The 57,671-nt window shown below is 38.9% G+C and carries 54 protein-coding genes and 1 other annotated feature (1 of these 55 cut by a window edge); of the genes, 44 read left to right on the top strand and 10 right to left on the bottom strand.

The features are described from left to right. The first annotated feature begins 45 nt into the window (after window positions 1-45). The 10 genes from MKZ10_RS17895 to MKZ10_RS17850 all read left to right on the top strand — a co-directional run bounded on the left by MKZ10_RS17895 (window position 46) and on the right by MKZ10_RS17850 (window position 11,807). Window positions 46-1,392 carry a cytochrome ubiquinol oxidase subunit I gene (locus MKZ10_RS17895; protein WP_342506473.1) on the top strand — a complete coding sequence of 449 codons (1,347 nt, stop codon included), beginning with the start codon at window positions 46-48 and terminating at the stop codon, window positions 1,390-1,392. Beyond that, a complete protein-coding gene (locus MKZ10_RS17890; protein ID WP_342506471.1) occupies window positions 1,389-2,414 on the top strand; it encodes a cytochrome d ubiquinol oxidase subunit II in 1,026 nt (341 codons plus the stop codon). The genes MKZ10_RS17895 and MKZ10_RS17890 overlap by 4 nt, the downstream gene beginning before the upstream one ends. Window positions 2,415-2,935: 521 nt before the next feature. Beyond that, window positions 2,936-3,197, top strand: a binding site (T-box leader). A 55-nt stretch (window positions 3,198-3,252) separates the two neighbouring features. Further along, a complete protein-coding gene (metG, locus tag MKZ10_RS17885; protein ID WP_342506470.1) occupies window positions 3,253-4,893 on the top strand; it encodes a methionine--tRNA ligase in 1,641 nt (546 codons plus the stop codon). A gap of 59 nt (window positions 4,894-4,952) precedes the next feature. Further along, window positions 4,953-6,314: a 23S rRNA (uracil(1939)-C(5))-methyltransferase RlmD gene (gene rlmD, locus MKZ10_RS17880; protein WP_342506468.1), complete on the top strand. Its 1,362-nt coding sequence runs from the start codon at window positions 4,953-4,955 to the stop codon at window positions 6,312-6,314. Window positions 6,315-6,533: 219 nt separating this feature from the next. After that, on the top strand, window positions 6,534-7,229 hold the full coding sequence (locus MKZ10_RS17875; protein ID WP_342506466.1) for an SDR family NAD(P)-dependent oxidoreductase: 696 nt from the start codon (window positions 6,534-6,536) through the stop codon (window positions 7,227-7,229). Window positions 7,230-7,498: 269 nt separating this feature from the next. Next, entirely contained in the window at window positions 7,499-8,005 is a 507-nt protein-coding gene (locus MKZ10_RS17870) for an RNA polymerase sigma factor (protein WP_342506463.1), read from the top strand. After that, window positions 7,998-8,939: an anti sigma factor C-terminal domain-containing protein gene (locus MKZ10_RS17865; RefSeq protein WP_342506462.1), complete on the top strand. Its 942-nt coding sequence runs from the start codon at window positions 7,998-8,000 to the stop codon at window positions 8,937-8,939. The genes MKZ10_RS17870 and MKZ10_RS17865 overlap by 8 nt, the downstream gene beginning before the upstream one ends. Window positions 8,940-9,444: 505 nt before the next feature. Further along, the gene (locus tag MKZ10_RS17860; RefSeq protein WP_342506460.1) at window positions 9,445-10,113 is read left to right on the top strand and encodes a DNA alkylation repair protein; all 669 of its coding nucleotides are present in this window, start codon (window positions 9,445-9,447) and stop codon (window positions 10,111-10,113) included. A 249-nt stretch (window positions 10,114-10,362) separates the two neighbouring features. Continuing rightward, a complete protein-coding gene (locus MKZ10_RS17855; RefSeq protein ID WP_342506458.1) occupies window positions 10,363-10,851 on the top strand; it encodes an SRPBCC domain-containing protein in 489 nt (162 codons plus the stop codon). A 41-nt stretch (window positions 10,852-10,892) separates the two neighbouring features. Further along, complete coding sequence (locus MKZ10_RS17850) at window positions 10,893-11,807, top strand: VOC family protein (protein ID WP_342506456.1); 915 nt, start codon at window positions 10,893-10,895, stop codon at window positions 11,805-11,807. Between the two features lie 150 nt (window positions 11,808-11,957). On the opposite strand, the gene MKZ10_RS17845 is transcribed toward MKZ10_RS17850, so the two are convergent. Further along, window positions 11,958-12,656, bottom strand: coding sequence for a dihydropteridine reductase (locus MKZ10_RS17845; RefSeq protein WP_342506454.1), 699 nt, complete (start codon window positions 12,654-12,656; stop codon window positions 11,958-11,960). Window positions 12,657-13,075: 419 nt separating this feature from the next. On the opposite strand from MKZ10_RS17845, the gene MKZ10_RS17840 reads away from it, so the two are divergent. The 3 genes from MKZ10_RS17840 (at window position 13,076) to MKZ10_RS17830 (ending at window position 14,999) form a co-directional block, all read left to right on the top strand. Further along, window positions 13,076-13,306 (top strand): AbrB/MazE/SpoVT family DNA-binding domain-containing protein, encoded by a 231-nt coding sequence (locus MKZ10_RS17840; protein ID WP_342506452.1) that lies wholly within the window; start codon window positions 13,076-13,078, stop codon window positions 13,304-13,306. Between the two features lie 170 nt (window positions 13,307-13,476). After that, window positions 13,477-14,532 carry an alpha/beta hydrolase gene (locus MKZ10_RS17835; RefSeq protein ID WP_342506450.1) on the top strand — a complete coding sequence of 352 codons (1,056 nt, stop codon included), beginning with the start codon at window positions 13,477-13,479 and terminating at the stop codon, window positions 14,530-14,532. Between the two features lie 98 nt (window positions 14,533-14,630). After that, window positions 14,631-14,999 carry a hypothetical protein gene (locus MKZ10_RS17830; protein WP_342506448.1) on the top strand — a complete coding sequence of 123 codons (369 nt, stop codon included), beginning with the start codon at window positions 14,631-14,633 and terminating at the stop codon, window positions 14,997-14,999. A 10-nt stretch (window positions 15,000-15,009) separates the two neighbouring features. On the opposite strand, the gene MKZ10_RS17825 is transcribed toward MKZ10_RS17830, so the two are convergent. Further along, entirely contained in the window at window positions 15,010-15,720 is a 711-nt protein-coding gene (locus MKZ10_RS17825) for an FAD-dependent oxidoreductase (protein WP_342506446.1), read from the bottom strand. Window positions 15,721-16,151: 431 nt separating this feature from the next. Next, the gene (locus MKZ10_RS17820; RefSeq protein WP_342506444.1) at window positions 16,152-16,631 is read right to left on the bottom strand and encodes a GyrI-like domain-containing protein; all 480 of its coding nucleotides are present in this window, start codon (window positions 16,629-16,631) and stop codon (window positions 16,152-16,154) included. A 237-nt stretch (window positions 16,632-16,868) separates the two neighbouring features. Between MKZ10_RS17820 and MKZ10_RS17815 the strand changes: the two genes are divergently transcribed. From MKZ10_RS17815 to MKZ10_RS17760, 12 genes are all read left to right on the top strand, one after another. After that, on the top strand, window positions 16,869-17,831 hold the full coding sequence (locus MKZ10_RS17815) for an HTH domain-containing protein (protein ID WP_342506442.1): 963 nt from the start codon (window positions 16,869-16,871) through the stop codon (window positions 17,829-17,831). Between the two features lie 158 nt (window positions 17,832-17,989). Continuing rightward, window positions 17,990-18,865, top strand: a complete 876-nt coding sequence (locus tag MKZ10_RS17810; RefSeq protein ID WP_342506440.1) for a YitT family protein — start codon at window positions 17,990-17,992, stop codon at window positions 18,863-18,865. Window positions 18,866-18,912: 47 nt separating this feature from the next. Beyond that, window positions 18,913-19,479: a DUF4256 domain-containing protein gene (locus MKZ10_RS17805; RefSeq protein WP_342506438.1), complete on the top strand. Its 567-nt coding sequence runs from the start codon at window positions 18,913-18,915 to the stop codon at window positions 19,477-19,479. Window positions 19,480-19,546: 67 nt separating this feature from the next. Then, on the top strand, window positions 19,547-20,785 hold the full coding sequence (locus MKZ10_RS17800) for a DUF438 domain-containing protein (protein WP_342506436.1): 1,239 nt from the start codon (window positions 19,547-19,549) through the stop codon (window positions 20,783-20,785). Between the two features lie 99 nt (window positions 20,786-20,884). Further along, complete coding sequence (locus MKZ10_RS17795; RefSeq protein WP_342506434.1) at window positions 20,885-21,328, top strand: YueI family protein; 444 nt, start codon at window positions 20,885-20,887, stop codon at window positions 21,326-21,328. 123 nt (window positions 21,329-21,451) lie between these two features. Continuing rightward, window positions 21,452-22,795: a cyclic 2,3-diphosphoglycerate synthase gene (locus tag MKZ10_RS17790; protein WP_342506432.1), complete on the top strand. Its 1,344-nt coding sequence runs from the start codon at window positions 21,452-21,454 to the stop codon at window positions 22,793-22,795. A 166-nt stretch (window positions 22,796-22,961) separates the two neighbouring features. After that, window positions 22,962-23,636, top strand: coding sequence for a SprT family zinc-dependent metalloprotease (locus MKZ10_RS17785; RefSeq protein WP_342510273.1), 675 nt, complete (start codon window positions 22,962-22,964; stop codon window positions 23,634-23,636). Window positions 23,637-23,722: 86 nt separating this feature from the next. Further along, window positions 23,723-24,598, top strand: a complete 876-nt coding sequence (locus tag MKZ10_RS17780; RefSeq protein WP_342506431.1) for a radical SAM/SPASM domain-containing protein — start codon at window positions 23,723-23,725, stop codon at window positions 24,596-24,598. A 280-nt stretch (window positions 24,599-24,878) separates the two neighbouring features. Then, window positions 24,879-25,247, top strand: a complete 369-nt coding sequence (locus tag MKZ10_RS17775; RefSeq protein WP_342506429.1) for an SLAP domain-containing protein — start codon at window positions 24,879-24,881, stop codon at window positions 25,245-25,247. A gap of 18 nt (window positions 25,248-25,265) precedes the next feature. Continuing rightward, on the top strand, window positions 25,266-26,387 hold the full coding sequence (locus MKZ10_RS17770; protein WP_342506427.1) for a DUF1835 domain-containing protein: 1,122 nt from the start codon (window positions 25,266-25,268) through the stop codon (window positions 26,385-26,387). A gap of 374 nt (window positions 26,388-26,761) precedes the next feature. Beyond that, window positions 26,762-27,946 (top strand): FAD-dependent oxidoreductase, encoded by a 1,185-nt coding sequence (locus tag MKZ10_RS17765; RefSeq protein WP_342506425.1) that lies wholly within the window; start codon window positions 26,762-26,764, stop codon window positions 27,944-27,946. A 31-nt stretch (window positions 27,947-27,977) separates the two neighbouring features. Then, on the top strand, window positions 27,978-28,841 hold the full coding sequence (locus MKZ10_RS17760) for an RNA polymerase sigma-70 factor (protein WP_342506424.1): 864 nt from the start codon (window positions 27,978-27,980) through the stop codon (window positions 28,839-28,841). 188 nt (window positions 28,842-29,029) lie between these two features. Here MKZ10_RS17760 and MKZ10_RS17755 read toward each other — a convergent pair whose 3' ends face one another. Beyond that, on the bottom strand, window positions 29,030-30,679 hold the full coding sequence (locus MKZ10_RS17755) for an ABC transporter substrate-binding protein (protein ID WP_342510270.1): 1,650 nt from the start codon (window positions 30,677-30,679) through the stop codon (window positions 29,030-29,032). Between the two features lie 106 nt (window positions 30,680-30,785). Here MKZ10_RS17755 and MKZ10_RS17750 point away from each other — a divergent pair, with 106 nt between their 5' ends. Then, window positions 30,786-32,012 (top strand): MFS transporter, encoded by a 1,227-nt coding sequence (locus MKZ10_RS17750; protein ID WP_342506422.1) that lies wholly within the window; start codon window positions 30,786-30,788, stop codon window positions 32,010-32,012. A gap of 286 nt (window positions 32,013-32,298) precedes the next feature. After that, window positions 32,299-34,665, top strand: a complete 2,367-nt coding sequence (locus MKZ10_RS17745; RefSeq protein WP_342506420.1) for a polyprenyl synthetase family protein — start codon at window positions 32,299-32,301, stop codon at window positions 34,663-34,665. Between the two features lie 376 nt (window positions 34,666-35,041). Here MKZ10_RS17745 and MKZ10_RS17740 read toward each other — a convergent pair whose 3' ends face one another. Further along, window positions 35,042-35,527: a DinB family protein gene (locus tag MKZ10_RS17740; RefSeq protein WP_342506417.1), complete on the bottom strand. Its 486-nt coding sequence runs from the start codon at window positions 35,525-35,527 to the stop codon at window positions 35,042-35,044. A 268-nt stretch (window positions 35,528-35,795) separates the two neighbouring features. Between MKZ10_RS17740 and MKZ10_RS17735 the strand changes: the two genes are divergently transcribed. From MKZ10_RS17735 to MKZ10_RS17690, 10 genes are all read left to right on the top strand, one after another. Beyond that, window positions 35,796-36,581, top strand: a complete 786-nt coding sequence (locus tag MKZ10_RS17735; RefSeq protein WP_342506415.1) for an amino acid ABC transporter substrate-binding protein — start codon at window positions 35,796-35,798, stop codon at window positions 36,579-36,581. Between the two features lie 122 nt (window positions 36,582-36,703). Beyond that, window positions 36,704-37,363: an amino acid ABC transporter permease gene (locus MKZ10_RS17730; protein ID WP_342506413.1), complete on the top strand. Its 660-nt coding sequence runs from the start codon at window positions 36,704-36,706 to the stop codon at window positions 37,361-37,363. 15 nt (window positions 37,364-37,378) lie between these two features. Continuing rightward, entirely contained in the window at window positions 37,379-38,125 is a 747-nt protein-coding gene (locus tag MKZ10_RS17725) for an amino acid ABC transporter ATP-binding protein (protein WP_342506411.1), read from the top strand. 302 nt (window positions 38,126-38,427) lie between these two features. Further along, on the top strand, window positions 38,428-40,179 hold the full coding sequence (locus MKZ10_RS17720; RefSeq protein ID WP_342506409.1) for a sensor histidine kinase: 1,752 nt from the start codon (window positions 38,428-38,430) through the stop codon (window positions 40,177-40,179). A gap of 11 nt (window positions 40,180-40,190) precedes the next feature. Next, window positions 40,191-41,312 (top strand): response regulator, encoded by a 1,122-nt coding sequence (locus MKZ10_RS17715; RefSeq protein ID WP_342506407.1) that lies wholly within the window; start codon window positions 40,191-40,193, stop codon window positions 41,310-41,312. Between the two features lie 139 nt (window positions 41,313-41,451). After that, window positions 41,452-42,513, top strand: coding sequence for an ABC transporter substrate-binding protein (locus MKZ10_RS17710; RefSeq protein WP_342506405.1), 1,062 nt, complete (start codon window positions 41,452-41,454; stop codon window positions 42,511-42,513). A gap of 315 nt (window positions 42,514-42,828) precedes the next feature. Further along, on the top strand, window positions 42,829-43,926 hold the full coding sequence (locus MKZ10_RS17705) for an ABC transporter ATP-binding protein (RefSeq protein WP_342506403.1): 1,098 nt from the start codon (window positions 42,829-42,831) through the stop codon (window positions 43,924-43,926). Then, window positions 43,907-45,577 carry an iron ABC transporter permease gene (locus tag MKZ10_RS17700; RefSeq protein WP_342506401.1) on the top strand — a complete coding sequence of 557 codons (1,671 nt, stop codon included), beginning with the start codon at window positions 43,907-43,909 and terminating at the stop codon, window positions 45,575-45,577. Before MKZ10_RS17705 ends, MKZ10_RS17700 begins: the two co-directional genes overlap by 20 nt. Window positions 45,578-45,611: 34 nt before the next feature. Next, window positions 45,612-46,739 (top strand): ABC transporter substrate-binding protein, encoded by a 1,128-nt coding sequence (locus MKZ10_RS17695; protein ID WP_342506399.1) that lies wholly within the window; start codon window positions 45,612-45,614, stop codon window positions 46,737-46,739. A gap of 11 nt (window positions 46,740-46,750) precedes the next feature. After that, window positions 46,751-47,587: a hypothetical protein gene (locus MKZ10_RS17690; protein ID WP_342506397.1), complete on the top strand. Its 837-nt coding sequence runs from the start codon at window positions 46,751-46,753 to the stop codon at window positions 47,585-47,587. A 113-nt stretch (window positions 47,588-47,700) separates the two neighbouring features. Here MKZ10_RS17690 and MKZ10_RS17685 read toward each other — a convergent pair whose 3' ends face one another. Further along, a complete protein-coding gene (locus tag MKZ10_RS17685; protein ID WP_342510268.1) occupies window positions 47,701-47,973 on the bottom strand; it encodes a phospholipase in 273 nt (90 codons plus the stop codon). Between the two features lie 217 nt (window positions 47,974-48,190). Between MKZ10_RS17685 and MKZ10_RS17680 the strand changes: the two genes are divergently transcribed. From MKZ10_RS17680 to qoxD, 5 genes are all read left to right on the top strand, one after another. Then, window positions 48,191-48,862, top strand: coding sequence for a sporulation initiation factor Spo0A C-terminal domain-containing protein (locus tag MKZ10_RS17680; protein ID WP_342506396.1), 672 nt, complete (start codon window positions 48,191-48,193; stop codon window positions 48,860-48,862). A gap of 504 nt (window positions 48,863-49,366) precedes the next feature. Then, complete coding sequence (gene qoxA, locus MKZ10_RS17675) at window positions 49,367-50,251, top strand: cytochrome aa3 quinol oxidase subunit II (RefSeq protein ID WP_342506394.1); 885 nt, start codon at window positions 49,367-49,369, stop codon at window positions 50,249-50,251. Between the two features lie 57 nt (window positions 50,252-50,308). After that, a complete protein-coding gene (qoxB, locus tag MKZ10_RS17670; protein ID WP_342506392.1) occupies window positions 50,309-52,267 on the top strand; it encodes a cytochrome aa3 quinol oxidase subunit I in 1,959 nt (652 codons plus the stop codon). Then, window positions 52,254-52,850 (top strand): cytochrome aa3 quinol oxidase subunit III, encoded by a 597-nt coding sequence (gene qoxC / locus MKZ10_RS17665; protein WP_342506391.1) that lies wholly within the window; start codon window positions 52,254-52,256, stop codon window positions 52,848-52,850. The genes qoxB and qoxC overlap by 14 nt, the downstream gene beginning before the upstream one ends. A 1-nt stretch (window position 52,851) precedes the next feature. Continuing rightward, window positions 52,852-53,133, top strand: a complete 282-nt coding sequence (qoxD, locus tag MKZ10_RS17660) for a cytochrome aa3 quinol oxidase subunit IV (protein WP_342506389.1) — start codon at window positions 52,852-52,854, stop codon at window positions 53,131-53,133. A gap of 44 nt (window positions 53,134-53,177) precedes the next feature. Here the strand turns inward: qoxD and MKZ10_RS17655 are convergent, their stop codons facing one another. Next, window positions 53,178-53,408, bottom strand: a complete 231-nt coding sequence (locus MKZ10_RS17655; RefSeq protein WP_342506388.1) for a hypothetical protein — start codon at window positions 53,406-53,408, stop codon at window positions 53,178-53,180. A 246-nt stretch (window positions 53,409-53,654) separates the two neighbouring features. Between MKZ10_RS17655 and MKZ10_RS17650 the strand changes: the two genes are divergently transcribed. Continuing rightward, entirely contained in the window at window positions 53,655-54,323 is a 669-nt protein-coding gene (locus MKZ10_RS17650; RefSeq protein ID WP_342506386.1) for an RluA family pseudouridine synthase, read from the top strand. A gap of 115 nt (window positions 54,324-54,438) precedes the next feature. Here MKZ10_RS17650 and MKZ10_RS17645 read toward each other — a convergent pair whose 3' ends face one another. Next, a complete protein-coding gene (locus MKZ10_RS17645) occupies window positions 54,439-54,636 on the bottom strand; it encodes a hypothetical protein (RefSeq protein WP_342506385.1) in 198 nt (65 codons plus the stop codon). Between the two features lie 35 nt (window positions 54,637-54,671). After that, window positions 54,672-54,794 carry a hypothetical protein gene (locus tag MKZ10_RS17640; RefSeq protein WP_342506383.1) on the bottom strand — a complete coding sequence of 41 codons (123 nt, stop codon included), beginning with the start codon at window positions 54,792-54,794 and terminating at the stop codon, window positions 54,672-54,674. Window positions 54,795-55,484: 690 nt separating this feature from the next. Between MKZ10_RS17640 and MKZ10_RS17635 the strand changes: the two genes are divergently transcribed. Further along, window positions 55,485-57,203: a methyl-accepting chemotaxis protein gene (locus MKZ10_RS17635; RefSeq protein WP_342506381.1), complete on the top strand. Its 1,719-nt coding sequence runs from the start codon at window positions 55,485-55,487 to the stop codon at window positions 57,201-57,203. A 163-nt stretch (window positions 57,204-57,366) separates the two neighbouring features. On the opposite strand, the gene MKZ10_RS17630 is transcribed toward MKZ10_RS17635, so the two are convergent. After that, window positions 57,367-57,671: the end of a MupG family TIM beta-alpha barrel fold protein gene (locus tag MKZ10_RS17630; RefSeq protein ID WP_342506380.1), read on the bottom strand. 775 nt of this gene lie beyond the right edge of the window; 305 of the gene's 1,080 nt are visible here — the last part of the coding sequence; its start codon lies beyond the right edge, outside the window; its stop codon occupies window positions 57,367-57,369.

The following is a 57,671-nucleotide window of genomic DNA, read 5'->3' as shown; positions in this document are numbered from 1 at the left end:
TCTATTTTGGGACGGATTTTTGGGAGCTGAAAGGAGGAAAGCTAGATGGGGAACGAAGAATCAGTCTTTTTTTCACGTGTGTTAACGGAAACGACCTTATCCTTCCATATTATTTATGCGACGATTGGCGTTGGTGTTCCGCTTATGATTATGATTGCTCAATGGGTTGGAATTAAGAAGAATGATGAGCATTACATTTTACTTGCTAGGCGCTGGGCACGTGGCTTTGTTATTACAGTTGCTGTCGGCGTTGTAACCGGAACCGCGATTGGTCTGCAGTTATCTTTGTTATGGCCGAACTTCATGGAGCTTGCGGGAAATGTTATCGCACTGCCACTGTTCATGGAAACATTCGCATTCTTTTTTGAAGCAATTTTTTTAGGTATTTATTTATATACATGGGATCGATTTGAGAATCAGAAGAAGCATTTACTCTTATTGATTCCGGTAGCCATCGGGGCTTCATTTTCTGCGGTATTTATCACGATTGTCAATGCGTTCATGAACGCACCACAAGGGTTTGATATCGTTAACGGGGAGCTTATTAATATTAACCCGCTGCTTGCAATGTTTAATCCTGCAATGCCAACGAAAGTAGCGCATGTCGTGGCAACATCTTATATGACAGCGGCATTTGTGCTAGCGTCCATTGCGGCATTTCGCTTGTTGAAAGGTTCAAATCATATATACCATAAGAAAGCTCTATATTTGACGATGAAGGTTGGTTTGGTATTTGCGATTGCAACCGCGATCATTGGTGATTTTTCAGGAAAATATCTGGCTGAATATCAGCCAGAGAAATTAGCAGCGGCAGAGTGGCATTTTGAAACGGAGGGCAATGCACCGCTTATCCTGTATGGTGTGTTGGATGATAAAGAAGTAAAGTATGCGATTAAAATTCCGTTTGCATTATCGATATTGGCACATAATAATCCAACGGCAGAAGTGATTGGACTCGACCAATTTGCAGAGGAAGATACACCGCCCTTATACATCCACTATTTGTTTGACATCATGGTAACCATTGGTATTTGGATGACGGTGCTGTCCGGCGTGTTTTGGCTAGGTACAAAACGTCGTTGGAAAATGGTGACGACGAAATGGTTCCGTTGGCTCATAGTGTTCGGAGGACCGCTTTCCATCTTGGCGATTGAAGCAGGTTGGTGGATGGCTGAAGTGGGTAGGCAGCCGTGGATTCTGCGTGGTATCATGCGCACGCAAGATGCTGCTACAACGAGTGGTCAAGTAGATACAATGTTAATCCTGTTCTCGCTCCTCTACCTTGTTTTAGGGGTCGGTAGTGTCGTCGTATTACGACGGATGTTCCGTAACAACCCGGTTGAACGTGAAATTGAAGACCGTGAGACGGAGAAAGGCGGCGATATGCTATGACGCTTGAGATACTTGGTATTTCGGTTTTATGGACCTTTTTGTTTGGGTACATCCTTATAGGGGCCATTGACTTTGGAGCTGGATTTTTCAATGCTTACAGCTTACTGACGGGGAAAAAACGTATTTTAACAAATATTATCCAGCGTTATTTATCGCCCGTTTGGGAAGTGACGAATGTTTTTTTAGTGTTCTTCTTTGTCGGGATTATCGGTTTCTTTCCGAAGACGGCGTTTTATTATGGGACCACATTGCTGGTTCCCGTTAGTATCGGCGTCATTTTATTAGCGATTCGTGGCTCGTATTATGCATTTGAAACGTACGGAGCACGTGGTCATAAAGGCTATTCGTTTATGTATGGAGTTGCGGGGCTACTCATTCCAGCTTCGCTTTCGATTGTGTTGACGATTTCAGAAGGCGGCTTTGTTGAAATGGTGGATGGCAATCCCGTACTCGATTATTGGGTGCTGTTTACGAGCCCATTGACCTGGGCGATTGTCGTGTTAAGCATTGTGGCGACGCTTTATATATCAGCTGTATTTTTGACGTGGTATGCCAATAAAGCGCGTGATGTAGAAGCGACGAAGCTGTTGCGGAAATACGCACTCATTTGGGCATTGCCGACAATGATTACGGCAGGAGGTATCATTGTTGAATTAAGAAATCACAATCCAGAGCATTATAGTAATATCCAAAACTTCTGGCCGATGTTTTTGGTGTCATTTCTGATGTTTGTCGGAACGGTTTGGCTGTTATGGAAACGTAGTAAGTACGGTTTAGCATTTCTATTACTGATTGGACAATTCGCCTTTGCCTTCTATGGTTATGGCGCATCCCATTATCCGTATTTGTTGTATCCATACTTGACGATTTACGATAGCTTCACGAACCCAGCGATGGCGATTTCGCTAATTGTCGTGTTCATCATGGGGCTTGGGTTGCTCATTCCGTCATTGTATTTGCTCATGCGTTTGTTCTTGTTTGATAAAGATTATGTCCGTGGAAAGGGCAACTACCATGCATAAGGAGGACTAGTTGATGACACATTTTTTAATGTTCTACGCACCATTCATCGTCCTTATCGGAGGGCTTGTTGTGGCATTTGTCGTTGCGCCGTTGGATGGGGCAGTGAGGGAGCGGATTGAGAGGAGGAAGTGATGAGACGTCTGTTTTTGTGGGTGAACGTTGTTTAGTTTCGGGATAACGTTGTTAAGTTAGATGAAAATGTTGTCTAGTTTGACGATAACATTGCGAACATTATGGAAAGCGTTGTTTAGTTGTGCGAACGTTGTTTACTTCCAGGATAACGTTGTTAAGTTAGATGAAAATGTTGTCTAGTTTGACGATAACGTTGCGAACATTATGGAAAGCGTTGTTTAGTTGTGCGAACGTTGTTTACTTCCAGCATAACGTTGTTAAGTTAGATGAAAATGTTGTCTAGTTTGCTGGAAACGTTGTGAACATTGCGGAAAACGTTGTTAACCGACGCGACGCGTAGAATTACCTTGCTTTATTTAGATAAGTTCATTACTATAAATAGAAATAATCAAAAGCGTTGAAGAGGAAAAGTAAAATGAGGATGTCGCATAGAGAGCTTCTGTTGGTGGAAATGAAGCGGACGAATCGTTTGAACATGATCTCTGAGCTGCGTACTGAACGTGATTTCACTAGTAGGCTACGACAAGATTTGACACTTGTTACAAATGTCAAAGTATAAAGGCAGTCACGCCTTGTACTTTTGGAGGCGAACAATGTGAGTTGTTTGCGTAACTAAGGTGGTACCACGAGTTTTAAACCTCGTCCTTATCGATTTATTCGATGAGGGCGAGGTTTTTTTCATTCATTTAAAGGGGAGAGGTTAATATGAGTATTTTTATTGGAGGAGCATGGCCATACGCCAATGGTTCGCTACATCTAGGGCATATCGCAGCACTATTACCAGGTGATATTTTGGCACGTTATTATCGATTAAAGGGTGATAAAGTACTGTATGTTTCAGGAAGTGATTGCAACGGGACGCCGATCTCCATCCGGGCCGATCAAGAAGGGATAACCGTCAAAGAAGTGGCAGATCGCTACCATAATGAATTTACGGCTTCTTTTAACAAGTTAGGCTTCACCTATGATTTATACACAAGAACAGATAGTCCGCATCATCATCAAACCGTACAAAAAATATTTTTAACATTACTCGAAAATGGCTTTCTTTATAAAAAAGAAATTGAGCAAATGTATTGTCAGCATGACCAAAAGTTTCTGCCGGATCGCTATGTGGAAGGTGAATGTCCCAACTGTGGCGCGAAATCGCGAGGAGACCAATGCGACAATTGCTCTTCGATTTTAGACCCCCTAGATTTGATCAAACCCGTCTGTAAATTATGCGGCAATACACCAATTAAGAAAACAACGGAGCATTTTTATTTTGAATTAAGCCAATTCCAAGAAGAACTTGAGGCTGTTGTAGAGATTGCCTCTGTTAATAAAGCATGGCGAGATAATGCGATTCAATTGTCCAAACGCTATTTGAAGGAGGGGCTACAAGATCGTGCAGTTTCCAGGGATATCGCAAATGGCGTCAGTATCCCTGTCAAAGGTTTTGAAGATAAAAAAGTGTACGTATGGATTGAAGCAGTGTCAGGCTATTATTCCGCAAGCATCGAATGGGCGGCCCAAACGGGGAATGACATCACCGAATTTTGGAATGAAAACACGACATCCTACTATGTCCATGGCAAAGATAATATCCCTTTTCATTCCATCATTTGGCCAGCGATTTTGCTAGGTATCAAAAATCCAGCATTGCCCACACATATTATTTCCAATGAATATTTGACGCTCGAAAAAAAGAAGTTGTCGACGAGCAACAACTGGGCGGTGTGGGTTCCGTATATTTTAGAACGTTATCATGCGGATTCCATTCGTTACTTTTTAACAACGAATGCGCCTGAAAATCGTGATACTGATTTTTCATGGAGAGAATTCATTTCTAGTCATAATGCCGAGCTTCTTGGCGCATATGGTAATTTCATTAACCGGACATTGAAATTTTTAGAGAAATCATATGGTGGAGAAATTACAACAGGTGAAATAGACGTGGCGATTGATGAAAGTATTGAACAATTATATGCCCGTATTGGTCAGCTGATCGAGGAAGGACATTTTAAGCAAGCATTGGATGAAATCTTTGAATTGATTCGCGGTGCTAATAAATATTTCGACCGCGAACAGCCGTGGAAACAACTTACGGAGGATAGAGTGGCTTGCGATAATACATTACTAACATGTGTTCACATCATCGCAAATAGTGCTCAATTGCTGTCGCCATTTCTGCCCACTTCGAGTGATGTAGTGAAGGCTATGTTGAACCTATCCGAGTTCAAGTGGCAGGCAATCAAGAAATCAGCCTATCAGTTTGCAACGATTAAACCGTTGTTCGAGCGTATTGATACAGTCAAAATCGGGGAAGAGTTAGCAAAATTAGAGGCGCAAAGCAATTCGCTTTAGAAATAGCTAAGCCTGTTTCTATGGTAAACTAAAGACATCTGAATTGTGGAGGAAAAATAATGTCTTTTAGTGTAAATCGAAATGAAAAATTGAATGTCTTTGTAGAGGATTTGACGCATGACGGCTCGGGTGTTGCGAAAGTAGACGGCTATCCGCTGTTCATCCCTGGTGCGTTACCTGGTGAAGAAGTGTATATCCAAGTGGGCAAAACGTTGAAAAACTATGGCTTTGCACGATTGTTAAAGGTGACAAAAGAGTCGCCTGACCGTGTTAAACCACCTTGCCATGTATTCTCGGAATGCGGCGGCTGCCAAATGCAGCATTTGTCCTATGAGGGACAGCTCGTACAAAAACGAAAAACGGTGCGTGACGTGATGGATCGCGTTGCGAAGCTACCACATGTGCCTGTTCATCCTGTCAAAGGAATGGACGATCCGTGGCGCTACCGCAATAAATCACAAATCCCTTTCAGTGAGCGCGATGGTAAAGTCGTTTCAGGCTTTTACAAATCACGCACACATCACATCGTCGACACAGATATCTGCCTCATCCAAAGTCACGAGGCAGATGATCTGATGGCTATGTTTAAATATGAACTGCATATGATGGGCATTGACGCCTATGATGAAAAGACTCATCTCGGTATGCTTAGGCATTTAATCGTTCGTAAAGGGCGTACAACAGGCGAAGTGATGGTTGTGTTAGTGACACGCAAAAAGAAATTCACGCAGAAAGATGCTGCGATTGAATTGATCAAACGTGTCATTCCAGGCGTGACGTCCATTATGCAAAACGTCAATGATCAGAAAACGAATGTCATTTTCGGTGATGAAACGATTTTATTGTACGGAAAATCAGTCATCGTCGATTCCATCGGTAACATCGATTTTGAAATATCCGCCCGTTCCTTTTACCAGGTGAATCCAGAACAAACGGAAGTATTATATGGACAAGCACTTGACTATGCACAATTGACTGGGGATGAATCTGTCATTGATGCCTATTGTGGCATCGGTACGATCTCCTTGTTCATCGCCCAACAAGCGAAAGAAGTGTATGGTGTTGAAATTGTTCCACAGGCTATTGAAGACGCGAAACGTAATGCGGAATTGAATGACATCGACAATGCTTACTTTGAAGCAGGGGCAGCAGAAGTCGTCATTCCGAAATGGTACGCCGATGGTAAGCGATTCGATGTGTTAGTCGTCGATCCACCACGCAAAGGTTGTGACGAAGAGCTGTTGAATACGATTTTGGAATATAAACCGAAGCGTGTTGTGTATGTGTCGTGTAATCCAGGGACGCTTGCACGCGATTTACGTATTCTTGAAGATGGTGGGTATCGTACGCAGGAAGTGCAACCGGTGGATATGTTCCCGCATAGTAGTCATGTGGAGTGTGTCGCTTGGTTGGAGATTTAAAATAATATGAATAGCAGGTGAAGAATCGATTTTAACTTGATTCTTCACCTTTTTCATGGTCTATGGAATCAAAAATGTTATACTTGTTATACAACTTTGATTGATTTACTTCTGCAAATGGATCATTTTCTTGAATAAGAGAAGGACTTATTAAGAAGTGAATCGAATCCCTAAGATATTCAATTTAACCGGATAGGTAAAGAAGGAGGAGGATGATGTATGAGTACGTTAGTAATTGTAGGGGCAGGACCTGGTCTGGGTCTTAGTCTTGCGGAGAAATTTGGTAACAAGGATTTTAAGGTGGCATTGATCGCGAGGAAACAAGATAAACTAGATGATTACGTGGTTTCATTATCTAAGAAGAATATAAAAGCTGCAGGTTTCGCTGCAGATGTCACAAATGAACAGCAACTTGCGGATGCATTTGTAAAAATAAGAGAAGCATTTGGTCAAATTGATGTACTTATATATAATGCAGCTGTAATCGCACCAGTCTCTGCTACTGAAACAACGGCCGAATTGGCAAATCAACACTTACAAGTTAATATTATTGGTGGAATTGCAAGTGCGCAGCAGGTCATTCCAGAGATGCTTGAAAGACAACAAGGGACAATTATGTTTACGAGCGGCGGGGCTACCGAATTAACCGCGACGCCATTCCTTACTACGTTAAGTATAGGAAAGTCTGGACTACGCAGCTATGCTCATTGTCTGCATGAAGAACTAGCTGAAAAGGGTATTTATGTAGGTATGCTTTCTATTGCCGGGGTTATTGAGGAAGGTACCTATCTTTCAGCAGATAACATTGCAAGCGAGTATGTAGATATGTATGAAAAGCGTGACACTGTAGAACGATTTTTTATTGACGAAGCAGAAGATTCGGCTGCTGTTTTGAAGGATACGTATACGAAGTAAAATTGAATATATTACTTTGAATGATTGATTATTTGGTGACAGGCACTTGTTACAAACTGTCACTTTAGTTAAGTTCGAGTGACTCATCTCGCTTAAAAAAATATTGCTTTGAAATGATGTGCTATTCTTCAATTAGGAGAGTAGCCTTTTTATTTTGGCAATGAACGTAGACGATGGAATTCCAGGTTTAAATTTACTTTTCATCTTTCTGTAAACTTTATTAAGGTAATAGACTCTTTATTAATGAAGGGCATTAAAAAGGAGGAGCTATGAATTCACAGTTTTTGTTGAAGATATATAATGAACAGGCAAAAATGATTTATTTTTATTTGAAAAAGAACGGTTGTAGTCATGAAGACGCGGAAGATATTGTTCAAGAAAGTTATATGAAATATATTGCTTACAGTAGTGGTGTTCCATCCGATAAAGCCCTTTCATATATTTTTACCATTTCTATGAATGAATTTAAAAAGATGTTGAAGAAGAAGGGCAAAGAACAGGTATTTTCAATTGATGATCATCATTTCTGGAATAACTTTACGAATGACCAAGATATTGAGTCTATGGTCTTAAATAATGAAATGAATCAGGAAATTGCTCTTACGTTAGAACACATTAAGGAAGTTTATAGGCAACTGCTTTTATTAAAATATGAGCTTGAGCTTAGTTATAAAGAGATTTCCCTATTACTAGGAATGAAAGTGGAAACAGTGAGAACTTATTTATTTCGGGCGAGAAAAGAATTTCAAGAGACATGGAGGAATTTACATGGATGAATTTACAGAGGATTTTTTTGATGAGAAGAAGATAGAAAAAGCGGTGAAAAAAGGGAAAAGAAAGACGGTCATAATGCTTATTTTTATTTCAATCATTGTATTTGTTGTTCTCAACGTAGTCAATTTCGCTATTTCAGCTTACTTTAGCCAACAGGCATTTAAGCAATGGGATGCTTACGTCCGACTTAGTACTCCAAATGGCTACATCAGTGAAACTGTAGATTCAAAAGGGCTTTTAGGCGGACAGAGCCATTATAAAGTTTCTAAGGACATGAAAATAAAGTCGTTAGTTATCGAACAAAAACAATATCAATTCGGTTTGAATCCGTCTCTTTTAATTTCAAGAGGTTCTGGTGGTAGTATTGGCGTCACTGGAGATGATTGGCAATTCGGGTATAAGGGGAATGGTTGGCGAGATTTGATGTTTTTCCATCCAGCTATTACTTATAAAAAATACAAAAATGATGAAGACCTGATTAATCAGATACATGGAGATAGAATATACGAAGTGGCGCTCTCCTTTGATAAGCCATACAGGCAGAAAGACCTGCCTTTGTTTGTACTTCCGGAAATGACTTGGTTTTGGGTAAACACCTATAGCGATGGCCAATTAAATACATTCAAACAAGAGGCAGAAGAACACGTTTGGTCTTCAACTTTTGTTAGAGAGCATGAAGCCCTGGGTTTTTCTACAAATTCCCCTGTTTTTTCAACACCTAATTTGGAGTATGAGTATAAAGATTTTTTAAGTCTGTTAAAAACAAGTGCATCTCATGAACATCAGAACGCCTACAGCATTATGAAAGATGTAAATATAGATGAGATGGAAATACTAGGAATAGTTATTTATGGCACAAAGGATGAAATAGCAGATATTATTAAAGACCCTATAGTTAAAGCTTCTTCACTAGGAGGAGTCATAGATAATTATTAATAGCTGTGGAGTGTGTGGAAATTTAAAATAACGTATTGAATAGCCGGTGAAGAATCGATTTTGACTTGATTCTTCACCTTTTTTATAGAGCAGTTTATACAAATCATCATTTAAATGGCTATAATGAGTAGAAAGAGTTGATTTCGGATGACAGGCACTCGTTCAATTATGAAAGTTGAAACAAACATGACAGGCGGTGCTTGAATAGGGATGCTAAGTATAGAGGAATATTTCCCGAAGGAAAAAAGCAGGAATTTGAAATACTGTTAATGTATTATTGGATTCATGATATGGAGGGCGATAATGATTATTGGCAGGAGTATTTGGAAATGGTTTTACCAGCTTTAAAAAAGGAATAGTACAAGGGATGTTCCGATTGTGTGAGTGCCCCTTTAGAGTTCTTAGTCACCCAATCAAACATTTAATTGATAACGAAATTAAGTTCTTGATTTATTCGGTCAAGGACATATTATGAAACAGTGCTTTAATAAAGGAGCTGTATAAAATGAATGAAAATAAAGGTACAGAAATAAAACGCTCTTCAAAAGCAGAAAACATTCTCTCTCAGATCAATAGTAAAACTAAGCTAGGCGACTTACGAAAAATCGCGAAGGACATTAAAAAAGATCACGAACTAGCTATGGAACTTTGGTCAACCGAAGAGTTTTTGCCCAGACTATTAGCAATCTTAATTATGGACAAAAAACTTCTTTCACAAGATTTGCTAAATAAGCTTGATAAGGATATGCGGACTCACACTTTTGATGAGCGAAATAACTTAATGGATTGGTTAATGGCTAATCAGCTCACCAAAGACAAGAAGAACATTGCATTAATGGAGTCATGGGAAAATAGTCCTTCTGCTCTTCAAAGGCGAGCTTTCTGGTATTATCAAGGGCGATTGAGATGGACTGGACAAATACCGCCTGATAACACCGCATACTTGCTATCTGCATTAGAAGCTAATATTACGCAGGAAGAACCGGAAGTTCAATGGGCTATGAATTTCACCGCAGGCTGGATAGGTGTTTATGATGAAAAGAATCGCGCACGTTGTATTAAAATTGGTGAGAAAACGGGTCTTTACAAAGATGAAATAGTATCAAAAGGATGTACTCCCAGCTATTTGCCTGAGTTCATTACAATTGAAGTTAACAAACGTCATAATAATTAGTTACCTCTGAAAAATTCATTAGGGCTTGATGCAAAAAATAAAGGAAACAATGCGTTATAGCAGCTAGTTAGTAAACTAAATTTCTCGGTGCCAGTGACACCCTAATTTTAGAAAAAGGTAGATTATGTACCGAAGTGGTTAGAGGAATTATTGCTTTCATATTTAAAAAAAGACTAAAATAATAACAGATGCAAGGCACCTGTAGAATTCCGAAACGTTAGATAATAATATATTATTGGAGGAGAAATTATGTCTACTAAAATTGAAATTACCCACACACTCAATGCTCCTCGGGAGATTGTTTTTAAGGCATTTAGCCATGCTGAACATCTGAAAAATTGGTGGGGACCAAAAGGATGGGATTTTACTATTTCTACGTTTGAGTTCGATCAGAGCGGCGTCTTCCACTACAGCCAGAAGTCCCCTGATGGCGATATGATGTGGGTGAAATTCATTTATGATGAAATTAGTGTTCCAGAAAAATTTGTGTATACGCAATTCTTTTCCGATGAAGAAGGCAATGTCGTGCGCGCACCAATTCACAATACTTGGCCTCTGAAAGTGCAGAATACATTTACGTTCCTAGAACATGATGGAAAAACAACCCTTACGATGATTCAGACTCCCGTATCGGCAACCGATGAGGAGCTTAAAACCTTTGTAGAATCACAAGATATGATTCAAGGAGGATTCACGGGCACCTTTAATCATTTAGAAGATTATTTATCAAAGAATTGAAACTAGGATAAAAACAGTGAAGTCAAATAGGAGGGGTACAGATGACCGGAACTATCCAAAATATTGTGCCACATTTATGGTATGACAAGGAAGCGCGGGAAGCGGCGGAGTATTACGCCTCCATTTTCCCGGACTCCCAAATTACAAATGTAACAACACTTCATGACACACCATCAGGTGACGCGGATTTGGTCTCTTTTGAGTTGTGGGGACAGAAGTTTATGGCCATTAATGGAGGACCTTATTTCGAATTCAATCCATCTGTGTCTTTTTTCGTTAATTTTGATCCATCACGAGAGAAGGACGCGAGTAAAATGATAGTGGAGGTTTGGAATAGATTGTCTGAAGGTGGAACCGTGCTTATGCCACTTGATCAGTATCCGTTTAGTGAGAAGTATGGCTGGATTCAAGATAGATATGGTTTGTCTTGGCAATTAATCCTTACCAATCCGGAAGGTGAGGAGCGGCCAGCCATTGTGCCTTCGTTACTATTTGTTGGGGATAAATGCGGGAAAGCCGAAGAGGCGCTTCATTTTTATGTATCTGTATTTGCGGATGCAAAGCAAGGTCATATTGCTCACTATCCTCAAGGCATGGAACCTAACAAAGAAGGAACAACTATGTTTGCTGATTTCATGCTTGAGAATCAGTGGTTGGCTGCAATGGACAGTGCGGAAAATCATCCATTCGGTTTCAATGAGGCCATCTCATTTATGGTTTATTGTGACACCCAAGAAGAGATTGATGACTACTGGGATAAGCTGTCTGCCCATCCTGAAGCAGAGCAATGCGGCTGGTTGAAAGACCAGTATGGGGTGTCCTGGCAGATTGTACCGAGAGAAATGGACAAGATGTTGAGCAGCGGTACATCAGAACAGATTGCCCGTGTGAATAAAGCAGTTCTTCAAATGAAAAAACTTGATCTAGCGAAGTTGCAGGACGTATACAAGGAGTAAAAAAGTACCCATTGAATTGATTGTTTTGGACACCCTTCATTCATTTGTCTGCCGTAAGTACTCCACGTATGCGGAGTGTGTGGCTTGGTTGGAGATTTGATGTGTGGATAAGAAAAACGGGAAAGGATTCACCTTTTCCCGTTTTTTAAATCATAAAAAATCAGCCAATTGCTGTTGACGTTTATCGAGCATGATTTGTTCTGGCTTGATCCCTTGTGCACGTAGTAATTCAATGTTCTCCATTAGGAATTCATCACTGCCAACGATATAGAATAGTCCATCTTTATCAGCAACTAGATTTTTCACTTCATTATAGTAATCTTTCCGATTATCGACGAACTGTGATACGAACTTCTTATCAGGTGCGGATTCAAAAATAGTAGTGAATAGGAAATCCTTTGACGAGTCGATGTTCAAGGAATGAACTTTATTAACGTTTTCCGCACGTTCGAAGTAATCTAGTACAAGTGGTCTGAAAGTTGCCAGGCCAACGCCTGATGACAGTAGATAAACATTTTTGTCTTCTCTTTTAAGTGGTATGTTCGAATGCGTTTTAAATATCGCAACTTCATTGCCGACTTCAAGATTTCTTAAGGTTGCTTTAAACTCGGAGCAATGTTCTTTGATACGTGTTGTAATACCAATTGAATTCTCATGGGGTAGAGTGGAGATCGACATGTGGCGAATTAAGCCGCGGTTCGGTTTCTCGCCAGCATTAAAACCTTTCAGTGCGAAGTGGGTGTGTGAACCTTCCTCCCATGAAAAGTCTTCAGGACGGTCGAGCAAGTATGTTTTCACTTCAGGAGTTTCGTCAATAATTTTATTTATTTTAGTCCAGTATATTTGCATCGTACTCTCCCCTTACATAATTATATTTCCCCTCACTATCTACTATATAATAATTGATAATGATTATCAATTAAATAGTTTGCTAGTACTTGGAATCGCAGACGCTCATACAAACGTGAAAGTTGTTACATTCTTGGTTTGTTCAAATTAACAGGAAGGCTTGCGTGACTGGCATCACACAACACACACGAGCAAGCTGCGCATAATCAGAATCTAATATAGTATTCAACATCAACTGAAACGTTCGTTTCAATAAATATCAATGCCAAATTATGCTGGATTCAATAGAAGTTCAGTCCTTTTTCATTTGTTCAAAAGTTGTTATCCCTTGAACTATCACTGGGATAATTATATAGTTGGTATGAAAAGTAATACTTGTATGAAATGTTATAACCTAATGAAGAAAGGGTGGATTTATAGTGGCACATCCAGATGGAAAACACATTTTTGGTACTGTGAAAGTAGGGACAAAAGGACAGATTGTCATTCCAAAAGAGGCAAGAGACATATTTAATATTCAGCCTGGAGACTCTCTATTAATGTTAGGTGACGAAAAACAAGGTATAGCATTGGTTAAACAAGAATTATTCTTTGAATTTGCTGATGCTATTTTAAATTCAAAGTCTATAAAAGAAACCGATAAGGAATGAGAAGCGAAATCAAATATTGAAATTAGGGTTTAAACTATTTAACTTGAATCAGCAGGGAGTTTAAACTCCCTGCTGATTCAAGTTAAGCCTCCGACGTACAGGACGTGGCGTTATTGTCGGCCGGCGGATGTTTCTGCTTGTATTCAGCACATCCTTTAAAGGGGAGGAGTATGAAGAAAATGATTATTATTGGATTAGTATTGCTAGTCATAGTGCTACTAGTGGGATCCTATTTGTATACGAACATGACCTATATGAAAAAGCCGTTGAAGAAAATGTACAATGCAGGATTTACTGAAAAACAAATAAAATTAAAGGATGGCACAGTATTAAACTACGGTGAAGGTCCGAGGAATGGAAAAACAGCATTGCTATTAATTCATGGGCAAGGTATGAATTGGAAGGATTATGCCAAAGTGTTGCCTGAACTATCCAAGCACTATCATGTGTATGCGGTGGATTGTCATGGACATGGAGAGTCTGATTGGAATCCAAAAAAATATACAGCTAAAGCAATGGCGCGGGATTTTGCTGAATTTATTGAGATAGAGATTGGTGAAAGAACAGTACTATCTGGTCATTCGTCCGGGGGGATGATTGCAGCATGGATGGCGGCATATTATCCTGAACTCGTGCTTGGCACAGTGATTGAAGATTCACCATTCTTTTCAACGGAACTAGATAGACGGGAAAATACATATGTTTGGGTTTACGGTTTTCAAATGTATCAAGACTTCAAAAATCAAAATGAAGTGAAAGATTATTTTACTTATTCATTAGAGCGCAGCTACTGGAAGAAATTATTTGGGGATTTTCTTTGGAAAAGATTTTCGAAAGATGCGGTTAGCTATCATGAAAAACATCCAAATGAGCCAGTACATTTATTTTATTTACCTCCACAAATCAATAGGATGTTTGAAGCTGAAACTTATGCATATGACCGTAAATTTGGGGAGACATTTTACGATCATTCATGGTTTGAAGATTATAAGCAGGAAGAAGTGTTGTCGGAAATTAAGAGTCCAACTGTGTTTTTAAAAGCGAAAACTACTTATGACGATGACTTATTGGTAGCGGCGTTATCAGATGAGGACGCGGATCGAGTAGTAGAATTAGTAGAACAAGGAATCAGAACAGACATTGATACTCCTGGGCATGATATTCATTACGATAAACCAAAGGAATTTACGGAGATTCTGATTAGTTTTTTGGAAGACTTAAAATAGATGTAGAAAACTCACAAAGCATCTGAAATAGTTTAGGGTGTCAGTCATAAACCGACACCCTAATTAAATCGCAGGAACCAAGGGAGGTCAGTATCCGTATGGAAAACGTATCAAATGTTGATAAATTGGAATCAATAAAGTCCTTTCAATCGACAATCGGCAAGCTCGAGAATACATTGGCTACGATGACTCAGAAAGGTGCCAATACTACTCTAGTAAAAAAACGACTCCAGGCTAGTTATGTAGGCTTAGCCATGCTAGAATACTTTTGGAATCAAAGACCCCATCACTACACCCAGGAAGACTTAAAGGAAGCTCGCAATATTCTTACTGGTTTACTTCCTTCGATTGAGAACAGTTATGCTAAGTTAAAGGCAGGGAGTAGCCCCCAAAGAACGCTTTTAGATAGGAGAATTAAAGCGTTGGAGCTAGCTGTACAGTCGACTGACAATCTGTCCAATGAATAAGAGTTATTCATTAATAGCCAAAAAAGGAATCCTTTTTGATATTGCGTTTTGAAATCTTTTTGCCTTGCAAATAAGTAGACATAGAATTGACCATTGATTTTGATCCTGCAATAAAGTAATTAGCATTGTCCTTATATAGGCTGATAAATTTATCCACTTCTTCATGTAAGTCGTCTCTTGAATCAAGGTAAGTAATATTTATAGATGATTTCCTAGCAATACGATCAAGCTCGTCTTTAAATAAATATGAATTTCCACTATCCATATAAAGTAGATTAATTTGTTTCTCGTTTGTATTCCAATCTGCCTCTACTTGTTTCAATATAGCTCGAAAGGGTGTAATTCCAACTCCGCCGGCTATTAGGAGAGAAGGATTATTATTATCTTCTAAATAAAAACCTCCTACTGGTCCAGCCATTCTGATTGTCATGTCCTGTTTCAATTCCAACATTGCTTTCTTAAAGTCACTTGGGTTATCACCAATACGGGTTGTTATTCGAACAACATTCTCCACGGTTGACGATGCTATAGTAAATGGTTTTGTAGAATTTTTCACTTTTTTATGAGTAATGCTAAACAAACCATGTTGCCCTGCTTTCCAGGTTACATCTTTCTCTTTTTGAAATAGGAAGGTATACACACCTTCTGATTCTTTGTAGCTTTCCAAAAATATTAAATCTCTCTTTTTGAATATGGATAATGTATCTCGAAAAAAACTCATTTCACCATCTCCTTTTTTAAAGCATAAAACAGATCACTTGTTGGCAACAGAAACCATCTGTGATCTGTTTTATGATGTTGATTTAAAAGAGCCATCTAGGTATATAAGTTGAACTTATAGTCCCTATATTATTCAGTTGATTGGAGTGCGGAGCGGCGACTCCTGCGGGAACAGCGCGAGCTGAAGACCCCGCAGGAAGAGCCGTCATGAATAACGGTTTTGCGACCGAAAAGTGAAGCGTTTGGGAGCAACGGGGAAGATGCCTTAATTTCTACAAAAAGACGTAGAAATTAAGGCAAATCGAACCCTTCGCTGTTCGATTGGCTGAAGCCGTGCCCGCGGAAAGCGTCCGCTCGGAACGGAAATCAACGGGTAGTCGTATTATTGAAATCCACCTATATAGGAGAATTTCCAACCCGCCTTTTAGCTCTTTAATTTCTTACAACAGGGATCCACATTTCACCATAAACTTTGCCGTCTTCTTGTCCCATCACAACCGCTGCATTTGGACCACCGACATAGGATACATCGGTTACTTCCATCAGGACTTGGCCAAAGGCAATACCAGTAAGCTTGTTACTCAACTCTTCATCTGTATTCGCTTCCCCTTTAACAACGATGTATTCGCCTTCAGGAAATTGGATCAGTCTAGTTGCTTCAGGTAAAGTTTCCTCCGTCATAACACCCGCGTAATGCATCATCTTGTTATTCACTGCTTCGTTTACAACGAAAATATAGTCATTTTTGGCGAGCGTTTTTAGCTTATCAATTGTTCCATCTTGATTGACAGCTTGCCAAAAGTCTGCCTTTTCCTTGTTAATACCAGCAAAGTCTGTGTAATCACTCTTAAGCTCTGTTCCAATTCCTAAAACAGTAAAGCTGTTCTTTTCTTCTAAAGTATAATTTGCCATTTCAAAATTCCTCCTTTTAAAATCAAACACGCCTCGGCGTGATTGTGTCCAGATTTTGAATTGAGCTTGCTCAATTAACTCCCTTCAAAATCTATGACATCCGCCGGAAGCCTTAACTTTATTCAACTGGGGTTGGCCTCTGCTGAATAAAGTTGAACAAATAATTTGTTTTCTTATTTGTTAAGTTTATAATAGCATTGAATCATGTCAAAAAGTGACACTGTTTAGGAGGTCAAAATGAAAAAAGTTGAACGGATTAATACAATCATGCGGTATATCAACAACCGATCTTACTTCACAATTACTGAAATTATGCGGGAATTTAATATCTCCCGCTCAACTGCGATTCGAGATATTCGAGAAATTGAAGCGATGGGGATGCCACTAGATGCAGAGGTTGGAAGGGATGGCGGCTATTCTGTCATGAGCAACTCCATCCTTCCTTCTATTCGCTTTACCGATAATGAAGTCAAAGCGCTTTTTATTGCTTTTATGGCCTCAAGAAATCAACAGCTGCCCTATTTAAAAAGTCGCCAATCTTTAGCTGAAAAATTACTTGGCCTTATTCCAGAAAATCAACAAGATACCCTCGTTTTATTAAATCAAATCTTGCTATTCGAAGGGACCAATCCTAACAATCCAGATTTACTTGATCTATCAGACCTCCCTCATCCTATGTTAGAAAAACTTATCCAGCTGCTTCTTTTGGATAGCCATGTATTGATTACCACCAAAGAGGGCAAGGAAATAAAGTCTTATCTCATTTACACCTTGCATCTTTATCGTGAAAAAAGCCTATGGCAAATTGAAGGGTTTGACTTAAAGGAAGAAAAGAGAAGGATTTTTCCTGTCGACCACATCACGGATGTAAAACCATACATCGCAAAGAAAAGAGTAACTAAGAAAAAGATTTTGGAAAAACTAAGTAAGCAGGAGGAAATAATCAACCTCGTTATAGAATTGGGTCCAAAGGCAATTGCTCAGTTCAAAAAATACCATCCTTTAAGGTTTTCAATTTCCTATACAAATCCCTACCAAGCTACAGCAGTTCTGAAAGCTTTTATCAATGTTAATATACCCGAAGAATTGGCTGATATAACAAATTGGCTGCTTTTCTTAGGTGAGGATATCAGGTTTAGGGAAGTGCCCGAAGAAGTCTTGAAATGTTTACAAGATAGATTAGGCTTATATCATCAATAAGCGGTGGACATGAATTTTCGTGGTGACACTTTTTTGACAAGCTGATTTGATAAATGAAAATTATGACTAAAAGTGGCATAATATATAATAGAGAGCGGCTATAATGATGATTTTCATCCTTATTCAAGCGTCAATAAATGAAGATTGGTGGAAAATAAATGGGGACTGTTAGTGGGGCAAAAAAAACAAATAGATTTAAAATGGTATTACAGGCGATAGCCGTTATGATTGGTGCATTTATAACCGCATATGGACTTGAGGCGGTGTTAATTCCGAATAATGTCTCAGATGGTGGCGTGACGGGACTAAGTATTGTAGGTTCACAATTATTTGGTTTGCCTCTTGGTATTTTAATTGCAGTACTGAATATTCCATTCGTCATTTTGGGGTATTACCAACTTGGTAAAAGTTTTGCGTTGTATTCTGTGATTGGCATCGCTTCACTCGCATATGGGACGAGCGTTATGCATCGCATCCCCACAATTATAGAAGGAGATACGTTGTTAGTAACAGTCATTGGAGGTATTATCATCGGTGTTGGGATGGGGATCGCCTTACGCAATGGTGGTGCGTTGGATGGGATTGATATGTTAGCAGTACTACTTTCCCGACGATTACCTTTTGGAACGAGTGACCTTATTTTATTCTTAAACTTATTTGTGTTTATTGTTGTCTCGTTCGTATTTGGTCTTCAAGGAGCTTTCTTATCAGGAATTGCCTATTTTATCGCATCTAAGGTGATAGCACTCGTTGAAGAAGGGTTAAGTGGCTCTAAGACCTTTAAAATTATAACAAATCAACCAGAATTAATGGTTGAAACGATACGTGAACGATTAGGCCGTAGTGCAACGTATAGCCAAATTGAAGGCGGTTTTTCAAACGAAAACTTTAAAGAAATCACTTGTATTATTAACCGTCTAGAGGATAGCAAAATGAAAGAAATCATTCATGAAATCGACAAACATGCTTTTGTAGCTGTGTATGATGTGGCAGAAGTGAAGGGCGGCAACTTCAAGAAAAAAGAGATGCATTGAGCGCTGTTCTTTAGGTGATTGGCACCATAATAAAGGAGGAAATTAAAATGGCGAATAGAAACAAGGAATTGTTACAAGAACAACGTGAGGAATTACTCAAGAAATTAAAGCTTCGTTTTGAGGCAAACATGAATCGTCATCAGGGACTTGAATGGGCTGAAGTCCAAACGAAGCTGGAAGCGAACGCTGAAAAACTGTGGTCGGTTTATGAGATGGAACAAACTGGTGGTGAACCGGATGTTGTTCGCTATGATAAAGAGTTAGACGAATATACTTTTTATGATTGTTCTGCTGAAAGCCCTAAAGGTCGCAGAAGTATTTGCTACGATCTTGAAGCACTGGAGGCTCGGAAAAAACATAAACCGGAAAATAATGCGATGAGTATGGCTACCGATATGGGCATAGCACTTTTAACGGAGGAACAATATAGGGAATTGCAGGAGCTTGGCAATTTCGATTTGAAAACGTCTAGCTGGGTGCAAACACCTGCTAACATTCGAAAGCTAGGTGGAGCTCTCTTTTGCGATTGTCGTTATGACACTGTCTTTACCTATCATAATGGGGCAGATTCTTACTATGGCGCCCGCGGTTTCCGAGGCTCGCTAAAGGTTTAAATTTTTGTTTTGTATACAATAACACTGAATACCTTATAGCATCAAAAATTGATATGAGGTGGAAAAAATGTTGAATGTACAATTTGATATAAAAAGAATTCATATTTTAAAAGAACTCTTACTTCGCTTACGACACGGAGGTTCATCAGAAAAAATCCAATCAGATTTTGAACAATATTTTAAACAAGTGAGTGTTGTTGATGTATGGCTCATACAATTAGAATTACTAAATGGTGACTACGGCATTACAATTGAGGATGTTAAGCGGTTTTCGAGTATCCATCCTGATTTATATGGCAGCATAACGAATGTAACGGAAACATTCGACATTTATCATCCAGTTCAAATTTATAAAGAAGAAAATACCGCCTGTCAAATTGTTTTGAATCAAATCAATCGCCTTTTGGAATCAATGGAAGAGAATCAACCTTTAGAAACAGATAGGCTAGACGAATTAAGGCATTTACTATTTCGATTAGGAGAATTTCATAACCATTATAATCGTAAGGAAAAGCTCTTTTTTCCGATCATGGAACGATATGGCCATTATTCTCCTATTAGAACCGTGTGGTTGGTGGATGATCAGATTCGTGTCTTATATCAGGCTGCTAAAAGACAAATCGTCCAACTTCCAGACGGAGATTTTGCACGCTTTCGAAAAAGATACGATGCGTTTGAAACGAAGTTTAAGGAAATGATTTTTCAAGAAGAGGCAATACTTTTACCAATCCTTCAATCGATATTTAGTGAAGATGATTGGCTAGCCATTGCTAGTGAAAGCGATGCGTTTGGCTATACGATGATCGAAGCTCCTATTGAAAGATGGACGCCTAAATCTGTGGATGTAGATAAAGCCACAACTGAACCATCGACAACTCAAGATGTAGTTTTTGGCGGGGGCGGCTACTTAACGACAGAAGAAGCCACACTCATTTTCAACAATCTACCATTGGAAATAACATTTGTTGATAAAAATGATCTGTTTAAATACTTCAATGAAATGACAGAAGCATCAGAAATGATGCTAGTGCGTACGCCTATTTCCATAGGGCGTAACGTAGCAAATTGTCATCCACCTAAAAGTTTGAAGAAGGTCATGACATTAATTCGTGATCTTAAAACAGGTAAACGAACCTCTGAAAGTATGTGGTTCAAAAAGAATGATCAATACATTCATCTTACTTATAAAGCGATTTCTAATGAAGCAGGAGAATTTTTAGGCGTATTGGAATATGTCCAAGATATTCAGCCTTTCTTTGAATTGCCTAGTAAAGTAAAAACAGGACTAAGTGTACTTGAAGAATAAATTGTCTGTCATCCGTGTAACTATGCTGTGTGCTAGTGTAGTCATATCAATTGAAGTAGTAGCACAAGTATAATCAGATTTGGCGGGAGGTGTATTTCGGTGTCAAACAATGTGGATGATTATCTTCAGCGCGGCTTTTATGGCGCTAAAGAAACGAAGCCAGCAGAACGCCGGAAATTTCTTGGTACAATTCGTGAACGTATCGTGATTGCTCTTACGCAGGAACAAGTGAGAGAAAGCGGTATTTATCAACAAGTCGAGGAGGCCCTAAAAGGAAATAGAGAGGCCCGTCTATACTTGAATGGACATATGTATTATGAAGAGTTGTCGAAATATGTGAAGGTCGCTTCCAAATATCATGTGGATTTTACAATCGTCACCAATAAAAATCATCAATCTAAAATTGGTCTAGTCCTCGCATATGACTATGCGATTGATAAAGATGAGATTTATGTAAAAAAAGAAATCCCGATTGCGAAGCCGTTAAAAAAGGATAAGAGTGGATTTTATGCAACATTATTAAAAGTATTCAAGAAGAGTTAAGTGAATAAAGCATCATATCGTACATTATACCTTAACGTAGGGTCACTCTTTCAAAAAAAATGTTGTATTAATATTCACTAAAGGTTATAATTATGAAAATTGTAATTCTAGGAGTGAATTTTGATGGAGAGAAAAAATACAATTATTATAGGTGCTGCAGGAAGAGACTTCCATAATTTTAATACTGTTTATCGTAATAATGAAGCGTATAATGTTGTCGCTTTTACGGCAACTCAAATACCTGATATAGATGGACGTAAATATCCAAGTGAATTAGCAGGTGAACTTTATCCAGAGGGGATTCCGATTTATTCACAAGACCAACTGCCGACGTTGATTGAAGAGTTGGATGTGGATGAATGTGTGTTTGCATACAGCGATATTGCATATGAAGATGTGATGGGTATTGGTGCAATTGTCAATGCAGCGGGTGCGAATTTCACGCTTCTTGGACCAAAAGGGACGCAGTTAAAGAGTAATAAACCAGTTATTTCGGTTTGTGCTGTGCGTACTGGAACGGGTAAAAGTCAAACGTCACGAAAAATTATTGAAACGCTGTTGGAGCACGGTTTAAAAGTTGTTGCAGTGAGACATCCAATGCCTTATGGCGATTTAAATGCTCAACGTGTTCAACGTTTTGCGACAGTGGAGGACTTGAAGAAACATAATTGTACAATTGAAGAAATGGAAGAGTATGAGCCACATGTGGCCCGTGGAAATATTATCTATGCAGGTGTTGATTATGCAGATATTTTAGCGGCAGCTGAAAATGATCCGGATGGCTGTGATGTTATTTTATGGGACGGAGGAAATAATGATTTCTCTTTCTTCCAGCCCGATTTAGCGGTTACTGTATTGGATCCGCATCGTCCAGGTCATGAGTTGAAATACTATCCTGGTGAAGTGAGTTTACGAACAGCTGATGTTGCGATTATTAATAAAATTGATAGTGCAACGGCAGAAGCCATTCAAATTGTTGAAAATAATATTAAATTTGCAAGCCCTACTAGTACGATTATTAAAGCGGAGTCAAAAATTACGGTTGATAATCCAGAAATCATTGTTGGGAAACGTGTATTAGTCGTTGAAGATGGTCCGACGTTAACACACGGGGAGATGAAAATTGGTGCAGGTACAGTTGCGGCCGAACGTTTAGGCGCCAAAGAATTAGTTGACCCACGTCCATTCGCAGTTGGTTCATTAATCGATACGTTTAACAAATATCAACATGTTCAAAGCGTCTTGCCTGCGATGGGGTACGGTGAACAACAATTGAAGGATCTTGAAGAAACTATCAATAATACGGACTGTGATGCGGTAATTATTGGAACACCAATGGATTTATCCCGTATTATTACGATTAATAAACCATTTACGCGTGTGCATTATGATTTAGACGAAGTTGGTGGTCCTAATTTAAGTGGGATTTTAAAAGGGTTTATACAAGAACATATGGCTGTAAAGTAACTATCCGATACGAAAGCGCGGGGATTCTTTAGTGAATCCTTGCGTTTTTTAATTGAGCGGAAGAGGTACCATGTTCCGGTAGGGATAGGGTATGATTATCTTAAGATGTCCAGTTATGAAAATGATGCGCTCTGAAGCTTGTCAAAACCATTAAGACTTCTTCTACATTGAAGGGAGAAAGAACGAACTGAAAGTTACAATTGAAAATGAAATTCTCAAAATTAATGTCCAGTATAGCAGTAGGAAGAAGTTATCCATTCATATAGATCCGTTTGGTTTTATAACGGTTAAGGCACCAAAAGGTACAAGTGAAGAACAGATTGTCAGTGCAATCGACAGTAATGGGAAACAGATTTTAGCGAAAATCCATGAAATCGTAGCAGCTCGGGAAATCCCAAAGGCAAGGGAGTATCATACAAAGGGAAAGTTCTTGTACCTCGGGAAAGAACATTTTCTTCATGAATTAATCGAGATAAATGGATTAGATGAGGAGACTCTCAAGAGAAATCTCAAAAGGTTCTATATCAACAGTTGTAAGGCGATTACAGCAGAACGGGTAAAAGTCTATCAAAAACAACTTAAAGTAAATCCTAAAATGATTGAAATAGTGGAGTCCAAGGCGAAATGGGGAAGTTGTAGTTCGGATAGAAATCTAACCTTTAATTATCGGTTGGCAATGGCCCCGATTGAAGTCATCGATTACGTGGTTATCCATGAGTTATGCCATATACATCATATGAATCATGATCGCTCATTTTGGAGACGGGTGGGTAGTATTATGCCAGATTATAAAGAGAAAGAAGAGTATTTGGCGAGGAATGGGCATTTGATGTATCTTTAACGAAGTATTACCCTCAAAGTTAGTAAACTTTGTTAAAGTGAATAAGGATATATTGATAATTAAAGAACTGGAATGGTGAATAAGTCTTGAAAACATTTAAAAAAGTGTATGTTGAAATCATAAGCGTTTGTAATCTTGCGTGCAGCTTCTGTCCTCCGACAATCAGGGACCCCAAAATTATTAAGCTGGATGCCTTTAACGACATTTTAGATCAGCTTAGTCCCCACACGAAGTATATTTATCTTCATGTAAAAGGTGAACCGCTTATGCATCCAAGAATCGATCAATTATTGGATGCTGCGCACGCCAAGGGATTTAAGGTGAATATCACGACGAATGGGACGCTTATTAAGAAAAATGCCAAGAAGTTACTGGGGAAACCAGCTTTGCGTCAAATAAACTTTTCGTTACATAGTTTTGACGGACACGAAGGCTCAGAAAATCGGGAAAAGTATTTGGGCGATATTCTTGAATTTGTACGTGAGGCTAAAGAATTTAGTACGATTATTTCGTATCGTTTATGGAATCTTCAACAAGAACATAAAAATGATGTAGCGAAGAGAAGAAACCGTGAAACGTTGGAGATTTTGGAGAATGAGTATGACTTAGACTTCAGGATTGAAGAAAAAGTACAGCCAGGTAAAGGCGTAAAAATTACGAACAACGTCTATCTCAATCAAGACCATGAATTCCAATGGCCGAGTCTGCTGGCCCCTGAGGATGATGGCAAAGGATTTTGTCATGCACTTCGCAACCAAGCTGCTATTCTTGTAGATGGAACAGTTGTCCCTTGCTGTCTCGACGGAGAAGGCGTCATCAATTTGGGAAATGTGAAGGAAACATCTTTTTCTGACATTATCGAGGGAGAGCGAGCAACTAATCTTGTCGATGGTTTTTCTAGAAGAGAAGCAGTTGAAGAAATGTGTAGGAAGTGTGGGTATAGACAGAAATTTGGGGTTTAGTAAATTATAACTTTGATTTGTTGTTGGCAGTGAAACTAAAAAAGTACTTGATTCCAAAATTAAAACCATAGATACTCTTTCAAATAATGAAAAGAGTGCCTATGGTTTATATTTTTTTCCGCAATTAAGGTGGTCTGTCTTAGGCGTATTTTTACTTCCCAAATGATGATTCTCCTCTTCTCCTTATCCCCTCTTTAAGGTCCCGCCAAGGATAATAAACAAAGAAATTCCTGTTACAATAGAAAGACCATTAATTGCGCGACCAAACGGAGGAGGAACGATGATGCAAAAGCTATATTTTGAATCCGCATGGGATAAAACAATTGCCCCAAGTGATCGAGAAAAAATCGGAAAAACATTCCAAGAACAAGCACTGCACCTTGAGGATGGCATTCATTTTACATTTCTATGGAAAGCTAAAAATCATAAAGGTGAATTATTAATTGCTGTGCTTATTCATAATTGCGAGGAAACCACCTTACATATACAAGATGCAATTGTTACTTACCTAGAAAGGGATGAGAAAATCGCTACAAGTCTATTCAGTGTGCCTTGTGAGATTGCTGGAAAAACAACAATGCCCTGGACATTTATTTTTTCAGAATCCAATCAGATATCACAGGCTGCACAATATGTGATTCAAAATTAGAGAACTATATACAGGGAGTTGATTCAAATAAAAACGAAAGTCAAAGATCGATTTATCTACTTTTTTGTGGAACCCAATATCGTTTTTGTTTATCACATAGAAACAGAACAATACGTAACGATGTCAGGTTTTATGGATAATCTAGACAAGATTGAGACATTTGAAATCAATCATGAAGCCAATTTTAAAACGTTTGATCACAGGGGAAACCAGCCGATTGAAGAAATAGGATTCTTTATAAATCAGGATGGTATGAATGAGATGGTAGAGGAAATCAATCAGCAGATTCAAAAGGCTCGACAGGTAAAGGGACCCGAGGATCAATTGGGTGCGGTGCATATCGTTACTTCAGAATCGGCAGCAGGTTCTTTAAGAGTAGGACTTGAAAAACCGAATACTGTCATTGGATTTCCAGACAGCTTTTCGACTGGACCGTTGTGGAAGTTAGATAAAGAAGTGGGTCGAAACTTCCGAAAAGAATGGCTATTTGAGAATATTAACTATGAGTTTGATGATTATGAACAGGACAATAAAGTGAGCAATACGTTGCGTGAGATTGAGGATATAGCTGGTCATAGGCAAATTTATCTTTGGTATGGAAATAATGCTGATGAACAAATAGGTCTCCGATTTTTTCTTTATTTATTGCGAGATAAAGCAAATGAGATTTTTCTTGTGAATTCTACGGAACTCTATAAAAAATCCAATGCTGCTGAAGAGGGACAACCTATTTTTCATACGGGGCAAATGGAATCGGAAATTGTAAGGACATTTTCTGAGAAAAATAAAGAAATTAAACCATTATCAGATATCATGCGGACTCAATTTCATCGGGAGTGGGAAAAACTAGCCCAAACGAAAGATGTTTTACGTGTGTGGAAAGACAATGAAATTCAAGGTGTGCCAGAACATCATTATGATCCTCTTATCCTTGAAACACTGAAAAAGCTTCATGATGAGCAAGGATCGAAAGATTTTATCAAGACAGGAAGTTTGCTTGGAGAAATAGTGGAGCGAACAGATACGCATATAGATATTTTCTTTTTAGAACATAGAATTCGGTATTTAGTATACAGTGGGGCACTCGAGTTAAAAGGAATACCCAAGTCAATGAGGCATTATAGTGTGAGATTTCGGTGATTTAAAATAAATGAGTATGACAAATATACAGTAAAGGTGCTAGCGCTTAAAACAATGAAAAATTGTTTGGAGTGCTAGCACCTTTCAGTTTTCATGCTTTCAAAAAGCATCGATCATTTGCTTAGGGTTATCGATCAATTGCCAGTGATTATCGATCAATCTAAAGAAGTTATCAATCATTTGCTCGTAGATATCGATCAATTCAACAGAGTTATCGTCATTTCGGGACTTTAGAATCACGGAATTTTGGTTCCGTTTTTTGCGGAAGCATAATTTTTCAAACACAAATAATCGGCAGTCGTCGATAAATCGTTGTTGTCACAAAATGATGCCTTAACTCGTCTTATTTGTAAATGAAATAAGGGGTGGCTGCAATGAAAGAATTGACATGCATTGTCGTAGGTGGAGGATATGCGGGCATTAATGCAGTTAAAGCGATTCAAAAAAGGTTTAAAGGTGAAGCAAGTAAACGAAAACTTCGAGTTATTTTAATAGACAAGAACCCCTATCACTTTCGCAAAGTATTGCTTTTTAAGCCCGCGGTCGGAGACGAGGATATCACTGTTCCTTTAACTAGGCTGTTTCCTGATGGAGTCGAATTCGTTCAGGCGACTGTTACGAAAATCGAATCGAAGGAAAAAAGGTTGATTTTCCGGGATGCTGAAACCAATGAGAGTTCGCTGAAATATGACATTCTTGTCTTGGCGGTTGGGAGTGTTGTACGGCAACCTGATTCTAATCAGGGAGGGCTAGCGTTGGCGAGTTTAGAGGCTGCGCAGAAGATTCGGGAGTCATGGCGCGTGAATTTACAGAAAGCCATTCAGGAAAAAAGTACGAAAGAGCGTCAAAGATTAATGACCATTGCCGTTGCGGGAGCAGGCATAAGTGGCATCGAGACATCTGCTGAACTAGCTTATTTCATTCGTAAAGATGCGGCGAAATTAGGACTTGACCCGGATGCTGTGAGAATAAAATTATGTAACGCGAACAAGAGATTGTTCTCAAATGGTCCGGAAAAGGTAGGACTCAAATTGGAACGTTCACTTGGTGCTTGCGGAGTAACAGTCTTGCATGAGAGCAAGGTACTGCATGAAAAAGAAGGAACGCTAACCTTACCGAACGGCGAAACAATGCCCGTTGGCTTATGTATCTGGACGCTAGGATTGTTACCTAACCCAATGTTGCAAAGTATCGGGTTGCCAATTACTTCGGAAGGATACGTGATTGTAGATGCAAGTTATCGGGTTCCAGGAGCTGATGGTGTATACAGTATTGGTGACTGTGCGCGAATCGTAGACCCCGCTAGCGGACGGTTGGACGGGAAGACATGTAAGGAAGCAACTTTTCAAGCAGCAAGGCTTGGAAAGATTTTAGTGGCGGATATTATTGGGCGTCCAGCACCTTCACATAAGAGGGGTATTGACTTATTTTGCTTTTCTTTAGGTCCGGGGCAAGGAATGTTATGGACACATCAATGCGGTTTAGATATTATTTTTACAGGAAAGCTGGGTTGGCGAATGAGGAAATTCACTTGGGATTCAGCAAGTCTGTTAAAATAACGTAAACGAAGGATAAGAATGGAGTTGTAGGATGCAAGAGTTATATGAGCAATATAAAGGACTACTATTTACGCTTGCCTACCAACTGACAGGATCGGTCCACGATGCGGAAGATGCTGTGCAAGACGTATTCCTAAAGTTGTATGACGTTGAGCGGGAAAGTTTGGTTGATCCGAAAGCATATCTGTGCAAAATGGTCACTAATCACTGTCGGGATGTATTCAAGTCGGCGCGAAAACGACGGGAACAGTATGTCGGCCAGTGGCTTCCCGAGCCCCTTCTTACCTCGAATGATGAATTGTTTGAATCGGTTGTTCAAGGTGAGTTGTTGTCCTATGCTATGCTCGTGTTGCTTGAAAGGCTGTCTCCAACGGAAAGGGCAGTGTTCGTACTTCGCGAGGCGCTTGGTTTTGAATATGTAGCTATTGCCGAGCTTGTTGACAAAAGCGAAGCGAATTGCCGCAAGCTAAATAGCCGTGCGAAAGGAAGGATGGGGATTAGCCCTGATGAGTCAGTCTATCCCGAAACAGAGAGCGAGGAGTGGGTACGTCGATTCCTAGCGGCTCTTGAACAGGGAAACGTGGATACAGTTGTAGCCATGCTCGCAAAAGATGTCGTATTGGTCTCTGATGGTGGAGGGAAAGCGTTCGCCGCCGCCAATCCTATTGAATCCCGTGATTTCGTCGCGCGGTTCCTTTTCGGGTTAATGCGTAAGTTACCTCAGTACTCAGGAGGCATGCATCTCGAAATGAGGGATATCAATCGCCAAACGGGGCTTGTTGTCTATTCAGACGAAGGCATCGACACTGTTGTGCTAATGCATGTCGAGAAAAATTCAATTCGCAATTTATACTTTGTTCGGAACCCAGATAAGCTAGGACATTTGTTGAACTGAAAAAAATATCTATATGAGTTGAACCAGTGATTTTATGAAATCTCCAGCGAAGGCGCCTTACAGGGATAGCCGAAGAGATAAGATTGACAGTGACTTTCTATCTAGCTTATCACGGGAGGCATCCACTAGCGCGGAGCGTTGTAGATAGGATTACGTCAACATACTTAGTTCTAAAACTAAGTACTTTTTTACTTAATAGTCGGCCTCACCCATACCTTAGAAAAATCAATATAACCAAAATGCTTTATATTGATGTTCATCAAATCGGCTGAGAATGGAATTTGACGTTTGGCGTAATATAACGGAATCATGACAGAGTTTTCAAGCAGTGCTTTCTCGACCTTCAGGTTTAAGGCTGTCCAATCTTCGAAGGGGGTATGCGCATAGTCAGCTAGATAACGGTTTAGTGTGGGTTCATTTTTAACAATCGCTGCTAATGGCGAGTATCCATTTTTAAGAAGCTGGAAAAATGAGAAGTTTTTATTCATCTCGAATATTTCACCATGAATAAAACGGTCGAATGATTGGTTGCGGTCATCATCATAGAGATTATCGGTGAAGGAAATTTGTTTTAATTCAATAGGGACGCCCTCTTTTTCTAATATTTCTTTTAGCCACATCGTTGTTTCTTGTATATAATTTACTATTTTCAAAACAAGTGGTGTGGAAAACTCTGGACGTTTCACTTCTGGGATTGTGTAAGTTTTACTTTGCCCAATCAGGAATCCTTGGTGGTTCGATAGCAGACGGGCGTCGGCTTGGCTAATAGTATAACGATGTTTTGCAATAACGTAATGGACATAGTCACGAATTTCCTTGCGCCGAATTGCTGAATTACGAAATGAATTCATGATGACGACGCCGAAGCCAGAATCACCTTCCACCTGAAATGTGGGCTGGTCCTCTATTTGTGTTGTTGATCGATACGCAATTTCAAAGTCCTCAGGTACTTGTACAAATTCTACAAGGTCTACTAAAGGTCTTTCACCAAAATAATCTTTAAAAGCGGCTAAAGTTGTTTTCGAATCATGGTTATCTTGAACATAAAAGCAACCTGTTCCCAGTAGTTCATCCTTACTTTCTTTATAAATACTAGCATTCATTGTTCCAAGCATATGTAAACAATAGCTACAGCCATCTGGGTAATAAATATCGATGACTAATGGAGCGGGAGCATCGATGTGGTGTATAGGTACCCACAACTCTTGAAACTGTGGATGATTGCGTAGCTTGTTCAAACAAACGACTATATCTTCGGCAGTCAATATAGATCCATCATGGAATCGTATATCTTTTTTTATATACAATCGAAGTTTGTATGTAGTGACATCCCAGCTATGTGCAAGTTCAGGTAGGACAGTGCTTTGTTCATCGACAGCAACGAGTCGATTAAAGATATTTGCAACTATATTCGCACTACTGACATCGGCAGCTTTTAGAGGATGCATCGTTAGAAATGGGAACCTTTTTGGGATCACGAGCTTATCATTGGAGGTTTGAAGATAGCCAAATTTCGAACGAAATGTATTTAGTAAACGCTGTTTACTATCGAGTGACCAATCTAATTCTAAATATTTACTACTGAGTTCAACGGGTTCTTCAATAATTATCCTCGTAACTTGCTCTTCAAAAATAGCTTCTACATTTTTTAGCCACAGAAGAGTAGATACATTGCCCCTACCAAGTCCTGAAGTAAATGTCAGCCATCCTTCTGTAGACCATTTTTGTATATAACGTGTCGTTTGTTTAGCACTTAAATGGAGCACTTCTGCCAGTTCTTTTTGTTTGATATTACCAGATGGAACCGATTTCCATAAAGTTAATAAGTATGTATCCATCATACGCTCCTTTTGAAAAGTGGACATATATATTTATATTGTCCATTTTTTATTTTGTACGTCTAGTTTAACATTGATTCTACAAAAGAAAGAGGGAGGTTACCATATGACTTGGAAAGACTATCCACAAAATCTTAAAGTTCGCCTAGTCACATCTTTTTTAAATCGTGCTGTCTCATCGGCGGTCATGCCGTTTATGGCCTTATTTTTTGCACAGGAAATAAGCAAAGTTTGGGCGGGTATCTTTTTACTATTTACAGTTATCGTCAGTTTTTTTGTTAATTTGATTGGTGGTTATATATCTGATCGCTTTCCACGTAAAAGAGTATTGGTCCTCACTTCATTGGCAAGTGCGTGTATGTTTTTGGTTATGACAATAAGCTTATATCCTAAAGATAATATTATTTGGTTATTTGCAATTGCTTACGTACTTTATATTGTGACAAGTAGTCTTGGGCGACCGGCTATGAATGCTCTTATTATGGATTCGACGACACCGGATAATCGAAAAGCTATTTATGCGCTTGATTATTGGCTTGTGAATTTATCGTTGGCGATTGGGGCTGCCCTTGGTGGCCTGTTGTATGTACATCACCAAATTGAGTTGTTCGCATTCCTAACAATGACTTCGATAAGCTTACCGATTGCCTATAAAGTCTGGCTCATTGATGAACAGACAATTCGGTTTAAAAAGCAGCATCGGAATGTGTTGTTGGATGTCATCCAAAGTTATAAAATTGCTTTTCAAGATAGTCCATTTGTCAAAGTCGTACTTGGCTCCATGTTTATCTTTGCTGCGGAATTTTCTTTAAATAGCTATATTGGTGTTCGCCTAGCGGAAACATTTGAATCTGTATATATTGGCGGATTTGAACTAGCAGGTGTACGCATGCTAAGTATTCTTAATATCGAAAACATGCTGCTCGTTGTCTGCTTTACGTTTATGATCAATAAATTTACGGACCGTTTCAGCAAGCAAAGAGTATTGCTGATTGGTCTTCTTATATATAGTATCGGTTATATTACGGTCATGTCAGCAAACATTTGGTACATATTGTTGCTGTTTAATTTAATTGCTACGCTTGGCGAACTCATCTATTCACCTGTACGTAATGCAGAGCAAGCAAATATGATTCCAGTAGATAAACGAGGTTCTTATTCGGCCTTTGCCAACATTTCATTTAGTGGAGCAGACCTGATCGCTCGTTCAACAATTATCATAGGTGCTTATCTAATCCCTACGATGATGTCTGTTTATATCGGTGTTATTTTGATGGTCGGTATTTTCCTATTGTATACAGGTTTGTTTTGGAGGAAACCTGTTAAACTGTAAAAAATGATTGGCATCAAAAATAAGGGACTATGGAGGAAATCAATTTTCACTGATTTTCTCCATAGTCCCCTTCTTGTTTTATTGTATAGTGTTTGTACTTGGTGCACAGTCACTCATTCAATCTATAAGGTTTGAGTGACACCCCAAGTAGGGAATTCTAGCGATAAAGATGTTAGTATAAATTTAGTTCTAAAAAAGCTTGAGATAGTGTTTAGATCATTAACATTGGCTTGGATGATAGGGCATACATATAGATGATAACATTAAAGAAGAGGTATTGATGAGTATGAATGAGAAGTTACAAAAAAATGCCGATGCATGCTATCGGTTAGCTGAGCAGAAGGCTGCTCATTATTTTAAGTCACTTTCTGTACAACTTATGCAAAAGACTTACGCCCCAACTCTGATACAAGATATACAGTCCTGGAAGCAAAAACATATTCACTCTAACTCATTATTATCTTTTCTTTCACGTGGAAAGGGCAAATCTGATTTGAATGGATATCACAATTATATTCAAAGGCTGGAGTATACAGGCAAACTAGATAATTATCTGGATCGAAGCATTTCCTATATTTACATGCGTGATTTGGGCAAAGCCTTGGACTCACCTGAGACACAGACTAGAGTTCGCCGTGTAGTTGATAGTCTTAAAAATCACCTGAGGCATTCCAACGCAACGGGGACGTTTAGTATGGCTTGGTTGTATCGACAGGCACAGAAGGAAGGCGTTGAGTCTGCCATGATCTGGGTTCTGGATAAATTAAAGACTGTGTCCTCTAACGTTCCGAAGGGAATGGATGCTGCGGAGGCCAAGCGAAAGCTTATCAAAATTATGGCTGGAGTTATCATGCATGTGTTTGAAGAGATGCCTGTTGATATTTCTCCTGAAGAACGTTCCCGGAAACTTGATGAAGCGATTCGGCTAGGGTATTGCTATGGTTTGACCTATCCATTCATTGACGATCTTCTTGATGCCAACGTTTTATCTGAAAAGGAGAAAAAACGATATGCTGATTTAATTCGTACCACGCTTATTACAGGGGCTGTTCCTGAATTAGGCGAGTGGATTGGGAAAAATACGGGTTTAATCACATATATTCATTCGGAACTCCGAGAGGCATTTGAGTATATCAAGGTCCATCAGAGACCTGAGATAAGAAAAAGTTTTTTCGAGCAATCCTATGTCTTTTTCAATTCTCAGGAAGAGGATCGAGTAAAGGACCTATTCAATGCAAATTACACCAATGAAGAGCTTTATATCCCTGTCATTTTAAAATCTTCTTATTCCCGATTAATTACCCGTTCAGTCATAAGTGCTCCTGAGGATGAAGGCTTTGGCAACCGAACATTTTTATATGGAATTTACAATCAGCTAGCGGATGATTTTGCAGATATGTTTGATGACATGGAAGAGGGAAGAGTAACACCCTATACCTATTATATGAAATATCATGATAGTCGTTTGGATCTGATCAACCCCTTCGAATTGTATTGGACGGTCATCTCCAATTTGATCCACAATGTGTATCACTCAGATAGCAAGGCCTGTGAGGTAATTCTCAATCGTGCAATAAATGGTCTGAAACGATTTAAAAAACGAATGGGCACTAAACAATACAGCGAAGTGATGAGGTTATTTGATTGTGGAAATCAAAAGTTCAGCAATGTCGTTCAAAAAATGGTTCGAAATGCGGACGATGTGGATTTCTTTGATAAACTGCTTCGGGATCATATGATTACTAATCTGAAAAATGAGCGACAAGAGCAGGAAGACTTTTTAGAAATGATTGAAACCGTGCGCAGTCGGATTAACAGCTCATTAAATATCCCCGCAACTCGGAATGTTTCTTTGATGGAAGAGCCGATCATTGAAGCTGCAAATTATAGTCTAGAAAGCGATGGGAAGCGTTTGAGGCCAATCATGACTTGGGTCATGGGGGTTAACGAATATGGATTAAAGGAGTCGGCAATCGTGCCACTTCTGAAATCATTGGAATATATGCATACAGCATCCCTGATTTTTGATGATTTACCATCCCAGGACAATGCGTCCATTCGTAGGGGGCGTCCGACATTGCATCAGGTGTATAACATTGCTATAGCGGAATTAACTGGGCTTTACCTAACCCAAAAAGCGATTGAAGAACAAACATCTCTCGACCAGTTCGATTCGAAAACCGTGCTTAACTTGATTCAATATTCATCACAAGTAACAGGAGATATGTGTAGAGGACAGGCGATGGATTTAGATTCAAAAGGGAAACCATTGACACTGGAGCAATTGAATACGATGTGTTTCTATAAAACAGGGATTGCATTCGAAGCCTCTCTCGTCATGCCTGCCATTCTCGCGCATGCAAAGGAGTCAGAAATGGAAGCTTTGAAAAGTTTCGCTCGTCATGCCGGTATTGCGTTTCAGATTAAAGATGATCTGTTGGATGTTGAAGGAGATCAGAACGTATTAGGAAAGCCCGTTGGAAAAGATTCTGAAAATAATAATACGACATTTGTATCTATCTTAGGGATTGCTGAAGCCAGAAAAGCGATGTGGGAGCATTATTGCTGTGCAATGGAAGTATTGCAAGAAGTGCCACGTAATACTACTTTTTTGAAGCATTTATTAAATTATATTGTGAACCGTGATCATTGAGTTTGATATCCCTAACTAGGGATAGAGTACAGGGAGTTTTGTTGAAGATTAAATAGGCATTACCGAGTGAAGTTGGGCAGCACTCTGTAATGTCTTTTGCTGTTTGAACATAAAATGTGCTTAAACTATGAATTGTTTAAGCACATTTTACGCTTTCAAAAAGTATCGATCATTTGCCAGCAGTTATCGATCAATTCAACGAACTTATCGTCATTTCGGAATTTTAGAACCGTCCGAGTCGTCCGTTGATAAGAGGCTAAGCATAGTTTTTGAATGGATAGCGCTTAGGAATTTCGCAACCGTGTATGAAAGAAGTTCGCATGTCTGTCACGTCATAAGACAAAGAGCTGAAGATTACTTCAACTCTTTGTCGGTCTCACATTAGCTTACTCTTTATTTCTTCAATTTGGGCCAAATGTCTTTTTTCATGCAGGCCGATAAAAGGAATCCATTGTTCTAAGCCTAAATCACCAAACGCTGGATGTGGATAACTTCTCTGTGCTAATAATGTTTTATCTGCGGAAGCTACAAGATTGCTTAAGTTTTCTCTAGACTTTGTAAGTTTACTTTTCATTTCTTCTAAGGAAATAAAGTCATCAGATGGAGTCGCAAATAAAGGTGCAGTTACTTTCGTTGAACGATTCGTCGTAAATTGTATTGGCTTTTCGACAGGGGCTTTATTTTCCCCATTAGCTAACTGGTCTGAAAGTGCATGGACAATAGCGCGTTCCATTAAATACAAATGATTCAGCACCTGCATAATACTCCAGCGCCCTACCTCTACCTGTTCATTCAATTGTTCATCCGATAAATTCTCTACACTTTGTAAAACATCTTCTCTAATTTTCTTATTATCATCCACTAATGATGCCCTCCATTCAATTCTGTTTATTGTTTCGCAGTAGTACATATATAATAAACCACGTCTATTGATTAACCAAGAGTAGCCAGAAAAAATTGAGTCGAGTGCTTGGTTCCTGAAACCTCAATTTCCGACTTCTATTGTGGGAAGATTAGGAATATATATAAGGGGGTAGTCAATTAGTTGTATCCATGCTATTCTATTAATACGTTAACAGACTAAAGTATTTAAAGTGAGTATTGATCATTGAAAGGGGATTTTTACAGTTATGAAACGTATAGCAACTATTTTTATAATGATGGCAGCAGTTTTTACACTTTTAATGGGGTGTAGTTCATCCGAAGGACAAACTACTAACAGTTCAACTACTGAAATAGTCATTGGCATTGACGATAAATTTGCACCGATGGGATTCCGTGATGATAATAATGAAATTGTTGGTTTTGATATTGACTATGCGAAAGCTGCAGTTGAAAAGATGGGCATGACGGCTACATTTCAACCCATTGATTGGAAAACAAAAGAAACAGAACTAAGCAGTGGACGCATTGATCTTATTTGGAATGGGTATACAATTACAGATGAGCGTAAAGAAAAGGTTTTATTCACTAAGCCTTATTTACGAAACGCGCAGGTCGTTGCTACATTAGCGGATTCAGATATTGCAAAACTGGATGATTTGGATGGGAAAGTTGTAGGACTACAAGCGTTATCTTCTGCAGCTGACGCTTTAGGTGCAAACCCAATCGAATCAAAAGTTAAAACAGTAACAGAATTTGCCGATAATGTTCTTGCATTGCTTGACTTAAAAACAGGTCGTTTGGACGCTGTTGTAATCGATGAAGTTGTCATTGATTATTACATGTCTCAAGAAGAAGGCACATTTAAAGTACTCGATGAATCACTTGCACCAGAGGAGTATGGAGTCGGTGTGAAAAAAGGGAATGAGGAATTGCTTGAGAAGCTACAGACAGCACTCGATGAGCTGAATGAAGATGGTACTGCTGCTGAAATCTCTGAAAAATGGTTTGGGGAAAATAAAGTGTTACAGTAAGCTGACCGAACCTGTTACGCTTAGCCTTGATAGAGGTGTAGGTCTTCAGCTGAATGAAGATAAATATGTGACAAACAGGATTTCCTTGGGAAACCCTGTTTTGTTTTTGGGGGAATCCTTTCATGTCTTTAGATTATATAATTTCAATACTTAAGCCGATGCTGGAGGGGGCGCAAGCAACTGTCCTCCTGTTTTTAATTGCCATTGTGGTATCAATTCCGCTTGGTTTTACCTTAACGCTTGCCGTGAGGAGCAACATAAAACCGTTAGCTTGGTTTGCGAATGGTTATATTTACTTAATGCGTGGTACACCTCTTTTATTGCAATTATTATTTTTCGTCTTCGGGCTACCACTTCTTCCTTTCATCGGGGAGTACTTGGTGTTTGATCGATTTGCGGCTGCTTGTTTAGGATTTATCTTGAATTATGCCGCCTACTTTGCGGAAATCTTCCGTGGTGGACTTCTATCAGTTGATAAAGGCCAATATGAGGCTTCACAGGTGCTCGGTTTGAATAAATGGCAAACAACGACAAGAGTCATTTTGCCTCAAATGTTTCGGGTTGCACTTCCAGCTGTTGCGAACGAGTCCGTAACACTGGTGAAAGACACGGCATTACTCTATGCCGTTGCAGTACCGGAATTATTACACTTTGCGCAGACAGCAGTAAACCGTGATTTTACTATCATACCTTTCTTTTTCGCAGGTATTATTTATTTAATGATAACGCTCGTATTGACCTTATTCTTTAAATGGCTCGAACGGCGATTCAAATATGACTAAGAAGGAGCGATGAAAATGGCAATCATTGAAGTATCCAACCTCAAAAAATCATTTGGCAATCTCGAAGTACTTAAAAAAATTACATTTGATGTTCACAAAAACGATGTGGTTGCAGTCATCGGTCCCTCGGGCTCAGGGAAAAGCACGATGCTTCGCAGTTTAGTCCATCTCGAAGAAATTAATGGTGGTAGTATACAAATATCAGGTGATTATCTTGTCAAGGATGGCAATTATGCAAAACAGCAGGCAATCAAACAAGTGACTGCGAAAATGGGAATGGTATTTCAGCATTTCGATCTCTTCCCACATCTTACAGTTAGAGAGAACTTGGAACTTGCACCCAAACTGACAAAGAGAGAACCGGCAGCTACGATTCGAAATAGAAGTACAGAATTGCTAGATAAAGTTGGGCTTTCTGATAAGGCAGATGTATATCCAGCAAAACTATCTGGAGGTCAAAAGCAACGTGTGGCGATTGCTAGGGCACTTATGATGAATCCAGAAATTCTGTTATTTGATGAGCCCACTTCTGCTTTAGACCCTGAATTAACGGGGGAAGTATTGGAAGTGATGAAGCATCTTGCTGAAGAGCATATGACGATGATTGTCGTGACGCATGAAATGGGGTTTGCCAAAGAAGTGGCTAACAGGGTTATTTTCATGGACAACGGAGAAATCATTGAGTCGGGCAATCCTACTGATGTATTGACGAATCCACAGCAGGAGCGGACAAAAGCCTTTTTAAATCGTAGTTTGAAATAATATAATTCAATTTGGAGTATCTAATTTAGTTTGGATTATTTCAAGGCTCGTTAACGGACATACCTTTTTACATGAACCATCCTTCTGCTTCTTAAAGCTAAGGATGGTTTTCTTATTTTTTGTTTTAAAAAAGGAAGCCTTTATATTTTAGAAAGTAATGGTATAATTCTTGAAACTGATTACTCGCACAACTTCTTGGTAGACTTGGTTTGCGAGAATGATATAAGAGAGTGTAGATGATGAATGTTCGTTGAGGCAAATGTGCGAAGCGGGTGATGAAGGTGCTTAGGAAGTTAATGGGTTTGAAGTTACAAACGAAACTAATGCTATTTTTTTCTGCCATTACATTTGTGTCTGTGCTATCTATGGGGATATTTACCTTCCAAGTGAGCTCAAAAATGATGAAAGAACAGGTTAGTAGAGGCATCATGGAGAACTTGGCACAAATAAATAAAAATCTCGCATTTTTTTCTAGAGATATCGAACAGCTTAGCAATTATATTTATCGTTCAGACTTGGTGCAGGAGAAACTTTATAAAAGTTCATCACGGGCAAATTTAGAGAAATACCATGATTTTGAACAGGTGAATGCTTTGTTTGACTCTGTTTTAGGTACGAAAAATTGGACGATTAATTTATATATTATTGGTTTCAATGGGGATCGTTATTTTACAGGTGATTATTTACCCCCGCAATATAATCAAGTCTCAGAAAACTGGGGGGTTTTTAGAAAGGCAAAAGAAGCTAATGGGGCAGCGGTTTGGGATACGCATTATACTATTAGACATGCCGAATCGCAGGAAGTCGTTCTCCGTGTTGGGCGACTTTTGAAGGGGCAGAACAGTGAAGCAATTGGCTATTTAATTATCGATATATTAGAGCCGTCAATCGCAGAATTGTATCAATCAAACTATCATAGTATTCAAGAGCAAATGTATTTAATTGATTCTGAAGGTTATATTATTTCTGCCTATCCGAGTAAAACGACGATAGGGACAAAAATGAAGCATGAATCGGTTGATACTATTTTAAGTGGTCAACGAGGTTTTTTTGATACTACTTTACATCAAAAAAAATATATTACCATCTTCGATACGAATGAGGAAACGCATTATAAAGTGGTAAACTACCTACCTGAAAGTGAAGTGACTAGCGGTAGCCAACCGATCAAGTATTTGACGCTGCTTTTAATCGTGATTGCTTTTATTGTGACGGTTTGGTTTACCTACCTATTTGCGATTTCGATCACGTCACCCATGAACCGCTTAAAAAATGTTATGAAGAAGGTCGAAAAAGGAAATCTTGATGTGCGATTCCAAGCGAATTATCAAGATGAAGTGAGTGAGTTAGGGCGCAATTTTAACAGTATGATCCAGAAATTAAAAACATCACTCCAAGAAAGCATGGAAAAGAAAAGCCATTTACAAGAAGCGGAAATCAATATGCTGCGTGCGCAGATTAATCCACATTTTCTTTATAATACACTTGAAACAATGAGTGCAATAGCTAAAATAAAGGGCGTGAGGATGATTAGCGAGCTGGCGATTGCACTCGGTGAAATGATGCGTTATTCCATTAAAAAAGATAGCGAATATGTTCGTCTTGAAGAAGATTTAGTGCTCTTAGAGCGCTATTTATTTATTCAAGAGGTTAGATTTCAAATGAAAATGAAGATAAGTATTTCAGTTGAAGAATCAGCAAAGAAATTATTGATTCCTCCATTATTAATCCAACCACTTGTAGAAAATGCGATTATTCATGGGCTGGAAACCAAAGTAGGGCAAGGTGTGTTATCAATTCGAATCTATCATGACGAATCGGTACTTTGGGTTGAAATAAAGGATGATGGCGTTGGCATGAATGAAGAGAAGCTGGCCGCGGTTACAAAACTACTGGAAAGTAAAGTAAACTCATCGCAGTTAGGAATCGGTTTAGAAAATGTCGTCAAAAGAATTTCGTTATATTATGGCAATATGTATGGAGTCACGATTGCCAGTAAAGAGGATGTAGGTACGACTGTCATCATGAAATTGCCAATGATGCAGGAGAATTAAGGGGTGAAGTTATGCTAAGAATGGTGATTGCAGATGATGAATGGCTGATCCGTGAAAGTCTTCAATATGGCATTGATTGGACTACATTAGGGATAGAGGTGGTGGGGACGGCTGCTGATGGCCATGAAGCAATTGCTTTAATCAAAACGGAGTCGCCTCATTTACTAGTTACAGATATCCGAATGCCGGGAGTAGATGGACTTGAATTAATTGGTGTTGCCAAAGAGTTGAATCCGAATTTAAAATCCATTATTATTTCGGGTTTTGGCGAATTTGAATATGCACAAAAAGCTTTGAAAATAGGTGCGGATGATTACTTATTAAAGCCTATTGTGGACGCAGATTTAATAGAAATCGTTAATCGCCTTGTTTGCCAAGTGAAGGTGGAGGAACAGGACAAACAAGAAAAAGTAAACAGCTATCTCCTTAAAGTGATTCGGGGGGAGTTAAAAGCCGACAAGCTGTTATTTGAGCAATACGGGTTAAGTGGGCAATATGGGGTTATTTGTTGGGATAGTGAATCCGCAGACTCGTTGCAGATACAGGAACCGGGGATTAAAAGCTTGGGGCAAGGTATTGTATTTGTTGAAGAAGCTCAACAAAAACAACTATTTTTTAAGCAATTGGATGGGTTATTCATGAATAATAAAATTATAGGTGGCTGTAGCACTTTCTCCAACAATTGTGAGGATCTTCACAGCCTATACAAACAAGCGTTAATGGTGAAAGAGCAACTGAAGTTTAGTCGAGAGCAAGGCTGTTTGTTTTATGAGCATTCGCATTCTCCAATTAATATGGAGGAGGTGTTTCTATATATCGAAGAGCATTATCAAGAATCGCTTACACTACAATCTTTGGCAACGAAATTTTATATCTCGGACAGTTATTTTAGTAGGATATTTAAGCAACATACAGGCAAAAACTTCATTGAATATGTGACGGATTATCGTATGAAGATAGCTAAGGATCTTCTGGAGTATTCGTTAATGAAAACAAATGAAGTAAGTATGGCAGTCGGTTATACAGATCAACGCTACTTCAGCCAAATTTTTAAAAAGCATGTTGGTATGACGCCATCCTTATATAGGAAATTGGCCAAGGAAGAAAAAATAGTAGAGGCAAGAAAAAGGTGAGTACCTGCTGAAAAGGGACTCACCTTTTTGGGATGCGAAATATATTGAACATTAAGGAAATTATACCTCATTGTAATCGCTTTCATACGGTCGTTATAATTAAAGCAGAATTACATTAAGAGAAAGGGAGTTGAAATGATTGAAGAAGTTAATATTTTTTATGTTAGTTGGATTACTTGCGCTAGTGATTGCAGCATGCGGTCAAGAGGATGGGAAGACAGCGACTGAAGACAAGTCAGAAACTACAACAGAAACTAAGACGGAAACTAAAAAATCAACAAAAGTTACAGTTTACTCGCCGCACCAAGCCGAGATTATTAACCCTATTGTAAAAGAGTTTCAAGACCGAACAAAAATTGAAGTGGAGCTTGTAACAGGCGGTACAGGTGAGTTACTAAATCGAGTGAAAGCTGAGTCTGGAAATCCTTTAGGTGATGTTTTTTGGGGTGGTGGAGCAGAGTCATTAGCTGCTTTTATAGACAATTTTGAGGCATATAAAGTATCCAATGATGCCGAAATTGCTGATATTTATAAGAGTGGGGATGGATCTTGGACCGGTTTTTCTGCTTTACCAATGGTCATCATGTACAACAAAGACATGGTTGAGGAAGATGAAGTTCCGAAATCATGGAATGATTTACTTGATCCAAAATGGAAAGGGAAAATTGCATATGCTGACCCTGCGAAATCAGGTTCATCGTATACACAGCTTGTAACGATGTTATTTGCGAATAAAGATGATGGAGCAGACGGCTGGAATTATGTTAAAGATTTTGTTGCTAATTTAGATGGTAAAGTTTTGGGCGGCTCAAGTATGGTCTTTAAAGGTGTAGCGGATGGAGAATTCCCAATTGGTGTGACGTTGGAAGAAGCTGCTTACCGTTATATCTCTGGTGGTGCAAATGTTGATGTGGCGTACCCAGAAGAAGGGACTTCCGCTGTTCCAGATGGTATGGCATTAATTAAAGGAGCTAAAAACGAAGAAAATGCACAACAATTCTTAGACTTTTTAGCGAGTAAAGATGTTCAAGAAATCATTGTGAAGGAATTTAATAGACGTTCTATTCTTGACGATGTGGCTGCGCCAGAAGGGTTAATTCCTTCTAAGGATATTCCACTTGTAGATTATGATTTTAGCTGGGCAGCAGACAATCAAGCCGATGTTATGAAAAAGTTTCAAGATATCATTATAGGTAAATAAGAAAGTAGAAATGTGATTGTTTATGGAAGGTAAAGGAGAAAGAATCGTTGGTGTAAACGATTCTTTCTTTGTTTAACTTGATTCAGCAGAAGTTCCCACTTCTATAAGTGCTGGATGAATGACAGAAAAGCATTTCAATCAGAGGGAGTTCAAACTCCCTGTACTGACGCTTTGCTTTCAGTACAAATACAGTTGCTGATTCAAGTTAAGCCTCCGGCGGATGTTAAGGATTTTGAAGGGTGTGAATTGTGCTGCGCGCAATTCAAAATCCTAACGCAATTACGCCGAGGCGCAATTGATAGGAGGAAGATTATTGTGACTGACGTTCGAATTGATGGAGTGACAAAATATTTTGGAGATATGAAGGCCGTTAATAATGCTGACATCCATATTCAAGAGGGAGAGTTCTTCACATTGCTTGGGCCAAGTGGATGTGGGAAAACGACATTATTGCGTGCGTTGGCAGGTTTTTATCGTCAAGATGAAGGCGATATTTATTTTGGAGAAACGTGTATTAACGATTTACCCGCGCATGATCGAAACATTGGAATGGTGTTTCAAAGCTATGCTATTTTCCCGCATATGTCCGTCTTTGATAATGTTGCGTACGGTTTGAAAGCAAGGAAAATCAAAAAAGCTGAAATTCAACGTCGTGTGATGGAAGCATTGGAAATGGTTGAGCTTACTCAATTTAAGGATCGACAGCCAGCTCAAATGAGTGGTGGTCAGCAACAGCGGATTGCACTTGCGCGGGCAGTCGTCATTCATCCAGGTTTGCTGCTCATGGATGAACCTCTTTCCAATTTGGATGCTAAGTTACGTTTGAAAATGCGCTCAGATATCCGTGAGTTGCAGAAGCGACTCAATATTACAACTGTCTACGTAACACATGATCAGGAAGAGGCGCTTGCTGTTTCAGATCGAATTGCTGTTTTGAAAAACGGAATCATTCAACAAATAGGTAAACCGCATGAAATTTACTTACGCCCACAAAATAAATTCGTTGCTAATTTTATCGGATCAACAAATTTTTTAGAAGCTGAGTTAACGAAAGCGTCAACAATACGGGTTGAAGGAGTCGATTATCCAATTGTGCTCGACAAGCCGTATGTCGGAAAAGTGATTTTTAGTGTAAGACCCGAACAAATTATAATCAAAAAGTCTGCTAAGCAGCAAGAAAATATGTTTATCAGAGGAACAGTTAAAGAAGCTGTGTTTCTTGGTGAGAAAGTAGAGTATAGCGTAGAGCTTGCTTCAGGTAAGATGATTAGCATTCATGAACACGCTGTCAGTTATCGCGATTTAATGAACTTAGGTGACGCAATCGAATTGTATCTTAATCCGGAAGAAGCGATTATTTATTCGGAGGATGGGGAGGAGGCATTGAATCTCCATGGAAAAACAAGTGCGTAAGTCTAGAAAAAACAAGATTTTTCGATGGGATTTTTGGAATCTAGTAACAATATTAGCTTTTTTATTTGTTCTTTTATTTTTGGTATATCCACTGTTTAATATTTTTGTTAACAGTTTCTACCAAGATGGTTCATTTACATTGGAAACCTATAAAGACTTTTTTACGTTGAAATATTATTATGGTGCGTTAACGAATAGTTTATTTGTTTGTACATTAGCCACTATTTTTGCCATCTGTATAGGACTGCCAATGGCTTATATTATGGCACGGTTTGATATACCGTTTAAGAAAACAATTCATATCCTGATCATTTTGACATTGCTTTCTCCACCATTTATTGGTGCTTATTCATGGATTTTAATGCTTGGAAATAATGGTTTTTTAACTCAGTTTTTCCATGGGATTGGTTTGAATACAAAGTCTATTTACGGTTTGCATGGTATGATTTGGGTGTTTACGATTCAATTCTATCCACATATTTATTTGTATGTATCGGGAGCATTGAAGACGATAGATTCCTCATTGGAGGAAGCGTCTGAAAGTTTGGGGAGTACACGCTGGGGGAAAATGAGAACAGTCACAATTCCGTTGATATTCCCAACGTTGTCTACAGGGGCATTGATGGTGTTTATGGCTTCATTTGCTGATTTTGGTACTCCGATGTTGATGGGGCAGGGAATAAAGGTATTACCTATTTTAGCGTATGAGCAATTCATTAGTGAAATGGGTTCAAACCCGGCGATGGCCAGTACGCTTAGTATGATTTTACTTACTGTTAGTACGAGTATCTTATTTTTGCAACGTTACTTAGTATCACGTAAAACGTTCACGATGAGTTCGATGAGACCACCGGCACTGATTAAATTAAAGCCATTGCAAAAGTTTTTTGCATTACTTTATGTTGGTATTGTTGTTGGGGTATCGATTATACCACAAGCGACTGTCATTACGACTTCGTTTTTAAAAACGAATGGGCCTGTATTTATGAATCAGTTTAGTTTGGATAGTTATCGTGAAGTACTTTACCGGGTACCCAAAGCGATTGTAAATACGTTTACATATGCCAGCGTGGCGATTGCTTTAATGGTTATTGCCGGTCTATTATTATCCTATGTTGTTGTCAGAAGAAGTTCAAAGATAACGGCTCTCCTAGACACATTGATCATGATTCCTTATGTTATACCAGGGACGGTGTTGGGAATTAGTTTAATCATTGCATTCAATAAACCGCCGTTTGCGCTAACGGGTACTTGGATTATTTTAGTGATTGCCTATTTCATTAGAAAACTACCCTATACGATGCGGTCTAGTACAGCTATTTTGCATCAAATTGATAAAAGTGTGGAAGAAGCATCGATTAGTTTGGGTGTTCCACCAATGAAGACATTTTTTAAAACAACGGCTGTTCTCATGCTACCTGGTGTTCTATCAGGTGCGATTTTAAGCTGGGTGACGACCATCAATGAGCTAAGCTCTACAATTGTTTTATATGCCGGTGCAACTGCGACAATCACAGTTGCAATCTACAGTGAGGTGTTCACAGCAAACTTTGGAACAGCTGCTGCACTCGCTACGATTCTATCATTAAGTACGATCGTATCACTCATTATTGTAACGATTATTTCTGGGAAAAAGGGAATTCCGATTTAACTTGACTCAGCGAACGAATATAGGAGGAATCACATTGAAAAAGATATTTTTGGTCATTAGTATAGGGATCTTATTTCTTTGTGTATTTTTCCTTTATTCTTTAAAACCGGAAAATACGATTGATCAAGAGATTGTGAATAATGATCAAATTACTTTATGGTTATATTCTCATGAGTTGATCGAACTTGCGAAGCAGTTTGAAAAAGAAAATCCTGCCGTTAAAGTCATTACCAAATTGGTGAAAAATCCAAACATATTAGTAGAGGAACTTTATGCAGCCCAGTCTGCAGGTAATCCACCCGATTATGCAGAGATTCCCTCATGGTATGGAATTTTTCCGCTGATTGAATCAGGTGCAATTGTTCCTGTGACGGATTACTTATCACCGGAGTATGAAAAGGAGCTCCCAGCTGCGATTAAAAAACGATTCCAATATGCTGATGATTTATGGGCAATGCCAATTAGCTATGAAGTACCGTTGTTATTTGTCAATGAGGCACTTCTATCAAAAAGTCAACTTGCGGTAGACTTTTTGGACAGTTTTCCGGCTGTGTTCGAATTAGCGAGAGAGCTATCTGGAAGCACGAATCATAAATTTAAATGGATCGTAAATGCAGATAATCTGTACCCTTGGTATTTAATGAACATAGATACGCAAAGAAGTGTTATGAATGCATCAGCGTTAATTGAAGATAATGAGGCATTTCTATTTCACCAGAATCATTTAGCTCTAACTGATTTTATTAATGGTGAAGGAGGAATTTTACTTAGCTCTTCAAATAAGCTGCAATTAATTGAAAAGTTAATTGGTAGTAAGTTTAAGTGGCAGGTTATGCCGTTTCCAATTGAAACGAAAAAGCTAATTCCAAACGGCAATGGATTAATTGTCTTTAAGAAAAATGATCAAAGCACAGAATATAAGAAGCGATTTTTACAATATATTCAAGAAAAAGAGCACTTAAACACATTTGCAGTAGCCAATTCTACAATTCCAGCAAATATTAATATAATCCAAAGTGAGTCTTATCAAAGGCATTATCGGCACTTTCCATATTATCAAAAAATTGTTCTTGAAAGTTTAGAAGCTAGCGGACACTTATTGAAGCGTGAAGATGAAGCGGAGTGGAAGCAATTGATTCGCGCTAATGAGAATAGAGAGTAGGTAATGAATGAATGACAATCTCAATGGTGGAATTATTGAATGAAGGTAAGGTTGGACGACCAGAAGTGTGCGAGGATCTGTACGTCATCACTCCTGATTTTGTTGCAGTGATTGACGGGGCAACGAATATCTCGGACCGGTTGATCGAAGGAAAAGCGCCTGGAAGGTTTGCAGCAGAAGTCATTCAGGAAACGTTGCTTGGTGTACAAAAAGATGTGACGTTGGTTGATTTAATTGCACAAATCAATGGAAATTTGCAAAGACGTTATCAGATATTTGGTATGGCAGAGGAAATTGAAAAAAACGCTTGGATGGCACCGACCGCTTGTTTAATTTGTTATAGTCGATATTATCATGAGGTCTGGCAGATAGGCGATTCACAGTGTATGATTGACGGGCGTTTATATACGAATGATAAGCCGATTGATGCAATTACAGCCAACGCGCGGGCGATGTATTTAGAAACAGAGTTAAAAAAGGGGAAGACCCTTGAGGATTTAATGGAGCATGATACGGGATGGGACTATATCAAACCGTTAATTAAGCAGCAATACTATTTGCAAAATGACAAAGATAATCAGTTTGGGTTTGAAGTAATCAATGGGTTTGATGTGGATTTTTCTCGAGTCAAGATTATTGAAGTCCCTGTAAACGCAGAGACAATGATCCTTGCTTCAGATGGTTATCCAATCATCAAAGAGACATTGGCTGAAACTGAAGTAGCTTTGAGCCAGTTGCTTGCAACCGATCCACTTTGTTTCCGACAATTTAAAACATCAAAGGGATTGCAAAAAGGCAATCGCTCCTTCGATGATCGGACATATATTCGATTTGAAGTAAACCGTTAAAAATGCATGAGTACCTGACTCCAAGGGTTTATAGAGTCAGGTACTTATTATTTTATAAACCTTTTACTTAATTCAGTAAAAGTTCACCACCTTTATAAGATCCAGATGAATGCTTAATAGTTTGAGTGATTGTCATCTCGGTTAAAAAATCTGCAAGTAATACGTGATTGTAATCTCATATAATTATAAAGCAGACGAGCGTGTCTACCTTTTTGTGTACAGGGGTTTATTTTCGGACGTAAGCGTTCGAGAAATTCATAGTCACATTCACATGCATGTCTACCTCTACGATAACAGTCATCATGTGCTTTACAGGCGGCATCGACATCATTGATAGGCGCTCCGGGTCCGTTACAACCGGGTCCACACCAATTATAGCCAGGCAAAATACATAAACGAAATCTCCTATTTCTTCTTTCCGCCAAAGTTAATCTCCTCCCTTAAATTTCGCTTAACCGATACTGTAAGCTATTCAATTGTGTATAATTATGTATAAACTGTTACCTAAGAATCTCATAATTAATTTCCCATTTAGGATCAAATGATAGCGGGATGCAAGTAGCTTATTCCGTTGGAGATAAATAATATTTGGAGGTTATTTACATGGAAGTGAATAAAGCAGTAGAAGAAAAAATCGGAAAAACGTTCAAGCGAATTCAAAAAGCAATTGATTATAACGATCACGAATATATAGTAGAACTCATTAGTGACTTGGCGGAGTACTCTTATTTCGAGGGTTTTAAAAGAAAAGAGATAAAGGGAACGAATGAGCAGAAAAAGCCAAAACGATCAAACAATAACGCTAACCGTAACATTGAGATAAATCCAAAAGTCTCTTCCATCGTTCGTGAACTTGGAGTACCAGACCATATTAAGGGCTCTAACTATATAAAAGAAGCGATCACGTTGGTTCATCAAGAGCCTTCGCTACTATCGAGACTTACTAAAGATTTGTATCCACATATAGCAGAAAAGAATAATACGACTGCTAGTAGAGTGGAACGTTCCATTCGACATGCAATCGAAGTGTCATGGAAACGGGGAAGTGGGGACTCCATCTTCACGATTCTTGGTTATGACATAAATGAAATTAGATCCAAGCCTACGAACAGTGAATATATTCACCTTGTGACAGAGTATATAAGAAGGACCTCTGATGAGGATGGGGGCGAGCAACAAAAGGAGAGCCTAGAAAAAGATCAGAAAGGCGTATCAATTGAAGATATTCTAGTGGAATCAAATCCTCAATCTAAGCTGGAAATCGAGGGTAATTAGTGTTAATGAAAAATATCAAAGTAATTAATTCCGACAATCAGTTATGGATTTTCGCATATTAGTTGCCTAATGGAAAAACAAAGCTAAGTTGTTTTGATATCTAACTAATTTTTTTACAATGTAAAACACCTTTTTCTTAACTAGAAGGGTGTTTTTTTATTTTTCGTATGGAAATAAAAGATGAATAAAACGAGTTTCTACTATAAAGGGAAGTGCTTGATTCTCCTATTATAAAGGACAGATTGTATATAAGTTATAAATAATATATTACTTTACTTTTTAATGAAATTATCGCAAATTATGAAATGATTTATGACCAATAAAACCCTGTTATATGAACGATTTGTGACGCGTTTGTGGTGAACAATTTGTGACGTGTGACTCGGAAAATTGTTTTCTCGATTTTATTATATTAAGGTTAATTTTGAACTAAGGGATTTCCCTGTAACAATACTTTTTGAATATCAATTCTATCTATAGAGAACAAAAGAAAGGGGTATTTCCATGAGAATGAAATGGGCTTTTTTAAGTTTGGTGATTGGCCTTCTTGCTGTGTTAGCTGGTTGTGAACCAGTCATGGTATTGGATCCAAAAGGGCCGCAAGCCGAAACAATTGCTGATGTTATTTGGATATCAATTGCGACGATGGCGTTCGTAGTCGTAGTTGTTTTCGGTATGCTGCTCTACATGTTAATAAAATATCGCGCTTCGAAACAAAGCGCAGATTATGAACCCCCACATATCGAGGGAAATCCAATTGTTGAAGCGATTATTGTTGGGATTCCAGTTCTAATCATTATTTTCTTGTCAATCGTGACAGTCAAATCAGTCTATGAAGTTGAGGCGACTCCAAAAGGCTATGAGGACCAAAAGCCATTGATTGTCTATGCATCTTCTTCAGATTGGAAATGGCATTTTAGTTATCCAGAGGAAAATATCGAAACGGTGAACTATTTGTATATCCCGACAGATCGGGCGTTGGAATTTAGATTGTACTCCTACGGACCCATTTCAGCATTTTGGATTCCACAACTTGGAGGACAAAAATATGCGATGTCGGACATGATTACGACATTACATTTAGCTGCCGACACTCCAGGTGAATATATGGGACGAAACTCTAACTTCACTGGAAAAGGCTTCGCTGAAAATATATTCGATGTAGAAGCCATGCCGCCAGCGGAATTCGACAAATGGGTAGAGGATGTCAAAGCAAATGCTGAAACCCTGACGGAAGAGAAGTTTGAGGAGTTACTATTACCAGGACATCTTGGGCGTTCCACTTACAATGGCACTCACTTGGAATTCTCACCTGCCCCAGAAGGACATCATGGTGGGCATGAAGAGGAAGAAGATTCTGCTCATGAATCAAGCCACGTGCATGAATAACGACTGATAAGCTGTAAAAATTCAAGTTTTCATTTTTACGAAAGGAGTTCTAAAAGTATGAATTACTTTGATAGATTTGCCATACCTCATCCGAGCCCGGCGATTTACGCAGCTATGGTGGCCATCGGTCTTACTGTAATTGCGATTCTTCTTGGCTTAACCTATTTTAAAAAATGGGGTTACTTATGGCGGGAGTGGTTGACGACAGTTGACCATAAAAAGATTGGGATTATGTATCTAATCGCCGCTCTGCTTATGCTATTCCGAGGTGGCGTAGACGCACTTATGATGCGAGCACAAACGGCTGTACCTGAGAACATATTGCTAGATGCCCAGCATTATAATGAGGTTTTTACAACGCACGGGGTTGTTATGATTATCTTTATGGCAATGCCATTTATCTATGCGCTGATGAACTTCGTTGTACCTTTGCAAATTGGAGCGCGCGATGTAGCGTTTCCTCGCTTGAACGCACTTAGCTTCTGGCTGTTCTTTATGGGGGCGATGTTATTTAATATCTCATTCGTCGTCGGTGGTTCACCAGACGCTGGTTGGACATCGTATTTCCCACTTGCAGGGAATGATTTTAGCCAATCTGTCGGAACCAACTATTATTTGCTATCTATTCAGATAGCCGGTATTGGTACGCTAATCTCTGGAATTAACTTCATGGCGACAATTTTTAAAATGAGAGCACCTGGTATGAAGTTGATGAAGATGCCGATGTTCACATGGACTGCTTTAATTACAAATGCCATTGTTGTTTTCGCATTCCCAGTTCTGACGGTTACGCTGTTATTGGGGACGATGGATCGGCTATTTGGTACTCATATCTTCTCGATGACTAATGGCGGGATGGATATGCTGTGGGCCAACCTGTTCTGGGTATGGGGACATCCAGAGGTCTATATCCTTGTACTACCAGCTTTTGGTATTTACAGTGAGATTATTTCGACCTTCTCACGTCGTAACCTATATGGTTATAAATCAATGGTCATTTCCATTGTGATTATTTCATTCTTCTCGTTCCTAGTTTGGACGCATCATTTCTTTACGATGGGGCAAGGACCACTGACGAATAGTATTTTCTCAATCACGACAATGGCGATTGCGATTCCGACCGGGATCAAGATCTTTAATTGGTTACTAACGATGCGCAAAGGGAAAATTGAATTTACGGTCCCAATGCTTTATTCGGTAGGGTTCATACCGATTTTTACAATTGGTGGAGTGACCGGAGTTATGCTTGGTATGGCCAGTGCCGACTATCAATATCATAATACGATGTTCTTAGTTGCGCATTTCCATTACACGATTATTCCAGGTGTTGTCTTTGCAATGTTGGCAGGTCTGACATATTGGTGGCCAAAAATGTTTGGTTTCATGTTGAGTGAGAAAATTGGGAAATGGGCATTCTGGTTTATCGCGGTTGGCTTTAACGTCACGTTCTTCCCAATGTTCTTTACTGGATTGGATGGGCAAGCGCGCCGGATGTATACGTATTCGGAAGCGACTGGCTATGGAGCATTGAATCTGCTGTCCTTTGCTGGAGCAATTGTCCTAGCAATTGGTTTTGCGATACTCGTTTACAATATCTATCACAGTACACGCTATGCTTCGCGCAATATCAGTTCAGATCCGTGGAATGCACGTACGCTTGAATGGGCAACACATAGCCCGGTTCCATCGTATAACTTCGCGAGAACACCACATGTCAACTCAATTGAAGCATTCTGGGACCATAAGAAAAAGAACCAACCGTTATTTACAGGGGAAATTGACAAGATTCATATGCCAAATAATAGCGGTATGCCGTTTATCATTAGCTGTATTTTCTTTGTTTGGGGCTTCTCATTCATCTTTAGTATGTGGATCCCAGCTATCATTACGACTATTGCGATTTTCGCATGCTTAGCACATCGTTCATTTGAAAAGGATGATGGCTACTATATTTCAGTTAAAGAGGTCGAAGAAACAGAAAAAGATAGCGAGGTGTTAACAGATGAAAATAGATAATTCACTTCCGCTTGAATATAAAACAGAACAAAATAAGTTGAATATTTTAGGATTCTGGATTTTCCTTGGCGCTGAAGTGATGCTGTTTGCAACTCTTTTCGCAACATATTTCACGCTAGAGCACCGTACTGCCAATGGGCCAACCGGGGTAGAGATTTTTGAAATTACACCGGTTCTCATTGAGACGATTTTGCTATTGACCAGTAGCTTTATAATTGGGCTTGGGGTACATGCAATGCGTCTTGGACGAAAGAAAGCTATGATGATATTCTTTGGAATCACATTGTTACTCGGTCTGGCATTCCTCGGTGTGGAAATCTATGAGTTTACGCATTATGTCCATGTGGGGGCAGGATTGCAAGTGAGTGCCTTCACAGGGATTCTGTTGACGACACTTGGAACACACGGAGCACACGTTGCGCTAGGTTTGTTCTGGGGATTATTCATCATCTTACAAGTGAAAAAGCATGGTTTGACGCCTAAAACGGCTAATAAAGCCTTCATCTTTTCATTGTACTGGCATTTCTTAGATGTCGTCTGGATCTTTATTTTCAGCTTCATCTATTTGAAAGGAATGATGTAACATGAGTGAATTATTCCCGCGTAAACAGGTAATGGGCTTTGTGTTTTCAATGGTGTTAACGGCAGCTGCACTGACGGTCTATTTTTTAGATGTGTCATTTGCGGTAGGGATGACGATTCTGTTAGTCACCGCATTCGTGCAAGCAGCAGTTCAACTCATGGTGTTCATGCATGCCGGTGAGACAGAGGATAAGCATGCGATCTATCTAAACATCTATTATGGAGTTGCGATAGCTCTTGTCACCATCTTCGGTACACTACTAATTATGGTTTGGGATATGTAAGTAATTCAATAAAAAAAGGAGTGCCATTGGCGCTCCTTTTTTTATTAAATAATACGTATTCCTTTATCCGTTTTATCTTGCATTTCTTCCGTTGCGACAAAGAATACCCCCATGAGAAAAATGAAGATAGCCCCCATAATTGTACCGATTCCGATACCTGTAATTGCGCTATAATCGCTAATAAAAAAGCCGTATAAAAAAATAGAAATTCCGATGGCAAGTATCGTTCCCCCAGTAAACCTAACGATGTTTAGCATAGTCGATTTAGATTCCATTTCATTCACTCCCTCGTACTGCTATTATCAGCAATGTTCACAAAGTTGTCAAATTATATTTTGAAACTAGACCTCACTTAACTTTTAAATTTGACATTTTATTGGGTGCGAAAATGGTTATCTTCAGGTATAACTACAACGGCTCTATCAAATATTGGCTTACCAGCATGGAGTTCAGTATAATACAATTTAACTAGTTGGGTGACAATTCTCTCCTAGTCTATTACCTGCGAAAAAGGAGTCATTATGAAAATACCAATTATATTTGAAGATAATCATTTGTTGCTAGTTGAAAAACCTGTCAACATACCAGTGCAAGAGGATACGAGCGGTGATGCAGACTTATTGACGTTATTAAAAGAAGATATAAAAGTTCGATATGAAAAGCCAGGTAATGTTTATTTGGGACTTGTGCATCGATTGGATCGACCTGTCGGTGGGGTGATGGTGTTTGCCAAAACGTCGAAGGCTGCTTCTAGATTATCGGATATTTTACGGAAAAGAGAGTTGGAACGAACATACTTAGCTGTTGTAAGAGGAGTACCACAGAAGAAAAAGGCGGTTTTGGAGCATTATCTTTTTAAAGATACAAAGAAAAATAAAGTGTCTACCGTCCGAGCTAATCATGCGAATGCTAAAAAAGCAGTACTTGAATACGAAGTCATTAGCAGCACAGAACAATTAAGTCTTCTGTCTATTCGCCTCCATACCGGTCGCTCCCACCAAATCCGCGTTCAGCTCTCTGCAACTGGATTCCCCCTCTATGGGGATCAAAAATATGGACAACAAGTGAATCGCCCTGGACAGCAAATCGCTTTATGGGCGCATGAGCTAGAGTTTGTCCACCCAACAACAAAGGAAATCATCGAGGTACAATCACAACCGCCAAACGAATATCCGTGGAATTTATGGTGATTTCACTGCGGGTTTAAATTCTGCTTTTATAGGGGATTTATTGAATATGAACGATTAAAAAAGATCTCTATCGCATGTGTACTCACACGCGATAGAGATCTTTTTTTGAAATTCATTATGTTAATTTGTCTATACCAATTTTGAAGGTCAGCTTGTATTTGCGTGTGTAAAATAATACAAGACTTTTTTCGAAAAAAGGTTTTTGGCTTTTCTTTATCCTAGATAAGAAGTGATGTCCTAATTCATTTTGTCTTGCCTCTTGTTGTAAATCAACTATCCGTTGTTTTAGATAATCATGATTAATGTTATACATTATTGTTCTCCTTAAGGAGAAGTCCAATTCTATTGTTAAGGTGTGGCTAGCACCATTTCTGTTAGCCAAGTTTCACCTAAATTGTGTATTGGCGACTCCGATTTATTTTTCTCTACTAATTTACTAACCCGTTTACCGTTCATTTTTGCAATCATCATATTGTTTTCCTCCTTCAATTTTTTGTTTTTTCAATTCAACTCATAGAATCACTTTTGCCAATTGGGGATTTCCGTTCCCCGATTGGCGCTATCCACTTTCGAGAGATTCCTTTTTTAATAACTTTCTTTGCTGTTTCATGTTCATCATCACCAGCACTCCTTTTCTTATTATTTTTTACTATATGCAACACGCAATGCGTGAAAACACCAGATCTTTATCAATTATGCCTCGGCATGATTGCGTTCGGAGACGTTTATCTAAATTCAGACTTGGCTGAATTTAGATAAAAGCACACAAAAAAGCACACGCTTCTTTACATAAGCGTGTGCTCATAGGAAAAGAACGGCAGAACATGCCGTTCCGTATTAATTATTTACAGAAAAATAATTAGCGGTTTGGCACGGGATTACTATGCAATTACTTTTTGAAATTTTAAATGTAGTCATCTTCCGCACCTCCATTTCTAATTTGAGTATCTAACTACTATAGGATAACATTTCCTATTTCTGAATGTCAACACTTTTCTAAAAATGGTTTATTTTTTAATCAATAGACGTGCTTTATGTCGGGTGTATTTACCTTCTAACTTGATCAGCTTCAGATGATTGTGATTTTTATCACAATTGAGTTATTTAAGTAATAGTAAAATTGAGGTATTCATTTTAGGGGAATCTATTAGGGGGGATTACTTGAAAGGCCTACGCTTTAAAATTTTACTATTAGTACTATCTATGGTTTTTTTATGTACGCTACTGATGTCGATATTTGGTTATTTCGTTAATTATAAATCTGTTGAGAATGAGGTAGGAATGGAACTCATTGGCTGTGCAAATGTTGCAACGCTAATTGTGGATTGGCAAGATGTTGAAGCGATCAAGAACAATCCACAAGATGATAAAACTTTAAAAAAACTTGAAGACGGAATAACTGCATTCATCAATAAAAAAACATGGTTTAAAGACGCTTTTATCTTATCGGTGGATGATGGAAAGGCAACTTTGCTAGCAGTAGATGAACGATTAAAGAATCAAGGTTATCAAGCAGGCGATGGCTACCATTATGACGAAGCAATCGATAGGGCAATTGAGGCAACAACTACTATGGGACACCAAATGCCGATGTACTCAAAGGTTTACACATTCGAAAATAGTAAACGGATATCAGGATATTCACCAATCCTGAATGATAAAAATGAAATTATAGGTTTTTTAGGAGTAGATTATCATGGTGAAGTCGTAGCTGACCGTACTTGGCCGAGAGTGTGGATTATTGTGAAGGTAGGTGCTGCTGTATTTATACTCGCTACTATCATTTCACTCTTTGTTGCAAATAGAATTGTTCGCCCATTAGTGCAATTGAGAAATCAGGCAGAAGCCTTTGCTAGCGGCGATTTAACATCGTCCATCGATACACATATGAGAGACGAGATAGGTCAACTTGCGTACAGTTTTGAAAAAATGCGTCAAAGTTTATTGACTATTTTATTACAAGTAAAGGACTCATCAAAACAATTAGCTGAGTCCTCCAAATTACTGGCAGCTACTTCGGAAGAACAGACACAGACAACAGATATGATTGCAAAATCATCTTTGGAGTTGGCGGCTGAGTCAGAGAGGCAAGTAGAAGAAACAGCAGTTATTTCAAAGGCAATTGGCAATCTTGAAACGGGCATGGAAAAAGTGAGAGACAATGCATTTGAAGCGAAAATACAATCGGAAAAATCGATTCAATTTGCAAGACAAGGGAAAAATGATATGACTGAGATGACAAAACAGATGGGTGCCACGAGTCAAGGTATTACAAATGCGATGGGGAAATTTGAACTGCTGACGGAGAAATCGAGAACGACAGTAGAAGTTATTTCAACAATCTTGAGGATTTCTAATCAAACTAATCTATTGGCACTAAATGCTAGTATTGAAGCAGCAAGAGCTGGCGAACATGGTAGAGGTTTTGAGATTGTGGCAACAGAGGTAAGGGACTTGGCAGATCAGTCGAAACAGGCAGCCGATAACATTAAAGTTATTTTAGAAGAAATCCAACAGTATATAAAAGAAGCGCATTTTGCCTTGCGCGACGGTGTTGAGCAGTTTGGTATTGGCAAAAATTTAGTGCAACAGTCTGGCCATTCATTTGAAACGATTTTTACAGCTATTGAGGAAATTTTCGATAAATCAATGTCTACTCAAACTGTTGTATTGAGTAGTACGCAATTAGTAGATCAGATTCACGCCAGTATTAAAAAAGTGACGAACGGAATAGGGTATGTTGCGACAGCGTCTGAAGAATTATCCTCCGCAAGCGAGGAACAGGCAGCGATGATCTATCAGGAATCACAATCTGTGAAAAACTTATCGACACTTGCAGAACAGCTACAATCAACAGTTCAACAGTTTCAAATGGACTAGACTCTTTAGTAATCGGTGTGTAGTGCTACGACAATGGGATGGAGTCATTGCTAGGCAGTATTTCTTTCCTCTAACATAAGAATCGTTAATGACTATCTATCATCCGTTTCCTAAAAATGGCGGTGTCAGACCTGAAGAAAACGAAGGTCGACACCGCCATTGATTATTTTTCGATCAATTTGAACTTCTGCCAAGGGTGAACATGGTCTAGTAGAAATTGCTCGTCCTTGTCAATGGTCGCAACAATATTAGTGTTTCCTGAATTGTCCATGTCTTTGCGCGCGATATGGAGTTCACCTTTGTAGCGTTCATAACCATTGTTATCAATCGTGATGCTACCACGTGTGATTGGTTCTATATCATGAGCCGGGAAATCCTCTTGATGATAATCAACCCGACTTTGCGTTGAACGAATCACAAAAGCCGAGACATCTCCACGGTTGAAGTGATTGCTTGAAAGGATAATTT

Origin of the sequence: Sporosarcina sp. FSL K6-2383 (assembly GCF_038618305.1) — a bacterium.
Classification (GTDB): domain Bacteria; phylum Bacillota; class Bacilli; order Bacillales_A; family Planococcaceae; genus Sporosarcina.
Note: the sequence above shows the minus strand (reverse complement) of the source record. Positions and strands in the feature narration are given on the sequence as shown.

What these genes read in the sequence shown, in the direction of transcription:
- MKZ10_RS17895 (WP_342506473.1), top strand. Translation starts at nt 46, where the DNA reads ATGGGGAACGAAGAATCAGTCTTTTTTTCACGTGTGTTAACGGAAACG.
- MKZ10_RS17890 (WP_342506471.1), top strand. Translation starts at nt 1,389, where the DNA reads ATGACGCTTGAGATACTTGGTATTTCGGTTTTATGGACCTTTTTGTTT.
- metG (WP_342506470.1), top strand. Translation starts at nt 3,253, where the DNA reads ATGAGTATTTTTATTGGAGGAGCATGGCCATACGCCAATGGTTCGCTA.
- rlmD (WP_342506468.1), top strand. Translation starts at nt 4,953, where the DNA reads ATGTCTTTTAGTGTAAATCGAAATGAAAAATTGAATGTCTTTGTAGAG.
- MKZ10_RS17875 (WP_342506466.1), top strand. Translation starts at nt 6,534, where the DNA reads ATGAGTACGTTAGTAATTGTAGGGGCAGGACCTGGTCTGGGTCTTAGT.
- MKZ10_RS17870 (WP_342506463.1), top strand. Translation starts at nt 7,499, where the DNA reads ATGAATTCACAGTTTTTGTTGAAGATATATAATGAACAGGCAAAAATG.
- MKZ10_RS17865 (WP_342506462.1), top strand. Translation starts at nt 7,998, where the DNA reads ATGGATGAATTTACAGAGGATTTTTTTGATGAGAAGAAGATAGAAAAA.
- MKZ10_RS17860 (WP_342506460.1), top strand. Translation starts at nt 9,445, where the DNA reads ATGAATGAAAATAAAGGTACAGAAATAAAACGCTCTTCAAAAGCAGAA.
- MKZ10_RS17855 (WP_342506458.1), top strand. Translation starts at nt 10,363, where the DNA reads ATGTCTACTAAAATTGAAATTACCCACACACTCAATGCTCCTCGGGAG.
- MKZ10_RS17850 (WP_342506456.1), top strand. Translation starts at nt 10,893, where the DNA reads ATGACCGGAACTATCCAAAATATTGTGCCACATTTATGGTATGACAAG.
- MKZ10_RS17845 (WP_342506454.1), bottom strand. Translation starts at nt 12,656, where the DNA reads ATGCAAATATACTGGACTAAAATAAATAAAATTATTGACGAAACTCCT.
- MKZ10_RS17835 (WP_342506450.1), top strand. Translation starts at nt 13,477, where the DNA reads ATGAAGAAAATGATTATTATTGGATTAGTATTGCTAGTCATAGTGCTA.
- MKZ10_RS17830 (WP_342506448.1), top strand. Translation starts at nt 14,631, where the DNA reads ATGGAAAACGTATCAAATGTTGATAAATTGGAATCAATAAAGTCCTTT.
- MKZ10_RS17825 (WP_342506446.1), bottom strand. Translation starts at nt 15,720, where the DNA reads ATGAGTTTTTTTCGAGATACATTATCCATATTCAAAAAGAGAGATTTA.
- MKZ10_RS17820 (WP_342506444.1), bottom strand. Translation starts at nt 16,631, where the DNA reads ATGGCAAATTATACTTTAGAAGAAAAGAACAGCTTTACTGTTTTAGGA.
- MKZ10_RS17815 (WP_342506442.1), top strand. Translation starts at nt 16,869, where the DNA reads ATGAAAAAAGTTGAACGGATTAATACAATCATGCGGTATATCAACAAC.
- MKZ10_RS17810 (WP_342506440.1), top strand. Translation starts at nt 17,990, where the DNA reads ATGGGGACTGTTAGTGGGGCAAAAAAAACAAATAGATTTAAAATGGTA.
- MKZ10_RS17805 (WP_342506438.1), top strand. Translation starts at nt 18,913, where the DNA reads ATGGCGAATAGAAACAAGGAATTGTTACAAGAACAACGTGAGGAATTA.
- MKZ10_RS17800 (WP_342506436.1), top strand. Translation starts at nt 19,547, where the DNA reads ATGTTGAATGTACAATTTGATATAAAAAGAATTCATATTTTAAAAGAA.
- MKZ10_RS17790 (WP_342506432.1), top strand. Translation starts at nt 21,452, where the DNA reads ATGGAGAGAAAAAATACAATTATTATAGGTGCTGCAGGAAGAGACTTC.
- MKZ10_RS17775 (WP_342506429.1), top strand. Translation starts at nt 24,879, where the DNA reads ATGATGCAAAAGCTATATTTTGAATCCGCATGGGATAAAACAATTGCC.
- MKZ10_RS17765 (WP_342506425.1), top strand. Translation starts at nt 26,762, where the DNA reads ATGAAAGAATTGACATGCATTGTCGTAGGTGGAGGATATGCGGGCATT.
- MKZ10_RS17760 (WP_342506424.1), top strand. Translation starts at nt 27,978, where the DNA reads ATGCAAGAGTTATATGAGCAATATAAAGGACTACTATTTACGCTTGCC.
- MKZ10_RS17755 (WP_342510270.1), bottom strand. Translation starts at nt 30,679, where the DNA reads ATGGATACATACTTATTAACTTTATGGAAATCGGTTCCATCTGGTAAT.
- MKZ10_RS17750 (WP_342506422.1), top strand. Translation starts at nt 30,786, where the DNA reads ATGACTTGGAAAGACTATCCACAAAATCTTAAAGTTCGCCTAGTCACA.
- MKZ10_RS17745 (WP_342506420.1), top strand. Translation starts at nt 32,299, where the DNA reads ATGAATGAGAAGTTACAAAAAAATGCCGATGCATGCTATCGGTTAGCT.
- MKZ10_RS17735 (WP_342506415.1), top strand. Translation starts at nt 35,796, where the DNA reads ATGAAACGTATAGCAACTATTTTTATAATGATGGCAGCAGTTTTTACA.
- MKZ10_RS17730 (WP_342506413.1), top strand. Translation starts at nt 36,704, where the DNA reads ATGTCTTTAGATTATATAATTTCAATACTTAAGCCGATGCTGGAGGGG.
- MKZ10_RS17725 (WP_342506411.1), top strand. Translation starts at nt 37,379, where the DNA reads ATGGCAATCATTGAAGTATCCAACCTCAAAAAATCATTTGGCAATCTC.
- MKZ10_RS17715 (WP_342506407.1), top strand. Translation starts at nt 40,191, where the DNA reads ATGCTAAGAATGGTGATTGCAGATGATGAATGGCTGATCCGTGAAAGT.
- MKZ10_RS17700 (WP_342506401.1), top strand. Translation starts at nt 43,907, where the DNA reads ATGGAAAAACAAGTGCGTAAGTCTAGAAAAAACAAGATTTTTCGATGG.
- MKZ10_RS17690 (WP_342506397.1), top strand. Translation starts at nt 46,751, where the DNA reads ATGACAATCTCAATGGTGGAATTATTGAATGAAGGTAAGGTTGGACGA.
- MKZ10_RS17680 (WP_342506396.1), top strand. Translation starts at nt 48,191, where the DNA reads ATGGAAGTGAATAAAGCAGTAGAAGAAAAAATCGGAAAAACGTTCAAG.
- qoxA (WP_342506394.1), top strand. Translation starts at nt 49,367, where the DNA reads ATGAGAATGAAATGGGCTTTTTTAAGTTTGGTGATTGGCCTTCTTGCT.
- qoxB (WP_342506392.1), top strand. Translation starts at nt 50,309, where the DNA reads ATGAATTACTTTGATAGATTTGCCATACCTCATCCGAGCCCGGCGATT.
- qoxC (WP_342506391.1), top strand. Translation starts at nt 52,254, where the DNA reads ATGAAAATAGATAATTCACTTCCGCTTGAATATAAAACAGAACAAAAT.
- qoxD (WP_342506389.1), top strand. Translation starts at nt 52,852, where the DNA reads ATGAGTGAATTATTCCCGCGTAAACAGGTAATGGGCTTTGTGTTTTCA.
- MKZ10_RS17655 (WP_342506388.1), bottom strand. Translation starts at nt 53,408, where the DNA reads ATGGAATCTAAATCGACTATGCTAAACATCGTTAGGTTTACTGGGGGA.
- MKZ10_RS17650 (WP_342506386.1), top strand. Translation starts at nt 53,655, where the DNA reads ATGAAAATACCAATTATATTTGAAGATAATCATTTGTTGCTAGTTGAA.
- MKZ10_RS17645 (WP_342506385.1), bottom strand. Translation starts at nt 54,636, where the DNA reads ATGTATAACATTAATCATGATTATCTAAAACAACGGATAGTTGATTTA.
- MKZ10_RS17640 (WP_342506383.1), bottom strand. Translation starts at nt 54,794, where the DNA reads ATGATGATTGCAAAAATGAACGGTAAACGGGTTAGTAAATTAGTAGAG.